Source organism: Polaromonas sp. P4_F4 (genome assembly GCF_056401355.1).
Genome location: NZ_JBFUJO010000019.1, coordinates 57,300 through 106,558, shown reverse-complemented (window position 1 = coordinate 106,558; position 49,259 = coordinate 57,300). Strand labels below are relative to the sequence as shown.

The window sequence follows — 49,259 nt, the reverse complement described above, 5'->3', positions numbered from 1 at the left end:
CAAGCACACGGTGCAACTGTGGACAGAGTGGGTCTCGCGAGGCCTCTCGGCCACGAAGGATTGCGGGCGGCTATTCACGTTGATCGCACAATGCAGGGTCGGCCATCGACCCGGACGCATCGAGCCGCGAATGCGAAAACGAAGGCCCAAACCCTACCCCTGGTTGAAGGTGCCCCGCGACCAGGCTCGCCGACACGTCCAGAGGCATGGTCATGCCTATGAGCCAAAGTAAGTGCCATTCGGCTTAGAGCCTGTTCACGATTTATTTGGGGTTGCGCAGTTGTCTTTTCGGGATGGGCTGCAAGGCGCAGTGCGCCGCCAATAGCCCGGCTATTGGCAAGCAGTGCAACGCCGCAGACGGCCCGAAAAGGCACCTGCCCTTCGGGTTGGGACGAAATCGGGCGATTTGGCAACCAAATCCCTTGCATGGGCATGAGCCCATGCGGCGTGATGTTGGCAGCCAACTCATCCCGATTGCGTCCCAACGCGACCCCAAATAAATCGTGAACAGGCTCTTAAACCGCATGCTGCCACCGAAGGCCCAACGGGAATTCGCGGGGGCCATACAGAAAATGCAGAACCCTGCGCATGCTGCTGCCCGTAGATTTCGACGACGCATGTAAAAGCAGCGGGCGCATGGCCATCGCACTTCCTTGCCCGGCCGTGCAGACGAACTCAGCCAGCGACTGGCGGGCGGCGGCCGCCGCCTCTGCCGGAAGCCGGCCGCACAGGTGCGAACCGGGCACCACTCGCAGCGGACCGTCGTTGACGCCGCAAGCGTCGATGTGCAGGCGCACCGCTACCAGCTGCTGCAGGAGTTCGACCGGCGGTTGAACATACAGGGTGCCTTCCTTTTCGGACCAGCCGCCCAGGCTTTCGTGCTCTACGCGACCGCCAACCGGGATGCTCAAATCCTGGTGCATGGGCACAAGCCAGTTGCGAGACTGCGATTTCTCAAAGTAGGTGCATTGCGTGGCGACAAAATCGGAAGGAATAAGCGGCGACAGTGATGGATGCTGGCTGATTTTTGCAGCCAGCGCCCGGCACCAGGCTTGGGACAGCAGGCAACGCGTTCCTGCCGAGCCTGCCGGAACCTCCGCAACCCGGCGGGCGACGGCTTCGCACTCGGCGCGAGTCAGCACCTGTGCAGTGAGGGCAAAGCCCCGGGCCGTGAACTCGGTATGGCTCATTTCCGGTGGCAGGTCTTTTCGGCCTTGTGTCATCTGGGTTGGCCTGTCAGCGGGGGAGCCTGGCAGGCTCACCACAACTTCGCGCAATTGCCGCTGAAGACCACGGTCCCGCCAGGAACGGCAGGCGTTGCGCTGGCCTCAAGCGTCACCATCAGCTTGCCCACTTTGGACAGCAGCTTCTCCGACGTGTCGGGCAACATGGAAACGGCCGAACCGCTGGTGGGCACGGCGCCGAGTGCAAAGGCCGGCGCATTGGCGGGCACGGCCCACAGCACCAGCGTTCCGGCAGCGGGCGGTGTGATCGGGCCTATCACCTTGACCGTCATGGTCTTGCCGTGACGCAGCGAGCTCACCAGCAGCTTGCCGTTGCCCTGCGCATCGGTGAGCAGGCCTACATAGCTTTGTGGCAGTTTTTCACCCGAACGCATGGCGATCTGGTCGCTGGACATGAAAAGCGAGGGCATGGCTACAAACAGCGCGCTGGCCGCTATCACCCCGGCCGCCAGGCCACCCAGGCCAAAGCCTGCCGGCTTGAGCCAGCCCAGCCAGGAGGCCGAAGGGGAAATGGCAGGCGGTGCAGCGGGTGCCCGGTCGGGTTGCGTACGTGCGGCAATAGCGGCCCACAGCTGCGGCGAAGGCCGCTGGGTCGGCACTGACATGGCCAGCTGGCCCAGCCGCGTTTCCCACTGCGTCACCAGCATCCGCACATCGGCGCGGTCGCGCTGCAGGCGTTCAAAGCGGCGCCGTGCGCCGCCCGCCAGCGTGCCCAGCACATAAGACGAGGCGAGGTGTTCCAGCAGTTCAGGGTGGGTGTACCTCATGGCGTCACTCCCTGCGCGGCCAGGCAGCCTCTGAGTTTTTCCAGCCCGCGCCGTATCCAGGCTTTGACGGAGCCGAGCGGCGCGCCCATTTGCGCCGCCACCTCGGTGTGCGACAAGCCCTGGTAGTAGGCAAGCGCCAGGCTTTGGCGGTAACTGCCTTCCAGCGCATTCATGCAGCCTTCTATATGCAGGGCCTGGCTGGCTTGTTCCAGAAGCTGCATGGCACTGGGGGCGGGCGTTGCGGTGGTTTCGGTGTCTTCTTCGTCCACGTCGCCGGACTCGGGTAATTCGTTTTCCTTGCGGCGCGTGCGGGAGCGCAAGGCGTCCAGCGCCTTGTTGCGGACGATGGCAATCAGCCATGTCATGGGTTGAATGGTTTGCCCGTCTACCTCGCTGCGATAGCTGCCGGCATTTTTCCAGATGCTCACATACGCCTCTTGCAGCACATCCTCGGCCGCCTGTCCATGTCTCAATATACGCAGGGCAACGCCAAACAGATGCATATGGGTGCGTGAATAGATCCGGGCGAAGCAGGCATGGTCGCCTTGCGCCGCAGCCGCGATCAGCGCTTCCAGGCTACGGGTGTCCGCATCAGTGTCCAGCTTCATGCGGCCGAGTATATGAAGTTCCTGGAGTTTTGCCGGGCGGCAAACGCCCAGGCCTCGTGACAAAAATATTTTTGCGAATCTGCATCCGATTTTCAAAACGCAGCGTTTGTCCCTTGCAGGCAAGGCGGCGGAACCAGGGCACCTGGCTACGCGCCTCAGCCGACCGGCTGTTTATCCATCAATTCATTTCAGGAGGTTTTCATGACATCGATTTCCGCAATTCCATCAGCCGCCACCAGCCTGGTTCTGGCTGCGCTATGCGCCGGCCTGCTCAGTGCTTGCGCCTCGTCCAAACCGGAAGGATCCGCAAACGCCGCGAAACCCGTGCCTGCGGCGCTCAGGCCCGCCGATAGCGAGCGCGTGGCGTTCACCTGGCACGCCGTCGGTTCGCAGATTTATGAATGCCGCGCCGCCGACAAGGGCGGTTGGGCCTGGGTGTTTGTGGCGCCCGAGGCTGATCTCTTCAACCAGAAAAACGAGAAAGTCGGCACCCACGGTGCCGGCCCCAGCTGGGCGGCGCTTGACGGCAGCAAGACCGTAGGCACCGTCAAGGCCCGCGCCGATGGTGAGCGAGCGGCAGACATTCCGCTGCTGCTGCTGTCCGCCAAATCAAGCGATGCGACCGGCAGGATGGCCAGCGTCACCAGCGTGCAGCGTCTCAACACGGCAGGCGGCAATGCGCCGGCCAAGGGCTGCGAGACCAAGGCCGACGCCGGCAAGCGCAGCAAGGAAGGCTATACGGCCGACTACGTTTTCTTTGCGGCGAAATAGCCCTGATGTCACCCCAGCATGTTCGTACTCAAGAATCTGTTTAGCACCGGGAAGCGCTCAAAATCCGAGCCTGCCGGGCCGGAGACCACGCCCGTCAAGATGAGTCTTGAAGAGCGCATGTGGTTCCGGCGAAAAATGCTGTATGAGGCCATCACGGTCACGATGCAGGCCCACGGCATCTTGTCGGCGAGCTACCGGTTCCGTGTGGTGCGCAACGACAGGCGCGGTCACCAGTATTCAGTTCTGGTTGATCTGTCCACCGACTTCCTGCACAACCGCGAAGGCCGTCCCGGGCAACTGGTCGTCCTGGGTGTGGCGATCACCAAAAATGCGGCCGCGCGGTACGGCATCACGGTGTCCGCGGTGTACTGGCAGGTCAACGGCCAGATTCAGGGCTTCGAGACCAGCCGGCCTGATGCGAAGCACAGCGGCGGCGGGGCCACGGCGCCGGGCCTGCCGCTGCCGCACCGGAAGCACGACCACCACCCCACGGCCGAAGAGTTTGCCGCCTTCGAGGCCGCCCGGCAGAAAGGGCATGAGTTGCAGCTCGGCAACCGTGTCTATTTATCCGACCTTGCACCGCTGGATGGTGGCTCTGAAAGGAGTGCTAGCTAGCGCTGAAGATGGAGCGGTCGATGCGCTAAAACAATTGATCGTTTGCTGTCGATTCAATACCGTGTTGCCCTTGTTGCGGGCTTCCCGATCGGGATGATGGCGATTTTTGTTCGGGCACCGGCTCTTCACCGGCTTTGGCCAGCGTGCTGGCGCGAACGCCCAGCAGGCGCAGCTTTCTCTCGAGCGGAACCCGCTTCAGGCACAGGCCCGCCAGTTTCCGGATGGCTTGACCGTCAGCGGTGTAGCTGTCGGCGGTCTGGTCGCGCGTTGCAATCCTGAAATCGTCATAGCGCAGCTTGATGCCTATGGTTTTGGCCACATAGCCCTTGCGCTGCAGGTCCTGTGCCAGTTTGCTGCACAGATCGGTGAAGATGGCGCCAAGCACCGCCTTGTCGCGTACCGCATGCAGGTCGCGGTCAAAGGTGGTTTCCCGGCTCATGCTGACGGGCTCGCTCTCGGTGACCACCGGTCGGTCGTCACGGCCCCAGGCGGCCTCGTGCATCCAGGCGCCCGTGGCCTTGCCGAAGTTGGCAATCAGAAGCGAAGGATCCTGTGCGGCCAGCTCGCCGATGGTGTGGATGTTCAGCCGCGCCAGCTTTTCCCCCGCCTTGGGACCAATGCCGTTGATCTTGCGTACGTTGAGCGGCCAGATCATGGTTTGCAGATCTTCCTCATACACAATCGAAATGCCGTTGGGCTTGTTGAACTCGCTGGCCATCTTGGCCAGCAGCTTGTTGGGCGCCACGCCAACCGAGCAGGTGAGGCCGGTCTTTTCAAAAATGGCTTTCTGGATCAGCCGCGCCAGCACCCGGCCTCCCTCGCGCTGGCCGCCGGGCACATCGGTGAAGTCGATATACACCTCGTCCACCCCGCGGTCCTGCATCACAGGGGCAATCTCGGTGATGGTGCTTTTGAAGAGCCGCGAGTATTTGCGCACTTCTTCAAAATCGACCGGCAACACAATCGCCTGCGGGCAGAGTTTGGCGGCCTTCATCATGCCCATGGCCGAGCCCACGCCAAATTGCCGCGCGGCATAGGTTGCCGTGGTGATCACGCCGCGGCCCACATAGTCCTTGAGCAGCGGGAAATCTTCCACTGGAATGAAGCGCAGCGCTCGCTCGCCTTGCGCCGCCAGCAGTTCTTCATCCACCTTGCGCCGCCCGCCACCAATCACCACCGGCAGGCCTTTGAGCTGCGGGTAGCGCAGCAGCTCGATGGACGCAAAAAATGCGTCCATGTCGAGGTGGGCAATGCGGCGCAGTCTGGCGCCGTGGGGCAGGGTTGAAACGTTCACATGGCAAGCATAGCGTTCGTCGACGTGCCATCGCTTTTGTGTGGTCAACCTCCCGGATACCGACTTCCACGCCGATGCGGGCGCGAGTGTGGGGGGACTGATTGCTTTGGCTGCCCACACCGGTTTCACGCCAGGCAATGTTATTTTGTCACTGACAAAGAATCCGCGGCTGCCTACACTGGCCGATTACCTGCGACGATGCTGCCCGGTGGTGGCACGCCTTCGAGGCTAATGGAGGGGGAAATACCATGAAACGCTGGATTAAATGGAGCGCTGCCGGCCTGGGCTTGGCCGTACTGCTGGTCGCGGGTGCGGCCGTGGTGGGCACGCAGCTGGCCGACCGAAAACGCATGCGCCAGGTGAGTGTGCCGGTTCAACCCGTGGCGTACGCCTCGGATGGCCAGGCGCTGGAGCGTGGCAAATATTTATTCCAGTCGCGCGGTTGCGTTGACTGCCATGGCGCGAACGGGGGCGGGCGCGACTTTGTCAATGACGGCAAAGGCACGCGCATCGCCGGGCCCAACATCACGCCTGGCGGCGTGGTGGCCGGGTACAAGCCCGAGGACTGGGTTCGCACGATACGCCATGGGGTCAAGCCCGATGGGCGCCCGGCGCTGATCATGCCCAGCGAGGACTACAACCGCTTCACCAATGAAGACCTGGCCGCATTGGTGGCGTATGTGCGCAGCTTGCCGCCACAAAGTTCCCGCGCCGCTGTGATCGAACTGCCCCTGCCGGCCTGGGTGCTCTACGGTTTTGACGCCATTCCAGATGCGGCGCAACGGATTGACCACTCGCTGCCGCCTTCAACCCCGGTGGCGGCTGCCGTGACGGTGCAGCATGGCGCCTATGTGGCCAATATGTGCATCGGCTGCCATGGCGAGAAGCTGTCGGGCGGCAAGATTCCCGGTGGCCCCCCGGACTGGCCGGCGGCCGCCAACATCACGCCCGGCGAGGGCAGTGCCATGGGGCGTTACAAGGACGCAGCGCAGTTCATGGCCATGATGCGCAGCGGCAAACGGCCTGACGGCACAGCCATCCAGGTGATGCCGTTTGGATCGCTGTCGGCCATGAACGATGTCGATACGCGGGCGCTGCACGCTTACCTGCAAACGGTGCCGGCCCGGCCCTTCGGGCAGCGGTAAAACTGCAGGCACTCTGGCATCATGGCCGGCATTGCCACCTCCCATTGAAAGTGAATACCATGCCGTCCCATGCCGCCGGAAGCTTTGAAGTCAATCTCGTGCCGCAATCCCTGGCGAATGCGGACGCGGGGCCACTGATGGGGCGGCTGTCCATCAATAAGACCTTCAGCGGCGACCTGCAGGCCACCAGCAAGGGCGAGATGCTCAGCGCGGGCACGGCTGTCAAAGGCTCGGCCGGCTATGTCGCGATGGAATGCGTGACCGGCACGCTGAACGGGAAAAGCGGCAGCTTTGTGTTGCAGCACAGCGGCACCATGAATCGGGGCGCACCGCAATTGGTAGTCAGCGTGGTGCCCGATTCCGGTACTGGTGAATTGACCGGCCTCACCGGCACGCTCAGCATCCAGATTGCCGATGGCAAGCATTTGTACGCCATGGACTACGAGATTTCACCCTTGCCGTAGCAGATGCGGTAAACAGCCGTACTGGCGACTTCTTCTGGCCATAAGAACTTTGCTTAACCAGAATGAGATTTTCTTCAGAATTGTGAGTCCCCGGCCGGTGCCCTGTGGTCAGTACGTCCCCGGCAGCAGGATGCCTTTGTCCACCGTGTTGATGTTGGTGCGGCCACAAAACGCCATGGTCAGGTCCAGCTCCTTGTGGATGATTTCCAGCGCTCTCGTCACGCCTTGTTCGCCCATGGCGCCCAGGCCGTACAGGAAGGCGCGGCCGACGTAGGTGCCCTTGGCGCCCAGCGCCATTGCCTTCAGCACATCCTGCCCCGAGCGGATACCGCCGTCCATGTGCACCTCGATTTGCTGGCCCACCGCTTCCACGATCTCCGGCAGGGCAGAGATGGAGGAGGCCGCCCCATCGAGTTGGCGGCCGCCATGGTTGGACACGATCAACGCGTCAGCGCCCGAGTTGACGGCGAGTTTCGCATCTTCCACGTCCTGGATGCCCTTGAGGATCAGCTTGCCGCCCCAGCGCTTTTTGATCCATTCGACATCGCCCCAGTTCAGGCCCGGGTCGAACTGCTTGGCCGTCCATTCCGAAAGCGAGCCCATGTTGTCGACGCCCTTGACGTGGCCGACGATGTTGCCAAAGCCGTGGCGTTTGGTCCCCAGCATGCCCAGGCCCCAGCGGGGCTTGGTCATGAGGTTGAGGATGGTTGCGAGCGTGGGTTTGGGCGGTGCGCTCAGGCCGTTTTTCAGGTCCTTGTGGCGCTGGCCGAGGATTTGCAGGTCCAGTGTGAGCACCAGCGCCGAGCAATTGGCGGCCTTGGCGCGGTCGATCAGGCCTTCAATGAAGGTGCGGTCCTTCATCACATACAGCTGGAACCAGAAAGGGTGGCGGTCCGTGCCGGCGGCGACGTCCTCGATGGAGCAGATGCTCATGGTGGACAGCGTGAACGGAATGCCGAATTTCTTGGCCGCACGGGCGCCCAGGATTTCGCCGTCGGCATGCTGCATGCCGGTGAGGCCCGTCGGGGCGATGGCCACCGGCATGGCAACGTTTTGCCCAATCATCTGCGTGGCCGTGCTGCGGTTTTCCATGTTGACGGCCACGCGCTGGCGCAGCTTGATCTTCTGGAAGTCGCTCTCGTTGGCGCGGTAGGTGCTCTCCGTCCACGAGCCGGAGTCGGCATAGTCGTAGAACATGCGGGGAACACGTTTTTGCGCCAGAACGCGCAGGTCTTCGATATTGGTGATGACGGGCATGGGTGAGGTAACTCCTGGGTTCTCGACCCGCATCGTAGCCAGTTTGGCAGCCCGGCGGTTTGAAAGTTTTTTGGAATCAGGCGTGCCGGTGTAATTTTTCTCACGTTGGCACGTGGTCCGGTGCGTCCGCGGCGGACAAATGCCGAAGGTTGGCGAGGACACGAATCAAGGCCTGGGCCAGGCAGCCATGGTCATCGCGCGGTCATCACCGTCATGCAATTTCAGTTTCAAAAAAAGGCTTCAGCGGTGCGAGGTGCTGCCCTGTTTATCGGGCGGTAAAGCCCGCAACGCGCTGTTGGGTGTCCTCGTTTCCCATGGCACTGGCCGCTGCTTCGGCTTCCAGCTGCAAGGCCGTTGCCAGTTGACCTGAGAGTTGCGTATTGACCATCTTTTTCAGGCGCGACACGGTGAAAGTGGAGCGCTCGCTGATCTTCTCGGCCAGCGCGATTGCGGTCTCCAGCACTTTCTCCTTGGGCACCACGCGGTTGACCAGGCCGAGCCGGTAGAGCGTGTCGGCACTTTGCTTCTCGCCCAGCAACCAGAGTTCCATGGCACGCTGGTGGCCCACAGCCTGGGGCAACAGATGGGTGACGCCACCGGTCACAAACTGCCCCCAGCTCATTTCGGGAAAAAAACAGACCACATCTTCGGCCGCTACCACCATGTCGCAGTTGAGCACCCACTCGAAACCCCCACCCACGGCAAACCCCTGGATGGCTCCGACAACGGGCTTGCCGTTGAACATGATGTCGCGCGTGACCTGCTGGATTTTTTCGGCATAGTTTGATGTGTCCCGGGCGGTGGCGGCTTGCCCGGAAAATTCCTTCAGGTCGGCACCCGCGCAAAACGCCCGGCCTGCGCCGGCAAGCACAATGGCCTTGATGTCCTCATCGAGCTGGGCCTTGAGCAGGGCGGCGTGCAGGTCGTCCAGCAACGTTTCGCTGATGGCATTCAGGCGCTCCGGGCGATTGAGCGTGACGATGGCGACGGGCCCGTGTTTTTCAAACAGTACTTGCGACATGGCTTGTCTCCATGGTTTCTTTCCGTGTCTTGGTGTCAAGACGGCTGCTATCGGCGGTGTTCTGGCGGGGATGGATGATCCGATGAAAAAATGCCCTCCTCAGACCAGGAGGGCGGGGTGGGAGGAATCAGTTTGCGGCTGACGGCCCCGCGGCATCGCCTCCTCCTTTATACCGTTTTATACCGGTCAACCGGCACCCATCCTTTTTCGCCATCTCCGCAGACTTCAGCCCAGGTTCACCGGCACAAAAATCTTGCTGTCGCCACGCTGGATGAGCAGCGCCACCGATTTGTCCGCTTTGGCGACCACGCTACGCACCTGCTCGACATTCCTGACCGGTGTGCCATTGATGGCGATCAGCACGTCGCCAGCCTGCACGCCGGCCAGCGCCGCCGGGCCGCTGGCTTGCTGCACCACCAGGCCGCTGTCGAGGCCTGCCTCCTGCCTTTCGTCGGGCTGCAGCGGACGCAGGGCCAGGCCCAGCTTGCCCTGGCTGGGCGAGTCTTTTTTGCTGGCGGCCTGGGCGGACTTGTCGTCGGCACTGGCCAGTCGTGCCGTGAGCGATTTGGCGGCGCCCTGGCGCCAGACGTCGAGCGCGACGGTGTCGCCGGGGGCGGCCAGGCCAATGAGGGCCGACAGGTCGCCCGAGGAGACGATGGGTTGGCCATTGACCTTGCGAATCACGTCGCCGGACTGCAGGCCCGCCTTCTCGGCCGGGCTGCCTTTTTCAACCGTGGACACCAGGGCGCCTTCCGGTTTGTCGAGTTTGAACGAGTCGGCAAAGGTCTGGTTCACTTCCTGCACCGCCACGCCCAGGCGCGCATGCTCCACCTTGCCGTTGGCCACGATCTGCTTCTGGATCCTGGCCGCGATATCGATCGGAATCGCAAACGACACGCCCTGATAGCCGCCGCTGCGGGAGTAGATCTGTGAATTGATGCCGACCACCTCGCCGCGGGCATTGAACAGCGGGCCGCCCGAGTTGCCGGGGTTGATGGCGACGTCGGTCTGGATGAAGGGCACGGTGCTGTCGTCGGGCAGGGACCGACCCTTGGCGCTGACGACGCCGGCCGTCACGGTGTTTTCAAAACCGAAGGGCGAACCAATCGCCAGCACCCACTCGCCGACCTTCAATTCGCTGGTTTTGCCCAGGGTCACCACCGGCAGGTTGCTGGCCGCAATCCGCAGCACGGCGACGTCGGTCCTGGGATCAGCGCCCAGCACCTTGGCGCGGAATTCGCGCCGGTCGGTCAGCTTGACCGTGACTTCGCGCGCATCGCGCACCACGTGCGCATTGGTCAGGATGATGCCGTCGCTGCTTACGATGAAGCCGGAGCCCTGGCCTCGGGTGGGAACTTCCTGCTGGCCGCCGCGGCCCTGTCGGCCCTGTCCCTGCTGGAAGCGGCGGAAGAACTCGAAAAATGGATCACCGGCCAGAGCATCGTCGTCATCATCGCCCTGGGCCAGAGGTGATCCGCTGGACACCTTGGTGGTGCCGGTGACGCTGATGTTGACGACTGCTGGGCCGTGGCGCTCGGTGATCCGGGAGAAGTCGGGCAGCGCCACGGGCGTGCTGGCCACGCCGCCGGTAGTGGCAACGGCTGCGGAGGCAGGGGCGGCAACGGCGCTGCCATGCAGGGCGTTCAGCGCGCTGACGCTGGCACCACCCATGGCGCCAGCGGCCAGCAGGGCAACGATCAATCGGGTATTTTTCAATGCTGCGGATGTCATGGTTGGCTTCCTTGCGTTGGAGACAGATATAGATATCGGACACACATCGGGCACGCCTCGTGCCCACAGGACCAACTATGGGGAGCCAGCCTTAGACGAGGCTTAAGGTGAGCAGATGGGCGGGTGGGCGCGGCCCCGCAGTGGCTATTGCGCTGCGGCCGAAGCAGCCGTAGTGGCCGTAGTGGCCGTAGGGCCGGGCGCAAAGCGGATCTCAACCTTCAGCCCTCCCAGCCGGGACGAGCGCTCCAGCGCCAGTGTTGCGCCGTGCCGCTCGGCAATCGCCTTGACAATCGCCAGCCCCAGGCCGCTGCCGGTTTCCAGCGCTACGTCGCTGGCCCGAAAGAATCGGTCGAACACGCGTGGGCGGTCCTGCGCCGCAATGCCGGGCCCGCTGTCTTCCACCGTCAGCACCGGCTGGCCTTGCTGCTGCTGCAGCGACACGTCGACCTGACCACCCGCCGGTGTGTACTTGACGGCGTTGTCGAGCAGGTTGCGCAGCATGACGCGCAGGGCTTCGCCCTGGCCGGGGACCGGCGGCACCTGCGTACCCTGCTCATCGGCCAGGCCCAGGTCAATCTGCTTGTGCCCCGCCAGCGGCAAGACGTCGGCCACCGCCAGCTTGACCACCTCGTGCAGGTTGACGTCACCGCTGCCCTCGGTATTTTCCCCCGGGCCGGCTTCTTCGCGCGCCAGCACCAGCAGCTGTTCCACCAGGCGTATTGCCCGGTCTATGCCCTGGTTCAGCCGCGCAATGCCCGCTTCGCGTTCCGCCGGATCGTCATCACTGCGGCGCAGCGCCTGGGCCTGGAGCTTCAGGGCCGTGAGGGGTGAGCGCAACTCGTGCGCCGCATCGGCAACAAAATTCTTCTGCGCGTCGAACGCGCCGCGCACCCGGCCGAAGAGCAGGTTGAGTTCGTCGACCAGTGGGCGCACCTCGTCGGGCAGGCCGGTCGGGGCCAGCGGAGAAAAGTCGTCCGCCGACCGGCCGGCCACCTGGCGGCGGGCGCGTTCTATGGGCGCCAGCGACAGGCTGATCACCCACCACACCGCGAGCATCAGCAGCGGGGTGAGCAGGGCAAAGGGCAGCACCGCCCTGAGGGCGAGTGCGCGGGCACGCGCCGAACGCGCGTCGAGGTCTTGCGCGATCTGAACGGTTTGCAGGGCGGTTTGCAGCGTGTAGACCCGGTAGCGATTGCCGTTGGCCTCGACATCGGAAAAACCCAGGACCGCACGCGGCGGCAAGGCCGAGCGGGTCGAGCGAAAGAGCTGGGTGCCGTCCTGGCCCCAGATCTGCACATAGAGGTCAAAGCTGGCGTCTTCGTCGCCGTCGATCAGCGGCGAGCCCAGGGGAATGCCGCTGCGCAGCGAACGGGCCATCTGCTGCAGATGGTCGTCGAACATGGCGTCGGCCTGCTGCAGGGCGCCACGGTAGGCGGTCGCGGCTTGCAACAGCGCCGCCAGCAGGATGGCTGCCAGCACAAACCACAGCAGCCGGCCCCGCAGCGAGTGCGTGCCGGTGGCTGGCGGCGGGGTGGTGCGGCTCATTCCTTGGGTACCAGGTAGCCCAGGCCGCGCACAGTCTGAATCAGCTCGTTGCCGAGCTTTTTGCGCACGCCGTGAATATAGACTTCCACCGCGTTGCTGCTGACCTCGTCTTTCCAGCTGAACAGTTTTTCTTCCAGCTGGGCGCGCGAGAGCACCACACCGGGGCGGGCCAGCAGGGCCTCCAGCACGGCCCACTCACGTGCGGACAGCGACACCGGCTGGCCATGAACGCTGGCTTCGCGGGTGGCGGGGTTGAGGCTGACGCCCTTGTGCTCAAACACCGGTTCGCCCCGACCGGCGCTGCGCCGTATCAGGGCACGTATGCGGGCCAGCAACTCGTCGATGTCATAGGGTTTGACCACATAGTCGTCGGCGCCGGCATCCAGCCCGGCGATCCGGTCGCCGATGGCGTCGCGCGCCGTGGCCACCAGCACCGGTGTGGCATTGCGCCGCGCGCGCAGTGAGCGCAGTACTTCCAGCCCATCGCGCTGCGGCAGGCCAAGGTCGAGCAGCACCAGGTCGTACTGCTCGCTGCGCAGGGCCTGGTCGGCCATGCTGCCGTCGCGCACCCAGTCCACGGCGTAGTGTTCTGCACGCAGCACGTGCAACACGGTCTCGCCGATCATGGCGTCGTCTTCCACCAGCAGTAAGCGCATTATTTGAGCCCCCACGGTCGCTCACTGCGTGTAGCTCCCGAGGCCTTGCCGGCCGCGGCTCGCGAGACGCTTCGCCTCTGTCGCCCGTCCAAGCCTGCGCAGGCAGGCTTGGAGCCGCGGGCTCCAGCCCCTCGGGGGCCGCCCGCCTGCGGCCCGGCAAAGCCGGTTCCGCGGCTCATGCTGGGTTGAAGAGTTCCAGCGGGTACAACCAGTGGGAGTCGCGGGACTGGCTTTGCCAGACCGCAGGCGCCGCTCCCTTGAGGGGGGAGCAGGCTACACGCAGTGAGCCTGGACGGGGGTGTCACATAACGCATTGTTGTGTCCTTCGTAGCTGTTCAGTCTACAAAGTACACCTTAGCCGGAACTTAGGCGAGGCGGGCGCGATGCCTTGCAATCTGCGCCCGCACCTGGGCCGGGGCGGTGCCGCCCAGGATGTTTCGGGCATTGAGCGAGCCGCGCAGGCTTAAAGCATCGTAAACGTCTTTTTCGATGCTCGGGTTGAACTGCTGCAGCACCGCCAGCGGCAGTTCCGACAGGTCCACCGCATGCGAGATGGCGGCCTTGACGGCATGCGCCACCGTTTCATGCGCATCGCGAAAGGGCAGGCCCTTTTTCACCAGGTAGTCGGCCAGATCGGTGGCGGTCGCGTAGCCGCGCAGCGCGGCGGTTTCCATGGCTTCAGGCTTGACGGTGATGCCAGCCACCATCTCGGCAAAAATGCGCAGCGTGTCTTTCAGCGTGTCGACGGTGTCGAACAGTGGCTCCTTGTCTTCCTGGTTGTCCTTGTTGTAGGCCAGGGGCTGGCCTTTCATCAGGGTGATCAGGCCCATCAGGTGGCCGACCACGCGGCCGGTCTTGCCGCGGGCGAGTTCGGGCACGTCGGGGTTTTTCTTCTGCGGCATGATGGACGAGCCGGTGGTGAAGCGGTCGGGGATGTGAATGAAGCCGAAGTTCTGGCTCATCCACAAGATCAGCTCTTCACTCATGCGGCTGATGTGCACCATGGCCAGGGTGGCGGCGGCGGTGAATTCAATGGCAAAGTCGCGGTCGCTGACGGCGTCCAGGCTGTTCTGGCAGACACAGGCGCGGCCCTGCTCGTCCACCATGCCCAGGGTTTTGGCCACGCGCTCGCGGTCCAGCGGATAGCTGGTGCCGGCCAGGGCGGCGGCGCCCAGCGGCAGCCGGTTGACGCGCTGGCGGATCTCGGCCATGCGTTCGGCGTCCCGCGCAAACATTTCCACATAGGCCAGCATGTGGTGGCCAAAGCTCACCGGCTGCGCCACCTGCAGGTGGGTGAAGCCGGGCAGGATCACGTCGACGTTTTTCTCGGCAATGTCGACCAGCGCTTTTTGCAGGTCACCGAGCAGGCCGCCGATGAGGTCAATCTCGCCGCGCAGCCACAGGCGCACATCGGTAGCAACCTGGTCATTGCGGCTGCGGCCGGTGTGCAGGCGCTTGCCGGCATCGCCCACCAGCTGGGTCAGCCGCGCTTCGATGTTGAGGTGCACATCCTCGAGGTCCAGTTTCCATTCAAACGTGTCCGCCTCGATTTCAGCGGTGATTTGCGCCATGCCTTTCTGGATGGCCGCGAGGTCGCTGGGTGCGATGATCTTTTGCGCGGCCAGCATGTCGGCGTGGGCCAGCGAGCCGGTGATATCGGCCTGCCAGAGGCGCTTGTCAAAAAACACGCTGGCCGTGTAGCGCTTGACCAGGTCGCTCATGGGTTCGGAGAACAGGGCTGACCAGGCTTGGGATTTTTTGTCGAATTGATTCACGTCGGGCTTTCTTTCGGGCGGTTGCGCGGCAGGGCTGCGAGGCCGCGCGCCATGGGTTAGGGCGCCAGGTGCGCTATTCTGGGCAAGTATTCGCTGCGGCCGGGTTTAAATCGGGTTTCAACCCGGGCTGGAAGGCCACGGCCGGTGCCATACTCGTTTCCGGTGATTTTATCTGTGACTGACCGCCATGCCGCGTTCCGCAACAAGACACTGCCATAAACCCGAATAACCCCGAATAACCCCGGGAACGCCCGCACAAACGATGAAGCCTTTGCCTGATCCACAGACCTTCGGGGAGTCCACGCTGCTGGGAAGCTTTATTCCCGCCGACGAAGAGGTGGTGGCGTGGCCGCCGGTGCGCACCGGCATGTTTGACGCCTGCCATGTCGGGGTGGTGCTGCGCGCGGTGCTGTTTGTGGAGGCGGTGGCAGGGGTTGGCGCCATGTTTGGCGCCAACCACCCGATGGATTGGCTGCTGCGGGTTTCGCTGCTGACCGGCGGGGTGTTGCCCGCCACCCTGGCCTGGCTGATCGCCGTTTGCGCGCTCAAGTTGCGGCTGAACCGGCTGGATACCTCGCTGCAGTGGCTGGCCGGCATGGCACTGGGTGCGGCTGCCGGACTCTATGGCTGCGGTCTGCTGGCTCTGATAGGGCTGCTGCAGCCGGCGCCGTGGTGGGCCAGCGCCGCCTCGGGCGCCCTGCTGTCGGCCATGGTGCTGGCGGGTTTGTTCTGGCGTGCCAAGGCGCGCACGCCGGCAGCCACCGCCGCGCGGCTGGCCGAGCTTCAGTCACGCATCCGGCCGCATTTCCTGTTCAACACACTCAACAGCGCCATTGCGCTGGTGCGTGCCGAGCCGGCCAAGGCCGAGGCCGTGCTGGAGGACCTGAGCGAGCTGTTTCGCCATGCGCTGGCTGATCCGGCCGAGTCCGTGACGCTGGGCCAGGAAATTGCGCTGGCCCAGCGCTACCTGGCAATAGAGCAGATCCGCTTTGGTGATCGCCTGCAGGTGCAGTGGAGCCTGGACGCCAGCGCTGATGAGGCCAAACTGCCGCCGCTGCTGCTCCAGCCGCTGGTGGAAAATGCCGTCAAGCATGGCGTGGAGCCCAGCGCCAGCGGGGCGCAACTCCGGATAAGCACCCTCAGGCGCGGTGGCAAGGTGGTGATCAAGGTGATCAATTCGACGCCGGCCGGGGTGGGGGAGCGCGGCAACGGGCTGGCGCTTGCCAATGTGCGCGAGCGCCTGGTTTTGCTGCATGATGTGCAGGCACAGTTCAAGACCGTGTTCAAGGATGGTGTATTTCAGGTCAGGCTGGAGATTCCTGCATGAAACTCAAGGTACTGCTGGTTGATGATGAAGCACTCGCCCGCTCGCGCCTGCGCACGCTGCTGGGCGACTGTACGGCGCCGCAGGCGGTGGTGGCCGCGGAAGCCTGCGATGCGGTCCAGGCCATGAACGCCCTGCGGCAGGACAGCTTCGACGCGGTATTGCTGGACATCCGCATGCCGGGCGTTGACGGCATGGCGCTGGCCCGCACCATTGCAGCCCTGCCCCGGCCACCGGCCGTGGTGTTTGTCACGGCGCATTCCGAGCATGCCGTGCAGGCTTTCGAGCTGGAAGCCATCGACTACCTGACCAAGCCGGTACGGCTGGAGCGCCTGCAGCAGGCGCTGCAGAAGGTGAGCCGGCTTGCGCAGACCGTACCGGGACCGCAGGCGGATGCATCCCGGGAGATGCTCATCATCCAGGACCGGGGGCGCACGGAGCGCGTGCCGCTGGCCGAGGTGCTCTACCTGAAGGCCGAGCTGAAATACATCACGGTGCGTACCGCCAGCCGCAGCTACATCCTGGACGGATCACTGAGCGAGCTGGAAGAGCGCCATGCCGCGCAGTTCATGCGCATACACCGCAATGCGCTGATCGCGCGGCGCGCGGTGCGCGCGCTCGAAAAGCATTTTGATCCCGAGGAAGGCGAAGGCTGGGCGGTGCGGCTCAACGGCATCGACGAATTGCTGGCCGTGTCGCGCCGCCAGCTCAGTGCGGTGCGTGAAGCCATCGCGGGATGACGGGTGGGCCGGTTCGGGGCTGGCGGGACCGGGGGCGGCAGCTGATTCCTTCCGGTGCCTGCGTCCTACACCGACAGGCGGGTTGTTCAGGTCCAATGGACGCATAACGATGACGGGGACTGCCCCACGCGGGTTTTTCGCGGGGTTTTGCCGGTACGACGGGCAAAGCCTGCAGCTGTGGGGTCCATGAGGAGCAACAATGACTGAAGAAGCCGCAAAAGATACGCCGCTTGCCGAGACGGAGGCGGCGCTTTTGCCGGAGCCGGAACGGCTGCTGCTGCACATGCCGGTAGACATCCGCAGTGTCTCGCTGGTGATCCTGGCGATTCTGGCCAGCCTGTTTATGCTTCATTGGGCCAAGGCGGTCTTCATTCCCCTCATGCTGGGTCTCCTCTTCAGCTATGCGCTGTCGCCCGTGGTCAACTGGCTGGAGCTCAAACGCGTGCCGCGCTGGCTCAGCGCCGCGGTGCTGCTGCTGGCCATTCTGGGCGCGATCGGCTCGACCGCGTATTCGCTGCGCGATGAGGCTTCCCGGTTGGTGGAGTCGTTGCCGCTGGCGGCGCAAAAGTTCAGGCAGGCGGTCAAAATGCGTGATGGCAAGCCAGACGGTGCCCTGGAAAACGTGCAGAAAGCCGCTTCCCAGATCGAACAGGCAGCGCGTGAAAGTGGTGCCGCCTCTCCCGGATCATCCCGGGGCGCCATGCGGGTCGTCGTTGAGACGGCAACGTTCAATGTGCGGGACTATCTGTGGACAGGCACCCTGGGCCTGCTCACGCTGATAGGCCAGTTCACCGTGGTGGTTTTCCTGACCTACTTCCTGATGATCTCCGGTGACAGCTTCCGCCGCAAGCTGATCAAGCTGACGCCCAGCTTCAGCAGCAAGAAAATCACGCTACAGGCCTTGCATGAGATCACCGGGCAGATCCAGCGCTACCTGCAGGTGCAGCTGCTGGCCAGTGCGTTGGTCGGCGTGCTGACCTGGCTGGCCCTGCTCCTCATCGGGCTGGACAACGCTGCGGTGTGGGGTATTGCCGCCGGTGTGCTGAACCTCGTTCCCTATGTGGGTTCGCTGGTGACGGCGGGCGCGTCGGGGCTGGTGGGGTTTTTGCAGTTTGGTTCGCTCGACATGGCGATCGTGGTGGCCGGCGCCTCGCTGGTCATCCACATGCTGGTGGGCAACCTGTTCACCCCCTGGTTCACCAGCCGCGCCAGCCGCTTGAGCCCGGTGGCGGTCTTTGTCGGTCTGCTGGCCTGGGGCTGGTTGTGGGGCGTGTGGGGCTTGCTGCTCGGCATACCGATTCTGATGATCGTCAAGTCCGTTTGCGACCGGATTGATGACCTCAAGCCCATTGGCGAGTTTCTGGGCTCTTAGAAATGAGGCCCCCACGGTCGCTCACTGCGTGTAGCTCCCTGCCCCCCGGGGGGGCCGCTGCGCCTGCGGTCTGGCGAAGCCAGTCCCGCGGCCCCGGCTGGGGTGAAGAGCCCCCACGGTCGCTCACTGCGTGTAGCTCCCTGCCCCCGAGGGGGCCGCTGCGCTTGCGATCTGGCAAAGCCAGTCCCGCGGCCCCTACTGGTGTAAAACTTCTGCGGTCGCTACATGGCCGCGCTGGATCATTGAAAAAAAGAAAGAGGCCATGCCATGATGGAACTGCTCACCGACCCGCAAGCCTGGATTGCCTTTGCCACGCTCACTGCGCTGGAACTGGTGCTGGGCATTGACAACATCGTATTCATCTCGATTCTGGTCGACAAGCTGCCCAAGGCGCAGCAAGAACTGGCGCGCCGTCTGGGTCTGTTCATGGCGATGTTCATTCGTGTCGGGCTGCTCATGGTGCTGTCGTGGATTGTGGGTCTGACAGCGCCGGTTTTTACCGTGATCGGCCAGGAAATTTCAGGACGCGACCTGATCCTGATATGTGGCGGCCTGTTTCTCATCTGGAAGAGCACCGGGGAAATTCACCAGTCGCTGGAAGGCGAGGAAGGCCACGCCTCCAGTGCGGTGCAGGCCACGTTTGCCGCCGTCATTGTGCAGATCATGGTGGTCGATATGGTCTTTTCGCTGGACTCCATCATCACGGCCGTGGGGATGGTGGACAGCCTGCCCGTCATGATTGCCGCCGTCATCGTCTCGGTCGGTTTGATGATGCTGTTTGCCGGCGCCATTGGGCGCTTTGTGTCTGACCACCCGACCATCAAAATGCTGGCGCTGTCGTTTCTGGTCGTTGTTGGCGTGGTGCTGATTGCGGAAGGTTTCGAGTACCACGTACCCAAGGGCTTTGTGTACTTTGCCATGGCATTCTCGCTGTCGGTGGAGATGCTCAATATCCGCATGCGCCGCAAGTCCGCCACGCCTGCGCATCTGCACGCGGCCTATGCGCGTGAAAAAGCCGCGCAAACCGACCTGCCGGATCAAGGCTGAGCTCGCCATCGCCGGATGCGCCGGCCCCCGGCGCAGGCGGAAATCGACCCCGGATGACCCCGGATCCCGTGCAACGCGTCAGCTATAGACAGTCGCTGGCGCTAAGGGGGCGTTGGTGACGGCGCCCTCCTGAACGAGCAGCGTAGTGCGTGGGCCCAGCGCCGCGAGCGGCAGCCACTGTCCGGGCTGCACCGTGTATTCGGGCTTGAAATCGCCGTCGGTTGCGACACCGGCGCGCTGCCAGCGTATGTGGATGACGCGGTCCTGCAGCCTGAGCGTGACCTCCACCGAAGGCCAGTGGGCCGGCAGGCAGGGTGACATGCAAAACTCGCCCTGGCGCACCTGCAGGCCGATCAGGTTTTCCAGCGCGGCCCTGTGCAGCCAAGCGGCGGAACCCGTGTACCAGCTCCAGCCGCCGCGGCCGACATAGGGCGCGGCGCTGTACACATCGCCCGCCATCACATAGGGTTCGATCTCGTACTGCGGGCCGCGTTGCGGGTGCCGGCTGCGGTGGGCGGGGCTCAGCGCCTTGAAGCTTTCCCAGGCCGCTTCGGCGTCGCCTGTTTTCGCTTGCGCCATCAGGGCCCAGACGCCGGCGTGCGAATACTGCCCGCCGTTTTCCCGGATGCCGGGGGGGTAGGCCTGAATGTAGCCCGGGTTGTTTTCCGAGGTAGCGAACGGCGGGTGCAGCAGGCGCAGCAGGCCGGCCTCGGGGTCTATCAGTTCGCGATTCATGGCCTGAAGCGCCGGCGTGGTGTAGGGTGGGCTGGAGGCCTCCGACAGCACCGACCAGGCCTGCGCGATCAGGTCAATCCGGCACTCTTCATTGACCGATGAACCCAGGGGTGCGCCGTTGTCAAAGAAGGCGCGGCGAAACCACTGCCCGTCCCAGCCGTCGCGGTGCAGTGCTGCGACCCAGCCCTCGCGGCTGGTGTTCCAGCGGTCCATGCGGGCCCGCTCGCCCCGGGTTTCCGCCAGGGGGCTGAACTGCGCGACCACGCTGCACAAAAACCAGGCCAGCCAGACGGATTCGCCGCGTCCCTCATGGCCCACGCGGTTCATGCCGTCGTTCCAGTCACCGGTGCCCATCAGGGGCAGGCCGTGAGCGCCCACCGCGAGGCTGCGGTCTATGGCGCGCGCGCAGTGCTCAAAGACCGACGCCGTTTCATCGCTGGCCTTGGGCGGGTAATACGCGTCTTCCGCGCCGTCGGGTATGGCCGCCCCTTCAATAAACAACACGTTCTCGTCAAGAATGCCGGCATCGCCCGTCATTGCAATGTAGTGCGCGCAGGCATAGGGAAGCCACAGCAGGTCGTCCGAAAAATGCGTGCGCACGCCTTCGCCGCCGGGTGCGTGCCACCAATGCTGCACATCGCCCTCTGGAAACTGGCGCGAGGCGTTGAGAAGAATCTGCTCGCGCAGCCGTTGCGGCTCGATCAGCGCAAAGGCCATCGCGTCCTGCAACTGGTCGCGAAACCCGAACGCTCCGCCAGCCTGGTAAAAGCCCGCCTTGGACCAAAGACGCGAGGTGAGGGTCTGGTAGAGCAGCCAGCGGTTGACCAGCGCGTCAAACAGCGGGTCGGGGGTGCGTACCTCGACTTTGCCGAGCAGGTCAGTCCAGAAGTTTTTGACGCCCGCCAGCGCCTCGTCCACATCCCTGACTTGCCAGGTGCGTGCCAGTTGTTCGGCGCCTGCGGCATCGCCGGCATGACCCAGCATGAAGCACAGGTCCAGGCTCTGGCCGGCCGACAGGCTGAACTCTCCGGCGAGCGCCGCACAGGGGTCTACGCCACTCCCGGTCTGCTGGCCCAGCAAGCCGGGGAGCACCAGGCCGCCGGCGGCGTCAAAAAATTCGCGACGGTCGCACGTCCACTGCAGCGGACCGGGCAGGCCGGTGAGCGACAAAAAGGCACTGTTGCCGCCGAAGCCGGCACGGCCTTCGCGCTGCTGCGCCAGCACGGCGGGCAGATCCTGGGCTTTCCAGGCATGGACGGTACGCCGGTCGTGGCGTGCCGCGCCCATCTGCCACTCCACCATGGCCAGCGCGCGCAGACGGCGCTTGCCGGCGCCCTGCTGGTGCAGCCGCACCCGCACGATCTTGACGGCGTCATTGCGGTCGGCAAAGAAGGTGGTTTCCACCTTCAGCTCTCCGTGCAGGCATTCAAACACGGTGTAGCCCTGGCCGTGACGCACGCGGAACGCCTGCTGTGAACCACTTTCGGTGGAGGGGCTCAGGGCGAGCGGCTTTCCCGTATCGAGGTCCTGCAGCAGGTAGTGTTCAAAACCGGGATCCCGTACCGGATCGTTGGACCACGGCGTGAGTTGATGCAGGCGGCTGTTGACTGCCCAGGTGTAGCCGGCGCCCGCTTCGGAGACCTGAAAACCGAAGGACGGATTCGAAATCACGTTGATCCATGGGCGCGGCGGGCGGTGCTGGCGATCGATGTCGAACTGGAATTCTCCCGTGGCGGCGTCGAAGCGCCCTGCGGGCGCCTGCAGCGAAACAGGCGAGACAGGTTGCGCGGACGGGGGGTCTTCCGCCACTTCTAGCAGGGGCGCGGCGGCGCGCGGGCTCCGGCGCGTCGGCCCGGCCAGGTCCTTCCAGGCCGCCACCTGCTGCTGGAGCGGGCGCCCGTCTGCGATGAGGGTAATGCGTGCCAGGCCGGACAGCGCAGCCTTTTCGGAGGGCGCCACCTCGTGGTCGCGCAGCAGGAAGAAACCGGCGACATCGCTGCGCGGAAAGCTGTTTTCCGCCTGCTGGAGGGTATGGTCGCGCAGGGCGAGGATGCCCTGCTGCAGGGGCATCAGGTAGGAGTTGACCTCGCTGTTGAGGATCACCACATCGGTCGCCAGGCCGCAGAAGCTCCACCAGGGTTGGGCGCGCAGCAGGGCACGCACGAGACCCAGCCCGTTGCTGGAGTGAATGCGTACCAGCACGATGGGCTTGTCGCCCGACAGGCCGAAGCGCCAGAGCTGACGCTGGTCCACCGGGCCGCGATCGCTTCCGGGACGTGCCGCCGTGTACATCAGCGCCGTGTTGAGATCCTGGAGGGCCTCGTTTTCTTCCGGATCCGTTCCCAGATCGCGCAGACGTACCTGCGCCAGCGTGGCGGCCATCCGGGTGGCCCGCTCCACGTGCATCGTCTGTAGGTATTTGTCGATGCGCGGCTCCAGCTCCTCGGTCGTTTCCGCGGCGGCGGTCGCAAAAGTCAGCCGCGCAACACCACCGGCCTGGATGCGCACCCGCACGCGCAGGCCCGCGACGGGGTCGAGCCCATTGACGGGGGAACCATCAGCCTGCCTGGCCTGCGCCTGCAATGCGGGTTGCGCGGGCACATGGTTGCGCCCGAGGAAGGCGCGCCGGTCGGCGATGAAGTCGATGGCCCGCACATTGGCATCGGAATCGGCCAGGAAATGCGCCATGGCCATGCCTGCATCTTCCTGCAGCCGGGGTTTGCGCGACAGGATCAGGGCGCGCCACTCGGGATGCCACCCGGTTTGCACAAACAGGTTGGAGAAGGCGGGGTGGGCCTCGTCGGCGCGCGGGTCGGTCAGCACCGCCTCAAGGCATGAAATCACCTCCAGCGTGACCGTGGCCGTGGAGAGGTTGTGCAGCGTGACCGTGCGGATCTCGGTGTCGTCCTCCGGACTCACCAGCACGCTGGTCGTCGCCTCCAGGTCGGTCGACATCGCGTCAAACTGGACCCGATCCGCGAGAAACATGGCCGAGTAATGCCAGTCGGGATTCGGCGCGGGGTGGTACGTGAGAGATGAGGCGCGCGCCTGACCTTCGGTGCGAAGGTAAATGAATGTGCCGTACTCGTCGCGCAGGAGGTCGTCGCGCCAGCGTGTGATGTTGTACGTGCGGTTTTGCGCGTGCCAGCGGCTCACACCAGCGCCACTGGCGCGCAGTGCCACGCTGTAGCGCCCGTTGGACAGCAGCTGCGTCGGCTGCCAGCCGGTTGCCGCCGGATCCACATCGCGCGACTGGTAAAGGGGCCCCTCTTCGATCAGGTCCGGCTCCGGGAGGGTGCGCGGATCGGCACTCTCGATGATCTGGCGCGGTGTGCGTTCATGAAGCAGCGACTCGTGGGCCTGCACCAGCGGCGCTGAGGCGAACCAGCGGCGCGGCGCCTCGTCGCACAGCACATTGCACAGCGCCACCAGCGACATGCCCTGGTGATGCGCCATGAAGTTGTAGACCACGCTGAGCGCCTGCGCCGCCGGCTGCCGGGAGACCGTGAAGTCCACCGCATCCATGAAGCCGCAGTCTCCGCGCGCGCCGAGCGCTTCGAGCCGGCGCAGGTTGGCAACTGCCTGCCGCGGGGCAAACATGGCCGCCATTACGCTGGCATACGGTGCCACGACCCGGTCACCGGGCGGCGTGCGGCGAAGGGCCAGCCGTGGCACCCCGAAGGGCGCGTACTGGTAGGCGAGGGTGTGGTCCTGCGCCAGATAGGCGGACTCGGAGACTCCCCAGGGCAGGTGGTTTGCCCTGCCGAAAGCCTGCTGCTCCTTGACCGCCGCGAGGCCCGAGACATGCAGCAGGCCCTGGTCGGGTTCGGTCATGACCAGCGAGGGCATCAGGTACTCGAACATGGAGCCTGACCATGACTTGAGCCCGGGTGTGATGCCGACCGTCAGGAAGGCGCGGCCCAGTGCCAGCCAGTGGCGCCGCGGTATGTCGCCCTTGGCCATCGCCAGAAAGCTCGTCAGCCTGACCTCGGATGCCATCAGGTCGTAGTAGCTGGCATCTAGCGCCTGCTCGTGCACGCGCAAGCCAATGTGAAACAGGTGACGCTTGGCGCTGTAAAGACCCCTGAAGTCCATCGCCATGCACAGGCGCTCGCAGCGATCGGCAAGATGGTTCAGGCTGGCGACCTGTTCCGCGGTCAAAGATGCGGCAAGCGTAGGGGCCATTGAACGCAGCGAAGGGCCGCCCCGGGCAAGTTCAGCCCCATCTCCTCGTGAAAGGGGCAGCGCACCGCCGGAGGCGCGCGAAGCGACAAGCGTGGGGGCCAGGGTTTCGCCGCCGGGCCGCCCCAAGGCGGAATGCGCCCCTTCATGGGGTGAAAGGGGCAGCGCACCGCCGAAGGCACGCGCAGCGACAAACGTGGGGGCCACTAACCTCCGGCATGCCTGCGCAGTGGCCAGCAAATGGCCCGCCAGGTTGCCGCTGTCCACGGTCGACACGTAGGCGGGAAGCAGCACCTGTAGCGTGCGCGTTTCATACCAGTTGAACAGATGGCCATCGTGCTTGGGCAATCGCTCCACCGTGCCGAGCGTGGCTTCCAGCCGCGCGAGAAGGTCGGCGATGGTGATCCATCCAAACTCGTGCGCGCAGGCCGTGGCCAGCAGGTACAGGCCGATGTTGGTGGGCGATGTGCGGTGGGCGAGCGTCGGCTCGGGCAACAGCTGCAGGTTGTCCGGCGGCAGGTGGTTGTCTTCGGGCCCGACGCAACGCTCAAAAAACTGCCAGGTCTGCCGGGCCAGCTGATGCAGGTAGTCCCTGTCCCTGGCGTCGAGCGTCAGCCGTAGCGGGCGTGCCGCCGGTTTGCTGGCCCACCAGCTGGTCAGGGGCGCCATGGCCCACAGCAGGAACAGGGCGGGGCCGGCCCAGGGATGCGGGCTCCAGCACGCGGCCACTGCCAGCCCCGCGCAAAGAAGCGACGCCGCCGCGTGGCGGCGCAGGAAGGCGCCCATCGTGTATTTCGCCGACGCCTGCGCCTGCACCGCCATGGTCCATTCGAGCAGGTGCCTGTGGCTGACGGCCATGCGCCACAGGGCCCGCGCAATGGCGTCGGAGATCAGGCCGGCCTGAACCGCGAGCTGGCTGAACTGCCAGGCGCTTGCCGCAAAACTGCGTGCCACCTCGCGCAAGCCTACATGGAAGAAATGAAGCCATGCAATGCCGCGGCGCGTGGGCACCAAACCTGCCAGCGCCCCCATCAACGGTCCGGCCAGGTAGGCGGAGAGGACGAATGCCAGGGTGGTCACCAGCGAAAGGGCACCGGTGAAGATCACCCACACCAGCAGCGCCAGTGCAGCGGGTGCGACGAGCGAGCGGCGCAGGTTGTCCGTCATGCGCCACACACCCAGCGCGTCAATACCGAAGTGCCGGGCGCGCAGCATCAGGGGCAGCAGCTGCCAGTCACCCCGTGTCCAGCGATGAACGCGCGATGCCGCCACACCGGTGTGATGGGGATGGTCTTCCAGCAGGACGACGTCGCTGACATAGCCACAGCGGGTGATGCTGCCTTCCAGCAGGTCATGGCTCAAAACCGCGCCTTCGGGCAGCCGCTGGTCCAGCACCGCATGAACCGCAGCCACATTGAGCAGCCCCTTGCCGGTAAACGTCCCCTGGCCAAACACATCCTGGTACAGGTCGGAGGCGCTGCTGCCGTAAGGGTCCAGGCCGCACTGGCCCGCAAACATCGCATGAAATGGTGAACGCTCATGGTGCGCCGACAGGGGTGTCACCACGCGCGGTTGCAGGATGCCGTAACCCGCGGTCACGCGGTGGCCTTTGCGGTCAATCTGCGGCGCATTCAGCGGATGGGCGGCGATGGAGACCAGTTCCCGCAGGGCGCCCGCGGGCAGGGTGGTGTCGCTGTCCAGCGTCAGGACATAGCGCACGCCGTCTGCCAGGCGCATGTCGGGGCTGACCGGCACAAACGTCGATGCCGAGCCCTCGGCCAGTTGCCGCAGCAGTATTTCGAGCTTGCCGCGCTTGCGTTCCCAGCCTATCCAGCGACTTTCTGTGGGCGACCAGCTGCGCGGGCGGTGCAGCAGCACAAAACGGGGGGGCGCGCCGGCGGCGGGCGGGTAGCGGCGGTTGAGCGCGCGCAACCTGGCGAGGGCGTCATCGAGCAGGGCCTGGTCACCAGGCAGGGTGGGCGTGTCCGCGTCGACCCAGTCTGTCAGCAGGGCGTACTGGGCGTGGATTTCGCGGCTGGCCAGCCAATGCAGGCCGAGCCGGTGCACGAGTTCGCTGTTGGAGGCGGTGGAACTGAGCATGGCGGGAATCACCACCAGCACGCGGTGCTCGGCCGGAATGCCGGCGCTGAAGTCAAGGCGGGCCATCGGCTGGATGCGGGTCGACTCCGCAATCAAGCGGTGAATCAGTGAGGCCACGGCTTCGGAGGCAGGCCACGCCATCAGGAATACAGCCACCCAGCCCGTCCAGTGCATGGCGGCAGGCGCAGGCACGGCCCACCAGAGAGCCGCTACCGTGCCGGCCAGCCAGACCGCGGCATACAGCGGCAGGCGCCAGGCGCGCCGCGTCAGTCTGGCCGGCAGTGCTTTGAGAGCTGTGCCGGGCGGGCGCAGCGCCGCCTCCAGCAGCGGGCGGCCCGGCCCCATCAGGTAGTAGCCTGCCGTTCGCGCGACCATCGAATTGTTGGGCTGCCGGGCGGCTGCCAGCACTGCTTCGGCCACGGCACGTTCGGAGCGGCCGCTTTGCTGGGACAGCCTTTCCATCGCGCGGGTGATCTGCTGGCGCGTCATCTCGCTTTCCCTGGAAAAGCTGGGCAGCCGGCGCAGGACCTGCAGCGAATGGCTCACCGGCTCAATCAGTTCGGCCCATTCCACCTGGCCAATCAGCCTGAGCGTGGTGATGATGTTGCTGACCGTGAGGTTGGCCGCGACCTGGCTGGTTTGCCCCTCGCCAATCAGGCCCAGCCCATCGGGGCAATGGTGTTCTATCCAGCCGACAAGGGGAACGGCGGAATCCACCTGTTCCGTAGGCATGCGCTGCCACAGCTGGGTCAGGTAGCCGCGTTCGAGGCCGCGGCTTTGCAGGCGCTGGTGCAGCTCATCGAGTGCCTGCACGCTCATGATATCGGCCGAATCCCAGACGGCGTGTGCGACTTCCCGTGCGACCTTGTTCCAGGCAATCCGGTCGGCCATGCGACGCAGATTTTCCAGCAGCACCACGCGCAGGGTGGTAGGCAGGGCCCAGAGTTCGCCCAGGGTGAGTTCGCTGACCTCCTGGTAGGCATGCAGGAAAGCCGTGAAGAGCACCGGGTCGAGCACGCTGTCGGTGTGTGCAACATAGGCCCAGGCGATGCCGTAGACGCGCGGCAGGCCTTCCAGCGGCTTGTCGGCCAGTTTGGGCAGGTCCGCATAGTAGCGGTGGGGAACGCCCTCCTGGATCTGCTGAAGCTGCGCTTCAATCAGGTGAAAGTTGTCGAGCAGCCACTCGGCAGCCGGCGTCACGTAATGGCCGCTTTGCGAGGTCAGGGCGATGTAGTCGTAGGCCTGGCGAAGCGCGGCGATGTTTTCCTTCACACGGGGGAAAAAGGGCGACCCGCGGTCGGGGCTGCCGGCGGGCCGCACGGTCTGCACTGCGGCCAGGCTGCGGCCATGCTCCTCAAACCGCTGCGCGCCGAAGAGCTCCGCGCGTATGGGCTCCTGCAGCTCATCGCGCTGGGAAAAAATAACTTTCCTGGCGTAGGGACTTAAGGACTCCAGCCGTTCGATGGGAGTCGTTTTCACACGCTCAGGCTATAACGACAAGCAGGCCGAGGCAGATTGCCAACACTGCCGAGACCGTGACAATGCGCGGGCTCACCAAGCCATGAATGGATTGAAGTGCCGAATGCAGGGCAAAGAAACGGCTGCGTGAGCTGGCGCAGTGACTCATGTGGGACGCCAGGTTGGCGGCGTCCGCGGACACAAAATCGGTGGTGCGGGCCGACGACGAATCGGCCATGATCTCAAGGGTCGTCATGATTGTTGCGCTCCGGGGGATGAGTCTGGATAGTCACCGCGCAGCGAAACGCACGCGGATTTTCCATGGCTAACACCCATGCTAAGCGGGGGCGCCCCGAAATGACATCAGACGACTCCGGAGTTTGGCTAGGACAATGCCTACAGGGCCTACTGCAACAGGGCTTGCTACCGGCCTTCTGCAGGCGCGCCAGAATACCCCTGCGCCCCGAGCGGCGGGGTCCGACGGGGGCGGGAAACGGTGCGTCGGTCAGGTCAGGTAGGGAGGGTAGGTCCGGTAAACCTCAAAATCAGCCCGTATTGCGCAATCCGGCCGCGATCCCGTTGATCGAAATATGGATGCCGGTTTGCACTTTCTGGTCGGTCTTGCCTTCGCGGTAGCGTCGCACCAGCTCGACCTGCAGATGGTGCAGGGGGTCAATGTAGGGGAAACGGTGGCGGATGGAGCGCTGCAGTGCCGCATTGCCGGCCAGCCGCTGTTTTTCACCGGTGATCAGCGTCAGCGCTTCCGCGGTACGGTGCCACTCTGCCTCGATCGCGGTGAAAACCTTCTTGCGCAGCCGGGCGTCACCCACCAGCTCGGCGTAGCGCGACGCCAGCGCCAGATCACTTTTGGCCAGCACCATGTCCATGTTGCTCAGCAGGGTGCGAAAGAACGGCCACTGCTTGTACATTTTTTGCAGCAGAGCCAGCGTTTCCTTGCGGGTGGCGGGTGTGCCGCCCGCGTCGAGCATTTTTTCAATGGCGGCGCCAAAGCCATACCAGCCGGGCAGGGTCAGGCGGCACTGGCCCCAGCTGAAGCCCCACGGAATGGCGCGCAGGTCTTCAATTTTCTGCGAAGCCTTGCGCGATGCGGGGCGAGAGCCGATATTGAGTTCGGCAATCTCCCGGATCGGTGTGGCGCCGAAAAAGTATTCGTTAAAGCCAGGTGTTTCGTAGACCAGTGCGCGGTAGGCGGCCATGCTGGCCTGTGACAACTCGGCAGCCGCCTGCAAAAAGGCCTTGGTCGCCGGTTTGGTCGGTTGCAGGAGCGTGGCTTCCAGCGTGGCCGCCACCAGGGTTTCAAGATTGCGCCGGCCGATTTCCGGGTTGGCATATTTGGAGCCGATGACCTCGCCCTGCTCGGTCAGGCGGATCTGCCCGCGCACTGTGCCCGGGGGCTGCGCCAGGATGGCCTGGTAGCTCGGGCCGCCGCCCCGGCCTACCGTGCCGCCGCGGCCATGGAACATGCGCAACTGGATGTTGTGCGAGTTCGCCAGCTGGTCGAACAGCTCGACCAGCGCGATCTCGGCGCGGTACAGCTCCCAGTTGCTGGTGAAGATGCCGCCGTCCTTGTTGCTGTCGGAATAGCCGAGCATGATGTCCTGCTCGGCGCCGCTGCGTTGCACCAGCTGGGCGATCCCCGGCAGCGCGTAGTACTCGCGCATGATGGGCGCGGCATTGCGCAGGTCTTCGATGGTTTCAAACAGCGGCACCACGATCAGATCGTTGGTGGCGCCGTTGTCGAACGTCGCGTCGCCGGGCCGCCCCAAGGCGCGAGCGCCCCCCTGGGGGGCAGCGCCGTACACGGAGTGACTAGCGTGGGGGTCATTGAGAATGCCATGCATCAGCCCGACTTCTTTTTGCAGCAGCAGCACCTCCAGCAAATCGCTCACGGTTTCGGTGTGGCTGATGATGTAGTGGCGTATGGCTTCCTTGCCAAAGCGCGCGCGCGCGGTGCGTGCGGCTTCAAAGATGGCCAGCTCGCTCTGCGCATGCGCCGAGTAGGCGGTGCCGATCACGCGCAGGGGTCGCGCGTCGTTGAGCAGGCGGATCAGCAGCGCGCGCTTTGCGGCTTCGTCCAGGCTGGCGTAGCGGGGTTCGATGCGCGCCACGGCCAGCAGTTCGGCCACCACTTCCTCGTGTTTGTCGGAGCTCTGGCGCAGGTCCACCGTCGCCAGGTGAAAACCAAACACTTCGACCGCCCGGATCAGCGGATGCAGGCGCTGGGCAACCAGCGCCTCGCCGTGATTCGATTTCAGCGACGCTTCAATCGTGCGCAGGTCCGCCAGGAAATCTTCGGCCCGGGCATAGGCGTTCTGCGGCGCCACGGCGTGGCGTGCGGCCTCGCCACCCGTCAGCTCCTTCAGGGTGGCTGCCAGCCGGGCGTACACGCCGGTCAGGGCACGGCGATAGGGCTCGTCCTTGCGATGTTCGTTGGTGTCCGGAGAGCTTTCAGCCAGTGCCTGCATGCCTGGGCTGACCTCCACCAGCATGGCTGACAGCGACAGCTCGCCGCCCAGGTAGTGGACTTCGGTCAGGTAGTGGCGCAGGGCCACTTCGGCCTGCCGTGCCAGCGCGTAGTTGAGCGTGTCCGCACTGACATTCGGATTGCCATCGCGGTCGCCGCCTATCCACTGCCCCATGCGCAGGAAGCTGTGCACCGGCTGGTTGCCCAGCTCGCGCTCCAGGTTGGCGTAGAGCTTGGGGATTTCGCGCAGAAATGTGGCCTCGTAGTAGCTCAGCGCGTTTTCGATCTCGTCGGCCACCGTGAGCTTGGAAAAGCGCAGCAGGCGCGTTTGCCACAACTGCATCACGCGGGCGCGCAACTGGGCTTCGTTGGCCGCCAGCTCGCGAGGCGTGAGGGCGTCCTTTGCGGCGTTGGTGGCCTGCGCCAGCGCCTTGATGTCATCGCGCGCCGTGAGCAGCTGTGCAATGTCGCGTTCGGCATCCAGAATGCTTTTGCGCTGCACTTCGGTGGGGTGGGCGGTGAGCACCGGCGACACGAAACTGTGGGCCAGTGTGCTGGCGATGGTTTTGGGGGATATCCCCGCCCAGCGCAGGCGGGCCAGCGCCACTTCGATGCTGCCTTCCTGGGTGTCGCCCGCGCGCTCGTGGACGGCGCGGCGGCGGATATGGTGGCGGTCTTCCGCCAGGTTGGCCAGGTGGCTGAAGTAGGTAAAGGCCCGGATGACGCTGACGGTCTGCTCGCCGCTCAGGCCCTTGAGCAGCTTCTTGAGCGCCTTGTCGGCTTCCTGGTCGGCATCGCGCCGAAAAGCCACCGACAGCTTGCGCACCTGCTCGATCAGTTCGTAGGCGATGAGACCTTCCTGCTCGCGAATCACGTCTCCCAGGATACGGCCCAGCAGGCGGATGTCTTCCACCAGCGGGCGCTCGTTGTCCCGGGACCGGGTGGAGGCCTTGCCGGTGGTGGTGCCGTCTTTGGCGTTCTCATTGACCTTCCTGGCGCGTGCTGAAATGACCATCTCTACCCTCTGGTTCTGGACCTGTTCTTGAACCCCGCATGCTAGCATTCACTTTCCCCCAAGGATTACGAACAGGTTACGAGTGTCTGCAGCGTTTCAACCCGGCAACCCGCTTGCCCCCCCCAAAATCGTCATCGCCACGCGCGAAAGCCGGCTGGCCCTGTGGCAGGCCGGGCATGTCAAGGCCCTGCTCGAATCGCGTCTGGGCTGGCAGGTGGAACTGCTGGGCATGACGACCCAGGGCGACCAGATCCTGGACCGTTCCCTGAGCAAGGTCGGCGGCAAGGGCCTGTTTGTCAAGGAGCTCGAAATTGCCCTCAGCGAAGGCCGGGCCGACCTGGCCGTGCATTCGCTCAAGGACGTGCCCATGGATCTGCCCGAAGGCTTCGCGCTGGCCTGCGTGCTGGAGCGCGAAGATCCGCACGACGCCTTTGTCTCCAGCCAGTTCGCTTCGCTGGCCGACCTCCCGCAGGGCGCGGTGGTCGGAACCTCCAGCCTGCGCCGGCTGGTGCTGCTTAAAGCGCTGCGGCCTGACCTGAAAATCGAGCCGCTGCGCGGTAATCTCGACACACGCCTGCGCAAGCTCGACGAGGGCCACTACCACGCCATCGTGCTGGCGGCGGCTGGACTCAAGCGGCTGGGCCTTCAGGCGCGCATTCGCAGCATCTTTGCGCCCGCCGACATGCTGCCGGCCGCGGGGCAAGGCGCGCTGGGCATTGAGGTGCGGGCCGACCGCGGTGATTTGATGCAGGCCCTCGGATCGCTGGCCCATCAGCCGACCTGGCTGGCGGTGACGGCTGAGCGCACCGTCTCGCGCGCCATGGGTGGCAGCTGCTCCATGCCGCTGGCCGCCTACACCCGAGGTCCGGCCGCAGAAGGCATGCTGCTCCATGCGGCCTGGGGCGATCCGGCCACCGCCGAGGCTCCGGCCGGCCAGCCACTGGCCCCGCTGGTGCGGGTGCAAAAAACAGCGGTAGTGCGCAGTTTTTCCGAGGCCGAGGCGCTGGGCGAAGCGGTGGCGGCGCAGCTGCGTGCCGGCGGCGCGGTCTGGGCCACCAACACCCCTTCCGACACCTGACGCGGGGGCCGAGTGAGCATTCCCCGCCCTGTCCGCGTCATTGTGACCCGGCCCGCTCGCGATGCGCAGCACTGGGTGCAGCAGCTCCAGCAGAGCGGCATCGAGGCCGAGGCTCTACCCCTGATTGACATTGCACCGGCCAGCAGGCTTTCGGACCTGCAGGCGCTGGAGCAGGCCTGGCAAACGCTGGACAGCTACGCTGCCTGCATGTTTGTCAGTGCCAATGCGGTAGAGCATTTTTTCAGGGGAAATTTGGCTGCTAGCCTTGAATTCACTGAACAATCAGCTATTAATAACATAGCGAATTCGGTCTTAAGCCGGCCATTGCCCGACCTGCGCTTCATGGCGCCGGGGCCGGGCACGGTGGCTGCACTGCTTGCCGCCGGCGTTCCCGCGGCGCAGATCGATGCGCCGGCGCCGGATGCCAGCCAGTTTGATTCGCAAGCCCTGTGGCAGGTGGTGGGCCCGCGCCGCTGGCAGGGCCGCCGGGTGCTGATCGTGCGCGGGCACAGCGTCGGTGCGGCGGGCGAGGGCACAGGCTCGCCGGGCCGGGACTGGCTGGCACGCCAGTGGGAAGCGGCGGGCGCACAGGTGGATTTCCTGGCGGTGTACCAGCGCCGTGCGCCGGTGCTGACCGAAGCGCAGCTGCGGCGTGCCAGGGCTGCCAGCACCGATGGCTCGGTCTGGCTGTTCAGCAGTTCAGAAGCGGTGGCCAACCTGGCCAGCCTGCCGGCGATGGACTGGCGCCACGCGCGCGCCGTGGCCACGCATCCGCGCATTGCCGATACCGTGCGTGCTGCGGGCTGGGGTGTTGTTGTGGAGTCACGTCCGGCGCTGAACGACATCAAGGCCGTTGTCCGCTCGATAGAATCACTTCATCCATGAGCGACAGCAGCCATCCCGCCCAGCCCGAACAACCCGTTTCCGACAGCGAGTCTGTGCTGGAACGCGCCCTGGTACCGGCCGAGCCGCAGTCCGTTCGGCCAGATGCCTGGGTGGTGCCCCGCAAATGGGCGCTCCTAGTGGCGGTGCTGGCGGCGGCCGGCTTGCTCGCCAGCGGGCTGCTCTGGCAAAAGCTCGGCAATATCCAGGAAGAACTCGCCCGCCGCAGCACGGAGTCGGGTGCGCAGGCGATAGAAGCGCGCACGCTGGCCCGGCAGGCCCAGGAAGGCGCGCGGGAGCTGTCGGCCCGGCTGGCCCTGCAGGAAACCCGCATCAGCGAAGTCAGCCTGCAGCGCACGCAACTTGAAGAGCTGATGCAGAGCCTGTCACGCTCGCGGGATGAAAATCTGGTGGTGGATATGGAGTCTGCGTTGCGGCTGGCCCAGCAGCAGGCCCAGCTCACAGGCAGCGCCGAGCCGCTGCTCGCGGCGCTCAAGTCGGCCGAGCAGCGCCTGGCGCGCGCCGCCCAGCCCCGCCTGAACCCCTTGCAGCGCGCCATCTCCCGGGACATGGACCGCATCAAGGCGGCCAGCCTGACCGATGTGCCCGTGCTGCTGCTCAAGCTCGACGAACTGGTCCGCCTGGCCGACGACTTGCCGCTGGCCAATGCCATGGTGGCTGCGGCGCCTGTGCGCGGGGCGAATGGCCTCGCCGGGGCGGCTTCGGTCCCGCACACTGGCGCCTCCGCGCCCCAGCACTCGCTGCTGGTGTTTGACAAGCTGGTGCTCAATACCTGGGCGCAGCGGACGCTCGACAACCTGCGCGAAGAAGCCCGCAAGCTCTTGCGCGTGAGCCGCATCGAGCAGCCTGAGGCGGCACTGCTTTCTCCCGAACAGTCGTTTTTCCTGCGTGAAAACCTCAAGCTCAAGCTGCTCAATGCGCGCCTTGGCCTGCTGTCACGCCAGACGGAAGCCGCGCGCGCGGACTTGCTGAGCGCCAACGCCTGGCTGGGTAAATACTTTGACCCTGCTTCGCGCAAGACCCAGGTGGCGGCCCAGTTGCTGCAACAGGTGCAGGGCCAGCTCAAAACCAGCGAGCTGCCCCGCCTGGACGAAACCATGTCTGCACTGGCCACCGCGGCTGCAGGCCGTTAAGCGTTAAGGACAGGGAGCCAACGATGCGCGCCGCCCTCTGGCTTGTGGCCCTGTTTGGTGTCGCCGTGGCTGTGGCCCTGTTTGCGGGCAACAACCAGGCGGTGGTCACTGTCTTCTGGCCGCCGCACCGGCTTGATGTTTCCTTCAACCTGATGGTGCTGGTACTGGCAGGCTTTTTCATGCTGCTGTACGGTGCCCTGCGCGCCATGTCGGCCCTGTTCGCCCTGCCGCTGGAAGCGCGGCGCTGGCGTGCCCAGCAGAAAGAGCGTGCCATGTACGGCTCCCTGATGGACTCGCTGGCGAACCTGCTGGCGGGGCGCTACATCCGCGCCACCAAGTCGGCGCAAAACGCCCTCGTGCAGGAAAAAAGCCTGGGCCTGCTCACCGATCAATCGGGCCAGGTGACCGGCCACAGCGCGAGCCGGTCCACGCAATTGCGATCGCTGGCCCACCTGCTGGTAGCGGAAAGCGCGCAGTCCCTGCAAAACAGTGCCTTGCGCGACCAGCACCTGCAGCTGGCGCTGCAAAGCGCGGCCCAGCGCCATGCGCAGGAAGTGCGCGAGGGTGTGCAGCTCCGTGCGGCACGCTGGGCGCTGGAAGACCGTGATGCCGGCGCTGCACTCGAGTGGCTGACGCAGTTGCCCCAAGGCGCCGCGCGGCGTACCCTGGCCCTGCGCATGAAGCTGCGCGCGACCCGTCAGGTCAAGCAGACCTTGCTGGCGCTGGACACCGCCCGCCTGCTGGCCAAGCACCGTGCTTTTTCACAGGCGGCGGCGCAAAGCATTGTGCGCGGCCTGGCACTGGAGTTGCTGAACGACGCGCATGATCCGGCGCAGTTGCAGCAAGCCTGGTTTTCGCTGGACGAGAGCGAGCGGGCGATGCCTGAGCTGGTGGTGCATGCCGCATCGCGGCTGATGGCGCTGCACGGCGACGCCGGGCTGGCGCGCGCCTGGCTGCTGCAGGTGTGGGACCGCATGATGGAGCCGCGCTCGGAGATCGGCGACAACCTTCGCATCAAGCTGATCACGGTGCTGGAAGCTGGCCTGGACTCCCTGGACGCGGCCTGGCTGGCCCGTATCGAAACGGCGCAGCTCAGCCGGCCGCGCGACGCCAATCTGCAGTACCTGGCCGGCATGGCCTGCCTGAACCGCCAACTGTGGGGCAAGGCCCGCCAGCTGCTGTCGCAAGCCGCCATGGGCCTGCAGGATGCCACGCTGCACCGCAATGCCTGGCGTGCGCTGGCAGTGCTGGCTGAGCAGCGTGAGGATGAGCCGGCGGCGGCCCAGGCCTACAAGCGCGCTGCACAGCTTAATTAGAGATAGAAGCGCAAGGACTCTGCGGCCAGGCGCTGCTGTCTGTGCAGGGCGCAGCACAAAACTTCACGGAATACCGGCGCAAGAAGCTGGACAGGCAAAGTGGACAGGCAAAGAAAAGGCCCCGCGTGCGGGGCCTTTTTCATGGGGGGTGATTGCCCGTCAGTCCATCAGGCGGCCGGGTTTTCAAAGGGCAGCGTCATCGAGCCCAGATCGCGTTTGGTCTCCACCAGCACCAGTGGACCTTCATCGGACACCGCCAGGGGTGGGCGCTCGCGCGGCACATGCAGCGGTTTGATTTCAGCTGCGATGGCGGCTTGCACCTCGGCAATCTTGGCCGCATCGGAGTTGACCCACTGCAGGCCTGAAGACTCGGCCACCTGGGCCAGGTCCTGCAGGGGCAGGGCGTAGGCCTGGACCTTGGGCAGCGTGATACCGGCTGCTGCGGGCGCAGGTACCGGCACGGGCGCAGCCACTGGTGCGACAACAGCGGCTGGTGCCGTGTAGGCAGGCGCGGGAGCCTGAACCTGAGCCGGAACCGCAACTGGAACGTTTGCCGAAGGGGTCGTCGGTGCTACAAATTCTGCAGCGACTGGCGCACGCTCTTCCTGGGCTGGCACCTGACCTGGCGCTGAGCCGGCGGGTGCGGCGGCGCCCTCGGCGGGCTGCTCGCTGCGCTCGCCGGTTTCACCGCGCTCCTCGCCACGCTCGCGCCGGTCGCGGCCGTAGCGGTCACGGCTGCGGCGTTCGCGGGGCTGGCGTTGCTCGTCTGCCGGGTTGACGCCCTGGCCGGTCTCGTCGAGTGCGGCGGCGGCCATAGGCGCGGCTTCAGCATTCACGAGGTTGCCAGCCGCCTCGGGGGCCGGGCCCTGGCCCTCGGTGCGTTCGCCGCGGCGGTCATTGCGACGGCCACCGCGTTCACCACCCCGTTCGCCGCGTTCACGGCGGCCTTCGCCCCGTCCTTCGCGTCCGCCCTGCTGGCGATCGCCGTCACGGCCGGCTTCCGGGGCGGGCCTGTCCTGGCCTTGCACGGCAGCATCGCCACCCATGGCTGCAGCCATGGCGGCCTGGTTGGCCAGTGCGAGATCCTGCTCTACCGCATCGCGCGGAATGCGGTCCCCGCGTTCGCCGCGCTCGCGGCGGTTGCGGTCACCGCGACCTTCGCCGCGACCCTCACGCCCTTCACGGCTTTCGCCGCGGGGCTGGCCTTCGCCGCGATTTTCAGTGCGGGCTTCAGCGCGAACTTCGCCGGCGGGACGCTCCTGGCGTGCGCCTTCGCCGCGTGCTTCGGGACTGCGTTCACGGCGTTCGCCGCCGCGGCCCTCGGTACGGTCGCCACGGCCTTCGGGGCGGCCCTCCGGGCGAGCCTCGCCACGTCCTTCACCACGACTGCGGCCACCACGGCGGCCATCGCGGCCACCGCGCTCTGAACGTTCACCTCGCTCGCCGCGTTCGCCACGTTCGCCACGTCCATCACGTCGTGCGTCGCCGCCACGCTCTTCTTTTTTCACTTCAATGGCAGGCGCAGCAGCCGGTGCCTCGGCGCCGCCGAACAGGCTCTTGATCCAGCCAAAGAAGCCTTTTTCGGCCGCCACGTGGGCGGGCGCTGCCGGCGCAGGGCGGGGTGCCACTTTGGCCGCAGGGGCTACCGGTTCGGGCTTGGGTGGCGCAATCGGCGCAGGCGCATCGGGCAGTACGCCCTTGATCACGGGTTCCTGCTTGTTGTGTTTTTCCTGGCTGCGGCGGGTCACCGTCGTCGGGTCTTCCACCTCGTCGGCCAGCTTGTAGCTCGCTTCGATATTGTCCAGGCGCGGATCGTCGTGCTTGAGGCGCTCCAGGCGGTAGTTCGGCGTCTCCAGTGTCTTGTTGGGAACCAGCAGCACATTGATGCGCTGCTTGAGCTCGATCTTGCCGATTTCGGAGCGTTTTTCGTTGAGCAGGAAAGATGCCACATCCACCGGCACCTGGCACAGCACCGAAGCCGTGCTGTCTTTCAGGGACTCTTCCTGAATGACGCGCAGGATCTGCAGCGCCGAGCTTTCCGTGTCGCGGATATGGCCGGAGCCGCCGCAGCGCGGGCAGGGAATCGATGCGCCTTCCGACAAGGCTGGCCGCAGCCGTTGACGGCTCATTTCCATCAGGCCGAATTTGCTGATGGTGCCGAACTGCACGCGTGCGCGGTCTTGCCGCAGCGCATCGCGCAGGCGGTTTTCCACGTCGCGGCGGTTGCGCGACTCTTCCATGTCGATGAAGTCGATGACGATCAGGCCACCCAGGTCGCGCAGGCGCATCTGGCGTGCGACTTCGTCGGCGGCTTCCAGGTTGGTGCGCGTGGCGGTTTCCTCGATGTCGCCGCCCTTGATGGCGCGGGCCGAGTTGACGTCGACCGAAACCAGTGCTTCGGTGTGGTCGATCACGATGGCGCCGCCGGAAGGCAGTTGCACGGTGCGGGCGTAGGCCGATTCGATCTGGTGCTCGATCTGGAAGCGCGAGAACAGCGGTGCGTCATCGCGGTAGCGCTTGACGCGGTGCTCATGCTCGGGCATCACATGCGCCATGAACTGGCGGGCCTGCTCGTAGACGTCGTCGGTGTCGAACAGGATGTCGCCGATGTCGCTGTTGAAGTAGTCGCGGATGGCGCGGATCACCAGGCTGGATTCCTGGTAAATCAGGAAAGCGCCCTTGCCGCCCTTGCCGGCGCCGTCGATGGCCGTCCAGAGCTTGAGCAGGTAGTTCAGGTCCCACTGCAGCTCAGGCGCGCTGCGGCCGATGCCCGCGGTGCGCGCGATGATGCTCATCCCGTTCGGGTACTCGAGCTGGTCCATCGCTTCCTTGAGCTCGGCCCGGTCGTCGCCTTCGATGCGGCGGCTCACGCCACCGCCGCGCGGGTTGTTGGGCATCAGGACCACATAGCGGCCGGCAAGCGACACGAACGTGGTCAGGGCTGCGCCCTTGTTGCCGCGCTCTTCTTTTTCCACCTGGACCAGCAGCTCCTGGCCTTCGCGGATCACATCGTTGATGCGTGCCTGGCTGACCGGCACGCCTTGTGCAAAGTATTGCTTGGAGATTTCCTTGAACGGCAGGAAGCCGTGGCGGTCTTCACCGTAATCGACAAAACAGGCTTCCAGCGAAGGCTCGACGCGGGTGACGACGGCCTTGTAGATGTTGCCCTTGCGCTGCTCGCGCCCTTCAATTTCAATTTCGTAGTCGAGGAGTTTTTGTCCATCGACGATCGCCAGACGGCGTTCTTCTGCCTGTGTGGCGTTTACCAGCATCCGTTTCATGGGTAGCTTTCCTTATCGTTCTTCGTTTTGATGTCATGTCTCGAACATCAATCACATGCCCAAAATGGGCTAACGACGCCGGAGGGACGCAGTGCGAACGTGGGGAATTGCCGGAGAGCTTTTGACCGCACCCTGGCCGACTGAAAAATCAGTCAGCGAAGTGGTCTGGGCGTAGGCGCGTGGATGGAGTGAGCAGGGGTCAAACAGGTGCTTGCCACAAAATATGTAGCGGCTTGCGCCCACTGGACAATGGGTGGAGGCTGATTTATGCCAAAAAGCAGGGCCCCAAGGCGCCGCAGGCATATATTTATCAGACTGACCCATGTTGTCATCAGAAGGCTACCCGTTAAAGGACTTGATCTCAGCTGGATCCGCATGCAGCCTGTTGTGCACGATGATTGGCGTGACTTGGGCTGAATGCATGGTATTCCGTAGTTGTATTCGCAAAACGCCGACTCGTCTGCACGGTAATCCGCTCGCCGCGAGGTGCCTGGCACTCGTCGCTTGCGGGCAATTGCCTGCAGGGCATCGACCTTCCAGCGGGGCTGTAGGCGGCTTGTTAACAAGCCTTTTGATGGGCTCCGGACTTGGGTGGACTAAACTCCAGACAAATCAACCACTTACAGCATATCGCTAGTGAAACACATTATAGGGGTAGCGGCAGGCAAGGCAAGGAGACCGGTTAAAGCACCGGTCCGCGCGCTTGTTGCCGCCTCCCAACCCAGGCCCCAGACCCCGTCCCGTCCCGTCGTTCGCGAGGTGGCTGCCCCGGCGCAGCCCCAGGCGACGCTGGTCACGGTCGATGAAGACTACGCCGGCCAGCGGCTCGACAACTTCCTGATCCGCCAGCTCAAGGGTGTGCCCAAAACCCATGTTTACCGCATCATCCGCAGCGGCGAGGTGCGGATCAACAAGGGCAGGGCGCAGGCCGACACCCGCCTCGAGGCTGGCGACGTGGTCCGCCTGCCGCCGGTGCGGACCTCGGAGCGGGCTGACCAGAAGGCCCAGGCCATGGCCGAGGAGGTGGCGCGCCACGGTGCCAGCTCCACCGTCGGCGGGTATGCGCCCTCGCGGGAGTTTCCCGTCCTTTTCGAAGATGACTTCCTGCTGGCCATCGACAAACCGGCCGGCGTGGCCGTGCACGGCGGCAGCGGTGTGAGCTTTGGGGTGATTGAACAATTGCGCATGGCCCGGCCGGAGGCGGATTTCCTGGAGCTGGTGCACCGGCTGGACCGGGAAACCAGCGGCATCCTGCTGATCGCCAAGCGCCGCATGGCCCTGAAACTGCTGCAGGAGCAATTTCGCGAGCGCGAAACCGACAAGGTTTACCTGGCGCTGGTGAGCGGCAACTGGCCTGCCAATCACCGCGTGATCGACAAGGCGCTGCATAAATACCTGTTGCCCGGTGGCGCTGGTGAAGGCGAACGGCGCGTCAAGGTGGTGTCCAATGACCATCCCGACGGCATGCGCTCGGTCACGCTGGTCAAGGTCAAGTCCGCCTTTGCGGCCCTTCCCGTGGCCCCGGGCACCCCGTTTACCCTGCTCGAAGTCACCATCAAGACCGGCCGCACGCACCAGATTCGCGTGCACCTGGCCAACGAGGGCCACCCGATTGCGGGGGATGATAAATACGGCGACTTCGAGCTGAACAAGTCCCTGCAGAAGTCCGTCGCCGGGGGCGCGCCCCTCAAGCGCATGTTCCTGCATGCCTGGAGCCTGAAATTCAACCACCCCAAGACACGCAAGACCATCCACCTGGAAACCCCCTTGCCCGACGAACTGCAGCAGTTCCTGTCGCTCCGGCCCGAAGGCACCCGAGAACCGTGACGCTATGGCCCCAGCCCTGCAGGGCGTGCCGGGGCCAGCGACAATCAAGGCATGCACACCCGAAATTTTGACCTGATCGCCTTTGACTGGGACGGCACGCTGTTCGATTCCACCAGCATCATCGTGCGCTGCATCCAGGCCGCGGTGCGTGACGTGGGTGGCACCGTGCCCACCGACCAGGCGGCCGCCTATGTGATCGGCTTGGGCCTGATGCAGGCGCTGGCCTATGCGGCTCCGGATGTATCCGCTGAAAAATACCCCGAGCTGGGCGCCCGTTACCGCCACCATTACGCTGCCCACTACGACGACCTGATCCTCTTTGACGGCGTGTTGCCGATGCTGAATGCCCTCAAGGCGCGTGGCTTCCGGCTGGCGGTGGCCACCGGAAAATCCCGGCGCGGGCTGGATGAGGCGCTGCGGAGCGCGGAACTCAAGGGCATGTTTCACGGCTCGCGCACGGCCGACGAGACGGCCGGCAAGCCCGACCCGCGGATGCTGCATGAGCTAATGGAGGAATTCGGCTGCACGTCTCAGCGGATGCTGATGGTGGGCGACACCACGCACGATCTGCAGATGGCGCTCAATGCGGCCTGCCCCAGTGTGGGGGTGAGCTACGGCGCGCACGAACCTGATGCCTTCACGGCCCTGGCGCCGCGCCACGTGGCCCATTCGGTGCAGGACCTCCATGACTGGCTGCTGGTCAATGGCTAGTAATGGCTAGTACCAGCGACTGAAGGGCTTCCCATGGATGAGCTGTTACCCCTGTGCAATGCCAGTGACCTGGTCGACGGCGGGGAGGCAGTGCCCTTCGATATCAACTATGCGGGCCAGACCTGCCGGGCTTTTGCCATCCGTTACGAGGGCCTGCCGCATGCTTACCTGAACCGCTGCACGCATGTGGCCATGGAACTCGACTGGCAGCCCAACCAGGTGTTTGACGACAGCGGACAATGGCTGCTGTGCGCCAGCCATGGTGCGGCTTACCGGCCCGATACCGGCCAGTGCGCAGGCGGCCCCTGCCAGGGCGGGTTGATCAAAATCACGCTTTCGGAAAATGACGGGGTTGTTTATTGGCATTCCGCTTACAACCTCAGACCGGTACAGTTCTAATACTTCTCTAAACTAGCGACCATGAACGAATCCAACCGCCCCGACAATCCGAACGACACCTCCCCTGATCTCCTGCGGGAGTCGGATTTCAGGCCGAACCAGCCGGAGTCCCGTCCTTATCCGGAAGATCGTGCTCCTGAAGCGGGAGCGAAAAAAGCCCTTCAGGCCGACCCGTCCCTGGCTCCCGGCTGGGAGCGCGCGACGCTGGAGAAGCTGGCGTTTGCATCGCTCAATGAGCAAAAAGCTGCCCGCCGCTGGAAAGCCTTTGTGCGCCTGTCCTGGCTGGCGTTTTTCATCGTGCTGGTGTGGATGCTCCTGCACCGCGGTACCCCCGCCACCGATGCGGCCGCGCCGCACACGGCCGTGGTGGAGATCAAGGGTGAAATCGCCGCCGGCGCCGACGCCAGTGCCGAGTTTGTCAATGCGGCGCTGCGTGCCGCGTTTGAAGACGATGGCGCCAAGGCCGTGGTGCTGCTGATCAACTCACCGGGGGGCAGCCCGGTGCAGGCCGGCATGATGAATGACGAAATCCTGCGCCTCAAGATCAAGCACAAGAAGCCGGTTTATGCCGTGGTGGAGGAAACCTGTGCATCGGCAGCCTATTACATCGCGGTGGCGGCCGACAAGATTTACGTCGACAAGGCCAGCATTGTCGGCAGCATCGGCGTGCTGATGGACGGCTTTGGCTTCACTGGCCTGATGGACAAGCTGGGCGTGGAACGCCGGCTGTTGACGGCTGGTGAGAACAAGGGCTTTCTGGACCCCTTCAGCCCGCAGAGCGACAAGCAGCGCGTGTATGCGCAGGCCATGCTGGACCAGATCCACCAGCAGTTCATCACGGTGGTGAAAGCCGGCCGCGGCAAGCGCCTCAAGGAAATGCCGGAGATGTTTAGCGGCCTGTTCTGGAGCGGCCAGCAGGCGGTGGAGCTGGGTTTGGCTGACCAGCTGGGCGGCCTGGAGTATGTGGCACGCGAGGTGGTCAAGGCCGAAGAGATCATCGACTACACGCGCCGCGAGAATGTGGCCGAGCGCCTTGCCAAGAAGTTTGGCGCGGCCATGGGCGAGGGGGCCATGAAGGCCTTCAAGGTCATTCCTGCCATTCGCTAGGCGCCTTTTCGGATCACGCAGCGCCAAAAAACAGCTGCACCACAAAACCAAAAAAAGCCCGCCATTTCATTGTGCGGGCTTTTTTTTATCGGGCTGCCCCAGATGTTTCTCAGCGGCCTATGCAAAAAACCGTGGGCAGATCCAGTGGCAGGACTGGTTTGTCGCGTTTCCAGCCGCTGGCCTGCATGCTGCGCGACGAGGCCTTGTCCAGCGTCAGGCCGCAGCTCAGTGCCAGCCGTGTATTGCCCTGCAGCGTTTGCAGCAGCGCCTGTAGCAGGGCCGCATTGCGGTAGGGCGTTTCAATAAAAAGCTGGGTCTGGCCGGTTTTCAGGGCCAGAGACTCCAGCTCGCGGATGCGCTGGGTCCGCTCGCCGCCGTCTTGCGGCAAATACCCGACAAACGCAAAGTTCTGGCCATTGAGGCCGCTCGCCGCCAGCGCCAGCATCAGCGACATGGGGCCCGTCAGCGGCACCACCTGCAGCCCGAGGTCATGCGCTGCGCGCACCACTGACGAGCCCGGGTCGGCGATCGCCGGCATGCCGGCTTCACTGACCAGGCCCATGTCATGGCCCTCCGTCGCGGCCACGAGCAGCGGCCGCGCATCAAAGTTGCCGGTGTGATCGCCCTTCTTGTGGACCTCACGCGGCAGCTCCTGAATTTGTAGCGACTGCAGCGGGTGCGCCAGGGGGTGCTGTTCGTTGATGCGCTTCAGGTAAGCGCGGGTGCTTTTGGCGTTCTCGCAAATCCAGCAGGACAGCCGGGCTGCGACCTGCAGCGTGCCCGAGGGCATCACGTCCTGAAGCGGGGCCTGGGTGTCGCAGCCAAAATCAAGCGGCGCGGGCACCAGGTAAAGCCGGCCTTTCATGGCGCCGCTCATCGCTGTGCCCCGCTGCCGGTGAGCAGGGCCACACCGGCCGCCTGGATCATTTTGCAGGTACGTATCAGCGGCAGGCCGACCAGTGCGGTCGGGTCGTCGTTGTCAATCGATTCGAGCAGCGCGATGCCCAGCCCTTCGCTTTTTGCGCTGCCGGCACAGTCATAAGGCTGCTCGGCGCGCAGGTAGTTTTCAATCTCCGCATCGCTCAGGTCCCGAAATGTCACCCGCACGGCCGCCAGGCTGCTTTGCTCGAACCCGCTTTCCAGGCACACCACGGCCACCGCCGTTTGAAACACCACGGTTTGGCCCCGCATCTGACGCAGTTGCGCAACCGCCCGTTCGTGGGTGCCTGGTTTGCCCAGCGGCAGGCCGTTCAGGTCGGCCACCTGGTCGGAACCGATCACCACCGCATGGGGAAAATTGCGAGCCACCGCGCGTGCCTTGGCGAGTGCCAGACGTTCAGCCAGCAGGCGGGGCGTTTCGCCGGGCAGCGGTGTCTCATCAACGTCGGGAGTTGCCACCTCAAACGGGAGGTGCAGGCGCTGCAGCAGTTCGCGGCGATAGGGCGAGGTCGAGCCCAGCACCAGTGGGCGGCTTGTGGGCGCAAGGGCCGTGGCTGCCGTTGATGCGGCGACCGGGTTGGAGGCAGAGTTCATGCTCCGATTCTCTTACACTGCACCCATGTCCAGATCTCTTCAAGCCCACCGGCTCAACATGCAAGCTTTCGCCCAGGATGGTGTGCCGCTTGTCGAAACCACTTTGCTACAAAATATGAAGCGCCTTGTGGAGGAAACACAAGGGCTGGAGCCTGAGTCAGTTATAAAGTGGGAGGCTCGGGCGGAGCTGCGGCCACGCCCGGGGGCTGATGACGAGGTCTGGCTGCACCTGCAAGCGCAAGCGGATGTGCCGCTGACCTGCCAGCGTTGCATGGGGGCGGTGGTCACCCCTGTCCAGGTGGATCAGTGGTACCGTTTTGTTGCCAACGAAGACATTGCGATGGCCGAGGACGATCAGTCCGAAGAAGACCTGCTGGTGATGGAGCCGCAATTCGATTTGCTGGCGGTGCTTGAAGACGAGTTGTTGATGGCGTTGCCACTGGTGCCCATGCACGGCGAATGCCCGGTGGCTCCCAAGTTGCAGGCTGGTGAGGCTGACGTCGCCGACGAATCCGGTCAGAAGCCCAATCCTTTCGCTGTGCTGGCGCAGCTCAAGAAAAAGTAATAAATTTGTATTAGATTTACTATCTGCGGCGGCGGGAATTCACTGGAATGATGCGCAGCCACGGAATTGCCGGGCGGGGTGATGGCCAAAATTGCCGGTATCGCGCTATAATCAAAGGCTTCGCGTGCCAATGTAGTGATGCGGCCCTGTAGACCAACATACAGGCCCAGCTACCTGAATTCAAAAATCTGGCGCGTAATTTACCAACCCTATACCCCCCTCAGGAGCGGATCATGGCCGTCCAGCAGAACAAAAAGTCACCTTCCAAGCGCGGCATGCACCGCTCGCACAACGCACTCACCGTGCCAGGCATCGCTGTGGAATCCACCACGGGCGAAACCCACCTGCGCCACCACATCAGCCCGACCGGTTTTTACCGTGGCCGCAAGGTGCTGAAAACCAAATCCGAAGCGTAATTCCGCGCTTGATGTACTGGCCCGCACTGATACTGCGGGCCTTTCTTTTGTCCATAATTCAATCTTGACTGCGCCGGTCTTTTCATGATCAGGATCGCTGTCGATGCCATGGGTGGGGATGTTGGCCCGGACGTGACCGTTCCCGCCAGCCTGGCCTTTTTGAGCGGCCACCCGGAAGCCTCGGTGGTGCTGGTGGGTCAGCCAGACGTTCTGGCGGCGCACCCGCAATACGCCCTGCTGCAATCGCATCCCCGCTGTCAAATCGTTGCCGCCAGCGAGATCGTCACCATGGACGATCCGATCGAAATCGCATTGCGGCGAAAAAAGAACTCGTCCATGCGGGTGGCCATGAACCAGGTCAAGGACGGTGTCGCCCAGGCCGCTGTTTCGGCCGGCAACACCGGCGCACTGATGGCCATTGCCCGCTACGTGCTGAAAACCATGGAGGGCATCGACCGGCCCGCCATTGCGACACAGCTGCCCAATGCTGCGGGCGGCGCCACCACGGTGCTGGATCTCGGCGCCAATGTGGATTGCACTGCCGACCATTTGCTGCAGTTTGCGGTCATGGGTTCAGCCTTGGTGGCCGCCATTTCCGGTAAACCCGCGCCTAGCGTTGGACTGCTCAATATCGGTGAAGAGGCGATAAAAGGCAGTGAAACCATTAAAAAGGCCGGTGAATTGCTGCGATCTGCCTCTATTTCCGGTGATCTAAATTTTTACGGAAATGTTGAAGGCAACGATATTTTCAAGGGCACAACCGATATCGTGGTGTGCGATGGCTTTGTCGGCAATGTGGCGCTGAAAGCCAGCGAGGGGCTGGCGAGCATGATCGGTGGCTTCATCAAGGCTGAGTTTTCACGCAATATTTTGACGAAATGCGCGGCAATTGTGGCCTATCCTGTGCTAACTGCATTTAAAAACCGGGTAGACCACAGGCGTTACAACGGCGCCGCATTGCTGGGCCTGCAAGGCCTGGTTTTCAAAAGCCATGGATCCGCAGATGCCTTTGCTTTTGAGAGGGCGCTGAATCGGGCTTATGATGCGGCTCGTAACAATTTGCTGGAGAGAGTTCGCGAACGCATCGCCCATGCCGCCCCCTTGTTGGTGGCGGGGCAGCCGGCACCGGCCAACAATGGCGTGCCTGCGGTTTCTTCGATGGCAGTTGACCCAGCAGTCCCAACAGCGGCACACTAATCAATGACCCGTTATTCACGCATCACTGGCACCGGTAGTTACTTGCCACCGCGCCGACTGACCAATGCCGAGCTGGCCGCCGAGCTGGCCACCAAAGGCGTTGAAACTTCCGACGAATGGATTGTGGAGCGCACCGGTATCCGGGCGCGCCATTTCGCCGCGCCCGATGTGTCCAGCAGCGACCTCGCCGTGAAAGCTGCCCGGCACGCGCTGGAAGCTGCAGGTCGTCAGGCGTCCGACATCGACCTGATCATTGTTGCGACGTCGACGCCAGACATGGTGTTTCCCTCTGCCGCATGCATCGTGCAGAACAAACTCGGCATTGCGGGTTGCCCGGCCTTTGATGTCCAGGCGGTTTGCAGTGGATTTGTTTATGCACTGACCGTGGCCGATGCGTTGATCAAAACCGGCTCGGCCACCAAGGCGCTGGTGATTGGCGCGGAAGTGTTCTCGCGCATTCTGGATTTCTCCGACAGGACCACCTGCGTGCTGTTTGGCGATGGTGCTGGCGCCGTGGTGCTGGAAGCGTCGGAGACGCCGGGTATCCTCGCCAGCGATCTGCATGCTGACGGCAAGCATGTCGGCATCCTGTGCGTACCGGGCAATGTATCGGGCGGCCAGGTGCTGGGCGATCCCTTCCTCAAAATGGACGGGCAGGCGGTGTTCAAACTGGCCGTGGGTGTACTTGAAAGTGCGGCCCGGGCCGCACTGGCCAAGGCCAATTTGCTGGATACGGACATCGACTGGCTGATTCCGCATCAGGCCAATATCCGCATCATGCATAGCACTGCCAGGAAGCTGAAGGTGCCCCTGGAAAAGCTGATCGTCACGGTAGACGAGCATGGCAACACCTCGGCTGCATCCATCCCGCTGGCACTGGATGCGTCCGTGCGCAGCGGCAAGGTGAAAAAAGGTGACACCCTCATGCTCGAAGGCGTGGGCGGCGGTTTTACCTGGGGTGCAGTGCTTCTCAACTATTGAGATGGCTGCCTGTATTTCCCGGCCAGCTTCTGACAGACAGGTGGCCGTTTGAGTCTCAGACCGTCAGGCCGTGTGGATGCCATTGCAATCCTGCTGCTGGTGGCGGCCTTTGTCCTGGCCGGCTGGAAAATCTCCAACCGCCTGCCTGCCGTCAGCTATGCGGCGGCACCGCAGCAGGCGGTGTTGCCGGGCGCTTCCCTGAAAGCCCCGCCGGACGCAAGCCTGCCACCGCAGCAGCGTTCACCTGACGGCCGTTTCCGCTTCGAAAATCGCGGGCCGCATGGCGGCGGGTGGGGTGGGGCGTGCCTGACCGGTTGCCGTCCTGATGGGTTTCTTAGAATGGCGGGCGCTGACAGGGTTCGCCGCTTGATAACTGGAGTAATTATTTGAAATCGTTCGCTATTGTTTTTCCCGGTCAGGGTTCGCAGTCGGTGGGCATGCTGGACGCCTGGGGCGACCATGCTGTCGTCCGGCAAACACTCATCGAAGCATCGGATGCCCTGGGTCAGGATATCGGCCAGCTGATCAAGGACGGCCCCAAGGAGGCCCTGGCCCTGACGACCAACACCCAGCCGGTGATGCTGGTGGCGGGTGTGGCCGCCTACCGGGCGTGGATGGCGGAAACCGGCACGGCGCCGGCCGCCGTGGCTGGCCATTCGCTGGGCGAATATTCTGCGCTGGTGGCTGCGGGGGTGCTGTCCCTGGCGCAGGCCGCGCCGCTGGTGCGCTTCCGCGCCCAGGCCATGCAGGACGCCGTGCCTGTGGGTGTGGGCGCGATGGCGGCCATTCTGGGCATGGACGCAGCCAGGGTCATCGAAGGTTGTGCCGAGGCGGTCCGCACCTTCGGGCTCAATACCGATGAGGTGGTGGAAGCCGTCAATTTCAACGACCCCCTGCAAACCGTCATTGCGGGCAGCAAGGCTGCGGTGGACAAGGCTTGCGAGGTGCTGAAAGCCAACGGCGCGAAGCGGGCCTTGCCCCTGCCGGTGTCGGCGCCGTTTCATTCGAGCCTGATGAAACCGGCCGCCGAAAAACTCAGGGAAAAACTCGCTGCCATCGATTTCGCGGCCCCGCTGATTCCCGTCATCAACAATATCGACGTGGCGGTAGAGACGGATGCCGATCGCATTCGCGCAGCGCTTTACAAGCAGGCTTTCGGGCCGGTGCGCTGGGTCGAGTGTGTCCAGGCCATCAAGGCGCGCGGGTTGACGACGGTTGTCGAGTGCGGGCCGGGCAAGGTGCTGGCCGGTATGGTCAAAAGAATAGACCCGGAATTGACGGGCGTGCCCCTGTTTGACCCGGCCTCAATGGCAGACGTGAAGGAGATGCTGGCATGAATGAAGTCAAGTTTGAAGGACAGGTTGCACTGGTCACCGGTGCGTCGCGCGGCATAGGCGCCGCCATTGCGCTGGAGCTGGCCCAGAAGGGCCTGAAGGTCATCGGTACGGCCACCAGTGATGA

Annotated in this window: 39 protein-coding genes and 1 pseudogene (1 of these 40 only partly in view); 24 read left to right on the top strand and 16 right to left on the bottom strand. The window is 64.4% G+C overall.

The genetic code is table 11. From position 1 onward, the window contains the following. Window positions 1-232: pseudogene (locus AC1DUR_RS18885) on the top strand (IS4 family transposase); the annotation flags it as partial. A gap of 283 nt (window positions 233-515) precedes the next feature. On the opposite strand, the gene AC1DUR_RS18880 reads toward AC1DUR_RS18885, so the two are convergent. From AC1DUR_RS18880 to AC1DUR_RS18870, 3 genes are read right to left on the bottom strand one after another with little or no spacing between them, the layout of a single operon-like run. Then, window positions 516-1,223, bottom strand: a complete 708-nt coding sequence (locus AC1DUR_RS18880) for a phytanoyl-CoA dioxygenase family protein (RefSeq protein ID WP_477720333.1) — start codon at window positions 1,221-1,223, stop codon at window positions 516-518. A gap of 35 nt (window positions 1,224-1,258) precedes the next feature. Next, entirely contained in the window at window positions 1,259-2,011 is a 753-nt protein-coding gene (locus tag AC1DUR_RS18875; RefSeq protein WP_477720332.1) for an anti-sigma factor, read from the bottom strand. Continuing rightward, window positions 2,008-2,619 carry an RNA polymerase sigma factor gene (locus AC1DUR_RS18870; RefSeq protein ID WP_477720331.1) on the bottom strand — a complete coding sequence of 204 codons (612 nt, stop codon included), beginning with the start codon at window positions 2,617-2,619 and terminating at the stop codon, window positions 2,008-2,010. The genes AC1DUR_RS18875 and AC1DUR_RS18870 overlap by 4 nt, the downstream gene beginning before the upstream one ends. A 201-nt stretch (window positions 2,620-2,820) precedes the next feature. Between AC1DUR_RS18870 and AC1DUR_RS18865 the strand changes: the two genes are divergently transcribed. Together AC1DUR_RS18865 and AC1DUR_RS18860 are read left to right on the top strand one after the other, a co-directional pair. Beyond that, a complete protein-coding gene (locus AC1DUR_RS18865; RefSeq protein WP_477720330.1) occupies window positions 2,821-3,390 on the top strand; it encodes a DUF3455 domain-containing protein in 570 nt (189 codons plus the stop codon). A gap of 18 nt (window positions 3,391-3,408) precedes the next feature. Next, window positions 3,409-4,005 carry an RNA-binding protein gene (locus AC1DUR_RS18860; RefSeq protein WP_477720329.1) on the top strand — a complete coding sequence of 199 codons (597 nt, stop codon included), beginning with the start codon at window positions 3,409-3,411 and terminating at the stop codon, window positions 4,003-4,005. A gap of 25 nt (window positions 4,006-4,030) precedes the next feature. Here the strand turns inward: AC1DUR_RS18860 and AC1DUR_RS18855 are convergent, their stop codons facing one another. Next, window positions 4,031-5,242, bottom strand: a complete 1,212-nt coding sequence (locus AC1DUR_RS18855) for a Y-family DNA polymerase (RefSeq protein ID WP_477720337.1) — start codon at window positions 5,240-5,242, stop codon at window positions 4,031-4,033. A 305-nt stretch (window positions 5,243-5,547) separates the two neighbouring features. On the opposite strand from AC1DUR_RS18855, the gene AC1DUR_RS18850 reads away from it, so the two are divergent. Beyond that, window positions 5,548-6,444 carry a c-type cytochrome gene (locus tag AC1DUR_RS18850; RefSeq protein WP_477720328.1) on the top strand — a complete coding sequence of 299 codons (897 nt, stop codon included), beginning with the start codon at window positions 5,548-5,550 and terminating at the stop codon, window positions 6,442-6,444. A 59-nt stretch (window positions 6,445-6,503) separates the two neighbouring features. Further along, window positions 6,504-6,908: a DUF3224 domain-containing protein gene (locus tag AC1DUR_RS18845; protein ID WP_477720327.1), complete on the top strand. Its 405-nt coding sequence runs from the start codon at window positions 6,504-6,506 to the stop codon at window positions 6,906-6,908. Between the two features lie 108 nt (window positions 6,909-7,016). On the opposite strand, the gene AC1DUR_RS18840 is transcribed toward AC1DUR_RS18845, so the two are convergent. The 6 genes from AC1DUR_RS18840 to argH all read right to left on the bottom strand — a co-directional run bounded on the left by AC1DUR_RS18840 (window position 7,017) and on the right by argH (window position 14,893). Then, entirely contained in the window at window positions 7,017-8,165 is a 1,149-nt protein-coding gene (locus AC1DUR_RS18840) for an alpha-hydroxy acid oxidase (protein WP_477720326.1), read from the bottom strand. Window positions 8,166-8,430: 265 nt separating this feature from the next. Then, window positions 8,431-9,186, bottom strand: a complete 756-nt coding sequence (locus AC1DUR_RS18835; RefSeq protein WP_477720325.1) for an enoyl-CoA hydratase/isomerase family protein — start codon at window positions 9,184-9,186, stop codon at window positions 8,431-8,433. A gap of 225 nt (window positions 9,187-9,411) precedes the next feature. Beyond that, window positions 9,412-10,917: a Do family serine endopeptidase gene (locus tag AC1DUR_RS18830; RefSeq protein WP_477720324.1), complete on the bottom strand. Its 1,506-nt coding sequence runs from the start codon at window positions 10,915-10,917 to the stop codon at window positions 9,412-9,414. A 144-nt stretch (window positions 10,918-11,061) separates the two neighbouring features. After that, window positions 11,062-12,462 (bottom strand): ATP-binding protein, encoded by a 1,401-nt coding sequence (locus tag AC1DUR_RS18825; protein WP_477720323.1) that lies wholly within the window; start codon window positions 12,460-12,462, stop codon window positions 11,062-11,064. Then, on the bottom strand, window positions 12,459-13,118 hold the full coding sequence (locus AC1DUR_RS18820) for a response regulator (RefSeq protein ID WP_011484566.1): 660 nt from the start codon (window positions 13,116-13,118) through the stop codon (window positions 12,459-12,461). Before AC1DUR_RS18820 ends, AC1DUR_RS18825 begins: the two co-directional genes overlap by 4 nt. A gap of 365 nt (window positions 13,119-13,483) precedes the next feature. Then, window positions 13,484-14,893, bottom strand: coding sequence for an argininosuccinate lyase (gene argH, locus AC1DUR_RS18815; protein ID WP_477720322.1), 1,410 nt, complete (start codon window positions 14,891-14,893; stop codon window positions 13,484-13,486). Between the two features lie 262 nt (window positions 14,894-15,155). Between argH and AC1DUR_RS18810 the strand changes: the two genes are divergently transcribed. The 4 genes from AC1DUR_RS18810 to AC1DUR_RS18795 all read left to right on the top strand — a co-directional run bounded on the left by AC1DUR_RS18810 (window position 15,156) and on the right by AC1DUR_RS18795 (window position 19,376). Continuing rightward, window positions 15,156-16,220 (top strand): sensor histidine kinase, encoded by a 1,065-nt coding sequence (locus AC1DUR_RS18810; RefSeq protein WP_477720321.1) that lies wholly within the window; start codon window positions 15,156-15,158, stop codon window positions 16,218-16,220. Continuing rightward, window positions 16,217-16,957 carry a LytR/AlgR family response regulator transcription factor gene (locus tag AC1DUR_RS18805; RefSeq protein WP_477720320.1) on the top strand — a complete coding sequence of 247 codons (741 nt, stop codon included), beginning with the start codon at window positions 16,217-16,219 and terminating at the stop codon, window positions 16,955-16,957. Before AC1DUR_RS18810 ends, AC1DUR_RS18805 begins: the two co-directional genes overlap by 4 nt. 199 nt (window positions 16,958-17,156) lie before the next feature. Then, window positions 17,157-18,329, top strand: a complete 1,173-nt coding sequence (locus tag AC1DUR_RS18800) for an AI-2E family transporter (RefSeq protein WP_477720319.1) — start codon at window positions 17,157-17,159, stop codon at window positions 18,327-18,329. A gap of 267 nt (window positions 18,330-18,596) precedes the next feature. Further along, a complete protein-coding gene (locus AC1DUR_RS18795; RefSeq protein WP_477720318.1) occupies window positions 18,597-19,376 on the top strand; it encodes a TerC family protein in 780 nt (259 codons plus the stop codon). 78 nt (window positions 19,377-19,454) lie between these two features. Here the strand turns inward: AC1DUR_RS18795 and AC1DUR_RS18790 are convergent, their stop codons facing one another. The 3 genes from AC1DUR_RS18790 to ppc form a co-directional block, all read right to left on the bottom strand. Beyond that, window positions 19,455-27,872, bottom strand: a complete 8,418-nt coding sequence (locus AC1DUR_RS18790) for a glycoside hydrolase family 94 protein (RefSeq protein WP_477720317.1) — start codon at window positions 27,870-27,872, stop codon at window positions 19,455-19,457. 4 nt (window positions 27,873-27,876) lie between these two features. After that, window positions 27,877-28,107, bottom strand: a complete 231-nt coding sequence (locus tag AC1DUR_RS18785; protein ID WP_477720316.1) for a hypothetical protein — start codon at window positions 28,105-28,107, stop codon at window positions 27,877-27,879. A 289-nt stretch (window positions 28,108-28,396) separates the two neighbouring features. After that, window positions 28,397-31,351 (bottom strand): phosphoenolpyruvate carboxylase, encoded by a 2,955-nt coding sequence (gene ppc / locus AC1DUR_RS18780; protein WP_477720315.1) that lies wholly within the window; start codon window positions 31,349-31,351, stop codon window positions 28,397-28,399. Window positions 31,352-31,433: 82 nt separating this feature from the next. On the opposite strand from ppc, the gene hemC reads away from it, so the two are divergent. Genes hemC through AC1DUR_RS18760 form a run of 4 tightly spaced genes read left to right on the top strand, consistent with a single transcriptional unit; the run spans window position 31,434 to window position 35,781 of the window. Beyond that, entirely contained in the window at window positions 31,434-32,429 is a 996-nt protein-coding gene (hemC, locus tag AC1DUR_RS18775; protein WP_477720314.1) for a hydroxymethylbilane synthase, read from the top strand. A gap of 12 nt (window positions 32,430-32,441) precedes the next feature. Beyond that, window positions 32,442-33,314, top strand: a complete 873-nt coding sequence (locus tag AC1DUR_RS18770) for a uroporphyrinogen-III synthase (protein ID WP_477720313.1) — start codon at window positions 32,442-32,444, stop codon at window positions 33,312-33,314. Next, window positions 33,311-34,465 (top strand): uroporphyrinogen-III C-methyltransferase, encoded by a 1,155-nt coding sequence (locus AC1DUR_RS18765; RefSeq protein WP_477720312.1) that lies wholly within the window; start codon window positions 33,311-33,313, stop codon window positions 34,463-34,465. Before AC1DUR_RS18770 ends, AC1DUR_RS18765 begins: the two co-directional genes overlap by 4 nt. Window positions 34,466-34,488: 23 nt before the next feature. After that, window positions 34,489-35,781 (top strand): heme biosynthesis HemY N-terminal domain-containing protein, encoded by a 1,293-nt coding sequence (locus AC1DUR_RS18760; protein ID WP_477720311.1) that lies wholly within the window; start codon window positions 34,489-34,491, stop codon window positions 35,779-35,781. Window positions 35,782-35,948: 167 nt separating this feature from the next. On the opposite strand, the gene AC1DUR_RS18755 is transcribed toward AC1DUR_RS18760, so the two are convergent. Next, on the bottom strand, window positions 35,949-39,062 hold the full coding sequence (locus AC1DUR_RS18755; protein WP_477720310.1) for an Rne/Rng family ribonuclease: 3,114 nt from the start codon (window positions 39,060-39,062) through the stop codon (window positions 35,949-35,951). Window positions 39,063-39,698: 636 nt separating this feature from the next. Between AC1DUR_RS18755 and AC1DUR_RS18750 the strand changes: the two genes are divergently transcribed. From AC1DUR_RS18750 to AC1DUR_RS18735, 4 genes are read left to right on the top strand one after another with little or no spacing between them, the layout of a single operon-like run. Then, the gene (locus AC1DUR_RS18750) at window positions 39,699-40,889 is read left to right on the top strand and encodes an RluA family pseudouridine synthase (RefSeq protein ID WP_477720309.1); all 1,191 of its coding nucleotides are present in this window, start codon (window positions 39,699-39,701) and stop codon (window positions 40,887-40,889) included. 51 nt (window positions 40,890-40,940) lie between these two features. Then, window positions 40,941-41,600, top strand: a complete 660-nt coding sequence (locus tag AC1DUR_RS18745; protein ID WP_477720308.1) for an HAD family hydrolase — start codon at window positions 40,941-40,943, stop codon at window positions 41,598-41,600. A gap of 33 nt (window positions 41,601-41,633) precedes the next feature. Then, entirely contained in the window at window positions 41,634-41,999 is a 366-nt protein-coding gene (locus tag AC1DUR_RS18740) for a Rieske (2Fe-2S) protein (protein ID WP_477720307.1), read from the top strand. A gap of 21 nt (window positions 42,000-42,020) precedes the next feature. Then, window positions 42,021-43,106, top strand: coding sequence for a S49 family peptidase (locus AC1DUR_RS18735; protein WP_477720306.1), 1,086 nt, complete (start codon window positions 42,021-42,023; stop codon window positions 43,104-43,106). 109 nt (window positions 43,107-43,215) lie between these two features. Here the strand turns inward: AC1DUR_RS18735 and AC1DUR_RS18730 are convergent, their stop codons facing one another. Both AC1DUR_RS18730 and AC1DUR_RS18725 read right to left on the bottom strand, forming a co-directional pair. Next, window positions 43,216-43,983, bottom strand: coding sequence for an SAM-dependent methyltransferase (locus AC1DUR_RS18730; RefSeq protein WP_477720305.1), 768 nt, complete (start codon window positions 43,981-43,983; stop codon window positions 43,216-43,218). Continuing rightward, window positions 43,980-44,639, bottom strand: coding sequence for a Maf family nucleotide pyrophosphatase (locus AC1DUR_RS18725; protein ID WP_477720304.1), 660 nt, complete (start codon window positions 44,637-44,639; stop codon window positions 43,980-43,982). Before AC1DUR_RS18725 ends, AC1DUR_RS18730 begins: the two co-directional genes overlap by 4 nt. A 115-nt stretch (window positions 44,640-44,754) precedes the next feature. On the opposite strand from AC1DUR_RS18725, the gene AC1DUR_RS18720 reads away from it, so the two are divergent. From AC1DUR_RS18720 to fabG, 7 genes are all read left to right on the top strand, one after another. After that, on the top strand, window positions 44,755-45,204 hold the full coding sequence (locus AC1DUR_RS18720) for a YceD family protein (protein ID WP_477721947.1): 450 nt from the start codon (window positions 44,755-44,757) through the stop codon (window positions 45,202-45,204). A 233-nt stretch (window positions 45,205-45,437) separates the two neighbouring features. Then, window positions 45,438-45,620 (top strand): 50S ribosomal protein L32, encoded by a 183-nt coding sequence (rpmF, locus tag AC1DUR_RS18715; protein WP_007873878.1) that lies wholly within the window; start codon window positions 45,438-45,440, stop codon window positions 45,618-45,620. Between the two features lie 84 nt (window positions 45,621-45,704). Further along, window positions 45,705-46,817: a phosphate acyltransferase PlsX gene (plsX, locus tag AC1DUR_RS18710; protein ID WP_477720302.1), complete on the top strand. Its 1,113-nt coding sequence runs from the start codon at window positions 45,705-45,707 to the stop codon at window positions 46,815-46,817. Window positions 46,818-46,820: 3 nt separating this feature from the next. After that, complete coding sequence (locus tag AC1DUR_RS18705) at window positions 46,821-47,798, top strand: beta-ketoacyl-ACP synthase III (protein WP_477720301.1); 978 nt, start codon at window positions 46,821-46,823, stop codon at window positions 47,796-47,798. Between the two features lie 48 nt (window positions 47,799-47,846). After that, on the top strand, window positions 47,847-48,188 hold the full coding sequence (locus AC1DUR_RS18700) for a hypothetical protein (RefSeq protein ID WP_477721946.1): 342 nt from the start codon (window positions 47,847-47,849) through the stop codon (window positions 48,186-48,188). Beyond that, the gene (fabD, locus tag AC1DUR_RS18695; protein ID WP_477720299.1) at window positions 48,185-49,135 is read left to right on the top strand and encodes an ACP S-malonyltransferase; all 951 of its coding nucleotides are present in this window, start codon (window positions 48,185-48,187) and stop codon (window positions 49,133-49,135) included. The genes AC1DUR_RS18700 and fabD overlap by 4 nt, the downstream gene beginning before the upstream one ends. Then, window positions 49,132-49,259 carry the beginning of a 3-oxoacyl-ACP reductase FabG gene (fabG, locus tag AC1DUR_RS18690; protein WP_477720298.1) on the top strand. It continues 619 nt past the right edge of the window, so 128 of the gene's 747 nt are visible here — the first part of the coding sequence; the start codon lies at window positions 49,132-49,134; the stop codon falls past the right edge of the window. The genes fabD and fabG overlap by 4 nt, the downstream gene beginning before the upstream one ends.

What these genes read in the sequence shown, in the direction of transcription:
- AC1DUR_RS18845 (WP_477720327.1), top strand. Translation starts at nt 6,504, where the DNA reads ATGCCGTCCCATGCCGCCGGAAGCTTTGAAGTCAATCTCGTGCCGCAA.
- AC1DUR_RS18725 (WP_477720304.1), bottom strand. Translation starts at nt 44,639, where the DNA reads ATGAACTCTGCCTCCAACCCGGTCGCCGCATCAACGGCAGCCACGGCC.
- AC1DUR_RS18825 (WP_477720323.1), bottom strand. Translation starts at nt 12,462, where the DNA reads ATGAGCCGCACCACCCCGCCGCCAGCCACCGGCACGCACTCGCTGCGG.
- AC1DUR_RS18740 (WP_477720307.1), top strand. Translation starts at nt 41,634, where the DNA reads ATGGATGAGCTGTTACCCCTGTGCAATGCCAGTGACCTGGTCGACGGC.
- AC1DUR_RS18735 (WP_477720306.1), top strand. Translation starts at nt 42,021, where the DNA reads ATGAACGAATCCAACCGCCCCGACAATCCGAACGACACCTCCCCTGAT.
- AC1DUR_RS18880 (WP_477720333.1), bottom strand. Translation starts at nt 1,223, where the DNA reads ATGACACAAGGCCGAAAAGACCTGCCACCGGAAATGAGCCATACCGAG.
- AC1DUR_RS18760 (WP_477720311.1), top strand. Translation starts at nt 34,489, where the DNA reads ATGCGCGCCGCCCTCTGGCTTGTGGCCCTGTTTGGTGTCGCCGTGGCT.
- AC1DUR_RS18810 (WP_477720321.1), top strand. Translation starts at nt 15,156, where the DNA reads ATGAAGCCTTTGCCTGATCCACAGACCTTCGGGGAGTCCACGCTGCTG.
- AC1DUR_RS18860 (WP_477720329.1), top strand. Translation starts at nt 3,409, where the DNA reads ATGTTCGTACTCAAGAATCTGTTTAGCACCGGGAAGCGCTCAAAATCC.
- AC1DUR_RS18850 (WP_477720328.1), top strand. Translation starts at nt 5,548, where the DNA reads ATGAAACGCTGGATTAAATGGAGCGCTGCCGGCCTGGGCTTGGCCGTA.
- plsX (WP_477720302.1), top strand. Translation starts at nt 45,705, where the DNA reads ATGATCAGGATCGCTGTCGATGCCATGGGTGGGGATGTTGGCCCGGAC.
- AC1DUR_RS18720 (WP_477721947.1), top strand. Translation starts at nt 44,755, where the DNA reads ATGAAGCGCCTTGTGGAGGAAACACAAGGGCTGGAGCCTGAGTCAGTT.
- AC1DUR_RS18745 (WP_477720308.1), top strand. Translation starts at nt 40,941, where the DNA reads ATGCACACCCGAAATTTTGACCTGATCGCCTTTGACTGGGACGGCACG.
- AC1DUR_RS18840 (WP_477720326.1), bottom strand. Translation starts at nt 8,165, where the DNA reads ATGCCCGTCATCACCAATATCGAAGACCTGCGCGTTCTGGCGCAAAAA.
- AC1DUR_RS18730 (WP_477720305.1), bottom strand. Translation starts at nt 43,983, where the DNA reads ATGAGCGGCGCCATGAAAGGCCGGCTTTACCTGGTGCCCGCGCCGCTT.
- AC1DUR_RS18785 (WP_477720316.1), bottom strand. Translation starts at nt 28,107, where the DNA reads ATGACGACCCTTGAGATCATGGCCGATTCGTCGTCGGCCCGCACCACC.
- AC1DUR_RS18865 (WP_477720330.1), top strand. Translation starts at nt 2,821, where the DNA reads ATGACATCGATTTCCGCAATTCCATCAGCCGCCACCAGCCTGGTTCTG.
- ppc (WP_477720315.1), bottom strand. Translation starts at nt 31,351, where the DNA reads ATGGTCATTTCAGCACGCGCCAGGAAGGTCAATGAGAACGCCAAAGAC.
- AC1DUR_RS18870 (WP_477720331.1), bottom strand. Translation starts at nt 2,619, where the DNA reads ATGAAGCTGGACACTGATGCGGACACCCGTAGCCTGGAAGCGCTGATC.
- AC1DUR_RS18705 (WP_477720301.1), top strand. Translation starts at nt 46,821, where the DNA reads ATGACCCGTTATTCACGCATCACTGGCACCGGTAGTTACTTGCCACCG.
- AC1DUR_RS18795 (WP_477720318.1), top strand. Translation starts at nt 18,597, where the DNA reads ATGATGGAACTGCTCACCGACCCGCAAGCCTGGATTGCCTTTGCCACG.
- AC1DUR_RS18755 (WP_477720310.1), bottom strand. Translation starts at nt 39,062, where the DNA reads ATGAAACGGATGCTGGTAAACGCCACACAGGCAGAAGAACGCCGTCTG.
- AC1DUR_RS18800 (WP_477720319.1), top strand. Translation starts at nt 17,157, where the DNA reads ATGACTGAAGAAGCCGCAAAAGATACGCCGCTTGCCGAGACGGAGGCG.
- AC1DUR_RS18820 (WP_011484566.1), bottom strand. Translation starts at nt 13,118, where the DNA reads ATGCGCTTACTGCTGGTGGAAGACGACGCCATGATCGGCGAGACCGTG.
- AC1DUR_RS18805 (WP_477720320.1), top strand. Translation starts at nt 16,217, where the DNA reads ATGAAACTCAAGGTACTGCTGGTTGATGATGAAGCACTCGCCCGCTCG.
- AC1DUR_RS18765 (WP_477720312.1), top strand. Translation starts at nt 33,311, where the DNA reads ATGAGCGACAGCAGCCATCCCGCCCAGCCCGAACAACCCGTTTCCGAC.
- AC1DUR_RS18830 (WP_477720324.1), bottom strand. Translation starts at nt 10,917, where the DNA reads ATGACATCCGCAGCATTGAAAAATACCCGATTGATCGTTGCCCTGCTG.
- rpmF (WP_007873878.1), top strand. Translation starts at nt 45,438, where the DNA reads ATGGCCGTCCAGCAGAACAAAAAGTCACCTTCCAAGCGCGGCATGCAC.
- AC1DUR_RS18835 (WP_477720325.1), bottom strand. Translation starts at nt 9,186, where the DNA reads ATGTCGCAAGTACTGTTTGAAAAACACGGGCCCGTCGCCATCGTCACG.
- AC1DUR_RS18855 (WP_477720337.1), bottom strand. Translation starts at nt 5,242, where the DNA reads ATGGACGCATTTTTTGCGTCCATCGAGCTGCTGCGCTACCCGCAGCTC.
- AC1DUR_RS18875 (WP_477720332.1), bottom strand. Translation starts at nt 2,011, where the DNA reads ATGAGGTACACCCACCCTGAACTGCTGGAACACCTCGCCTCGTCTTAT.